Below are 57,671 nucleotides of genomic sequence, written 5' to 3'. Positions count from 1 at the left end.
TCAATCCGCCGCGCAGCTTGAGCTTCGCGGGGAAAATGCCGTACTCGGCCAGCCCACCGAACTTGATGTCACGATTGAGAATGATGATGTCATGGCCGGCTTTTGCCAGCATATTGGCAGCAGCCATCCCGGCAGGTCCGGCTCCGGCCACAATGATCACGTGCTTGCTCTGTGCGCTCATGCGTTGTTCCCTGGGAAAAGTGATTAGAAAAGACTAGAACCCCAACAGTTTCGCGGACATTAGCATAGAGGAATTTCGGCTGTCAAAGCCGGAGTCTCGATGCAGGCGAGTGTTGGCAAGGATTGCAGGAGGGAAGCGAGACCGAATGTGAGCAGTGATGGGTGATAAGGTTGAGAGAAGCCTCTTACCTTACCATCCATCACTCGTCACTCATCAGATTGTTCTAGAACTCCTCATACTCATCCTTCTTGGTACTGTGCCCATTGCCTGACGCGACCCCAGCGGGCGTCGGGGTCTCCCGTGGTACCGGCTTCTGAGCCACGGGCTTGGCCACCGTCTTCACCCGTGCCCCTGGCCCCTGGCCACTCGGCCCTGGCCCGTTGTTCACCTTAAAGGTGGCCACCTGGCGCATCAGCTCCTGGGCCTGCACTTTCATGGACTGGCTGGCGCTCGTCGTCTCTTCCACCAGCGCCGCGTTCTGCTGCGTCGCTTCGTCCATCTGCATGATCGCCTTGTTCACCTGGTCGATCCCGCTCGCCTGCTCCTGCGAGGCCGCCGTGATCTCCGCGATGATGTCGGTCACCCGTTTCACCGAGCTCACGATCTCTTCCAGCGTCTTGCCGGACTGGTCCACCAGTTCGCTCCCGTCATTCACCCGCTGGATGGACTCGTTGATGAGCCCCTTAATCTCCTTCGCCGCCGTCGCCGACCGCTGGGCCAGATTGCGCACTTCCGCCGCCACCACGGCAAAGCCGCGGCCGTGCTCCCCGGCCCGCGCCGCTTCGACCGCGGCATTCAAGGCCAAGAGATTCGTCTGGAAGGCGATTTCATCGATCACCGTGATGATGTCGGCGATCTTCTTGCTGCTCTGGTTGATCGCCCCCATGGCCTCAATGGCTTTCGTGGTCACCGCCCCGCCCTTGTCGGCGGTCTCCCGCGCGGCGCTCGCCAATTGATTGGCCTGCTTCGCGTTGTCCGCATTCTGCTTCACGGTGCTCGTCATTTCTTCCATGGACGCGCTAGTCTCTTCCAGCGAACTGGCCTGTTCGCTCGTCCGCTGCGAGAGGTCTTCGCTCCCTTTGCTGATCTGCTCCGCTCCCGCCGTCACGGCTTCCACCGCCTCGCGCACGGAGGTGATGGTCCTGGTCAGGTTCCCAATGGCGCCGTTCAAGCTGCTCTTCATCTGTTCAAACTCGCCCTGGTAATTCCCGCTCATTTCCTGAGTCAGGTCGTTGGCCGCCAGGGACGTGAGGGCCTTTTGAGCCTCAGCCAAGGGCACGGACACGGCATCCATCAGCTTATTTACATTGGTGGCAATGACCTTGTATCCGCCTTCGAGCTGATCGAGTACGATGCGATCGGACAGGCGGCCTTCGGAAGCGTGTGCGATCAGTTGATCGATTTCACGCTGCGCGTGGCGCTCCGAGGTCACATCGCGCCATTCAACAACATAGGCGAGCTTGTTTCCCGCCTGGTCGAACACCGCGCGGGTTTGATGCTCAAACACGAATGGTCCCGGCTTGATCTCCCCGCGCCGGACATCCCCCGGCTTCAGGCCAGCAAGAATATTCTTAATCGCCTGCGGGTCCTTGTGATAGCGATGGATCGATCCACCCACGACCTTATCGACCTCCAAAGCCGGCAAATACTTCCGCAGTTCCGGTTCCAACCGCTTCAGATAGTTGTAGGCCGCCTTGTTGACGAAGGTTACTTTCTCATCTGCATCCGCGATCATGAAGTTGGTGCCTGCATGCTCCAGCGCCGATTGCATTTGCAGAATGACTTTGTCTGCCACCCGCTTCTCCGTCACGTTCAGCCATTCGAGTGAATTACCCACATATTCGCCCTTGCGATTGGTGATCGCCTTGACGTTCAGGTCCAGCGTCAGCGGCCCCAGCTGGATGTCGGCGCGATGCGGCAAGTTCCTCGGATTCTCCAAGATCCGCCGGATGCGCGCGGCATCCTTGTGAAACTCGTCGATGCAGGTCCCCACCAGCTTGGTGCTGTCGAACGCGGGCAGGACCTTACGGATCTCCGCTTCGATCTCACGGAACGTCTTCAGGGCTCCTTCATTCACATAGGTGATGACCAGATTCCGATCGCACATCAGGAGATTGGCCTGCGCGTTGTTCAGTGTGGCGACCATCTCTTCCTGTTTCGCCGAGGCCGCTTCCAGAGACTCGCCCATCCGGTTGAACGCCGACGCCAGCGCGCCCACTTCATCCCGCGTCGCCACGCTCGACCGCGCCGTTAAATCACCACCCCCCAAGGCCTGGGCCGCCGCCAGCACATTGGCCAGGCGCGTTCCCAAAAACCTGGCGATCACATATCCGAAGAGCAATCCCATTAGAATGGCAGCCGCCGTGCTGACCAGCAGCGTCCCCCGCGCGCTGGCGCCGGTGGCTTTGCCCTCCTCATTCATGTCTTTGGCAACTTCGGTGACGGTGTCCAGCAACTCATCCATGGCTTTCATGGCGGCATTCAGCTTCGGTCCGGCATTGGTGACGGCGTTGGTTTTAGCCCGCTCCCGCCATAGAGCCACATCCTCTTTGCCCGCCCCGTCCCATCCGTTTTTCGCCATGCTCATCGTCAGTTCTGCGGCCACAAAATACTCATCTAACGCCTTCCGGAAGGTGTCAAGATCACGCCGCTCATCACGGCCGGATTTCGACACGCGCAGCACGGTGGAGGCATAGGCCTCCAGCGGCTTGAGTATATTTTCTTTCAGCGGCCCCTGCAGTGAATAGAAACGCTGGAACTCATCGTGGCTGCTCGTGCCGATGCCAAGAATGACGTTATTACGATACCGCATGACATTATTGGCGGTGCGGGCCAGATCCGTCCCGGCCACAGTATAATCCTCATAGACGATGCGTAGATTTTCCTGAAGCTGTGCAATGCCGGCGTTGATGGCGACCCCCGCCAGCGCCGTGACCGCACCGACCAGCACGAACCCCACCATCAGCTTCCACATGGTTTTCAGATTGCCGAACCAGTTCAAGATGAAGCCTCCCTTGTGATCCGATTGTGCGGGCAGAGACGTTGGCGGCGGAGAAATGGGTGACGGCCTGGCCTGACTGCGCTGGGAGGCTGCTCCTTGCAGCATAATTGTAGTAATGGCCCCGTAGGCGTCAGTCCAGGCCTGTTTGACTGCCGGCGTCCAAGCCGGGCCGGCGAACTCCGCCAGCACCGCCAATAAGTTCTCTCCAACCGCCTCGTAATGCGCCGGCTGCGCGCCATACTCCACATGGCGAGCCCCCAGCGTCTGCAGCGCATGCGATAGTTTATCCGGATGCCGGAGATTCTGGATGACCAGCACCAGCGAAGCCAGCAGCTTCTTCTTCTGCTCCGCCAACGAGGTGTCTTTGAAGAGTGGCTTGACGGCGGGATATTTCTGAAACAACCGTTCGTAAAACCGGCTCACCAGCGCTTCGCCCTTTGGCGCCACCAGCTTGAAACTCTCCTCCAACAGTTCGACATTCAATCCCATGATGTCTCCATCCCCTGTATGCGCACCTCAGTCCAATCCGGCCTGTTCCTCATCACACACCCGTCACAGATCGCACGTCACTCGTTTCACAGTCAGTCCGCGGCGGAAATCGCGTCCTTGACCTCCTGCTCGATGAGCAGCCGGTCGATGTCCAGCAGTGAGATCAGCTTGTCGCCGGACTTGCCGATGCCGTTGAGGAAGGTCACATTCACCTTGGCCCCGAACTCAGGCGCCGCCTGAATATCTTTCCTGTCAATGTTGAGTACATCAGAAACCGCATCCACGACCAGACCCATCACTTTGTCTCTCACCACCACCACGACAATGACAGTAAACATGGTGTAATCGATCGTCGGCAAGCCAAACTTCGTCCGCAATTCCACGATCGGCACGATGGTACCCCGGAGGTTCAGCACCCCCTTGATGTGCGGCGGAGTGTTGGGAATTTTCGTCACGGCCGTGTAGCCTTTGATCTCCTGTACGCGGAGAATGTCTACCCCATACAGCTCCTCACCCAGGCTGAACGTCAAAAACTGGCTGCCATCAGTGGTGAGTCCGATTTGCTGATTGCTCCCTGTGATTGTGTTCTCCAGTACTGCGGCCATTGGCGGCGCCTCCCTTCATAAGTCCACGTCCACATTGAAATCTTAGGACAGAAATCTCACACAAAAATGTGGCACACCTATTTATCGGCGGATTGAAAATACAGCTTGATAAGGGCGTTTAGCCCTACCAGCGGATGTATTCCCTGTCGGAACTGTCAGGCTATGACACCGCCGATTGAACTGATCTCAGAGGAGTCGCAAGAAAATTAGGAGAGACTCAGCGGATGCTGTGACGTGTTTACCCGGGAAGAATGTAGCCAGTGGAGGGCCGTGCTGGTCTATTCCTGATAGCACAGCCCTCCGGGGATGTAGATCTCTTCGATATGACGTATCGTGGCCCCTTAGCCACCCGCGCTGCCAACCGGTCCGCCGGGCATGGTCATGCGCCAGGGATCGAGCAGTTCAGTGAGGCGTTTATCGGACAGCACTTTTTGCTCCTTCGCCACTTCACGCACGGTCTTGCCGGACTTATAGGCATCCTTCGCCAATTTGGCGGCGGCCTCATAGCCGATCTCCGGCGCCAGGGCGGTGCACATGGCCAGGCTTTCCTCGATCAGGCTCTTGCAACGTTCCTCGTTAGCCTTGATGCCCTCGACGCACTTCGCCGCAAAGTTATTGGACACCGTCGCCAGCAACTCGATCGATTGGAGCAGGTTGTAGGCCATGACCGGCAGCATGACGATCAATTCGAAGTTGGCGGCCTGTCCGCCGACAGTCACGGTCACATCGTTGCCGATCACCTGCGCGCAGACCATCGTCACGGATTCGGCAATCACGGGATTCACCTTTCCCGGCATAATGGAGGAACCGGGCTGCGTCTCCGGCAGATTGATTTCTCCCAGTCCGCAGCGCGGGCCTGAGCCGAGCCAGCGAATGTCGTTGGCGATCTTCATGAGGCTCACGGCAATCGTCCGCAACTCCCCGCTCGCCTCGACCAGAGAATCCTGGGCCGACTGGGCCTCGAAGTGATTCTTGGCCTCCTTGAAGGTGCAGCCGGTTTCCTTGGAAATAATCGCCATGACTTTGGAGGCAAACTTGGGATGGCAATTCAACCCGGTGCCGACGGCGGTGCCGCCGAGCGCCACTTCGCTCAGGGCTTCCTGAGCGCGCTTCACCCGTTGAATACCCAGCTCAATCTGGCGGGCATACCCGCCAAACTCTTGCCCCAACCGCACCGGTGTCGCATCCTGCAAATGGGTGCGGCCGATTTTCACGATCTTGTCGAACTCTTTGGCCTTGCGATCCAGGGCCTTGTGCAGGCGGGTCAGTGCCGGCAGAAGTTCCCGCTGCATCATTTCCCCGGCGGCGATATGAATGGCCGTGGGAATGACATCATTGCTCGACTGCCCCAGGTTCACATGGTCGTTCGGGTGCACCAGCTTGCTGCCCCGCAAGCCGCCCAACAGTTCGGTAGCCCGGTTGGAAATGACTTCGTTGGTGTTCATGTTCGTGGAAGTGCCGGAGCCGGTCTGGAAAATATCGACCGGAAATTCGGCGTCGAGCTTGCCTTCCACCACTTCGGTCGCCGCCTGCTTGATCGCGTCGGCCGGTTTCTTGTCGAGAAGTCCCAGCGAATGGTTGACGGAGGCCGCCGCCCGCTTGATGAGCCCCATGGCCCGAATCACGGAACGCGGCATGCGCAACGAACTGATCGGAAAGTTTTCGATGGCCCGGGCGGTCTGCACCCCATAATAGGCATCGGAAGGGACGGCCAATTCGCCCATGGTATCGCGTTCGATGCGGGTGCCGGTGGCAGCCGAGGGGGTCACTCCTGACGACTTCTTCATAACCTGGTCTCCTCGCTAAATAGACGTGTGGACAAACGGAGGGCGCATCTTAAACGGTTGCCGGCTGGAAGCTCAAGAGTCCAGGGGGGAAGATTGCGGAGACTGATCCGCAGAAAACGAAAGGCCCGCCGGAGCGGGCCTTTCCTCAGACCACTGGTATCGGAACGGCTTACCCGACTTTCACTTCGATCGCGCGCGGCTTAGCCTTCTCGGATTTCGGAATATGCAGGTTCAGCATTCCCTCTTTGAATTCGGCCTTCACCCCGCTCTCGTTGACCTGATCCGGCAGTGAGAAGCTGCGGACGAACGTCCCGTACGACCGTTCGATCCGGTGATATTTCGTGGTCTTCTCTTCTTTTTCCTGACGGCGCTGTCCCTGGATGGTCAGGACGCCGTCTTCCAGCGTTACTTTCACGTCGTCCTTTTTCACTTCAGGCAATTCCGCCTTAATCACGTACTCACCCTCTGTTTCACTGATATCCACCGTCGGCACCCAGTCGGCCACCGTCAGCGTTTCCTTCCCGTTCGTCCGCAGCGCAGGCCGGGCAAACATGCGATTCAACCGGTCCGACATATCTTCCAGTTCACGAAACGGATCCCAGCGCATAAGAGCACTCATGGCACACCTCCTGAACTATGACGATGTTTAAATGGTTCGCGTCGGCGCCGCGCCTGTTGTTCTGTCTGGTCGAAAGATAATTTCGCACGGTAAAGAGTCAAGGGGGTGTCTGATGATCAGTCGCTAGCGTTGCGCTAGAGGCACATAGGGGCGGTTGTGTTCCCCTGAATAAATCTGATCGGGACGGAATAATTTGTTCTCGCGGAGCTGCTCCAGCCAGTGCGCCAGCCAACCGGACACGCGCGCCATCGCAAAGAGCGGGGTAAAGAGATCTACGTCGATCCCCATCTTGTCGTAGATGATGCCGGAGTAGAAATCGACGTTCGGATAAATTCCTTTCCCGTTGAGCGCCTCTCCCGCCGCACGCTCCACTTCCAGCGCCGTAGCATAAAGGGGCGACGGGCCGCACTCTTGAAACAGCCGCTCGCAGAGTCGTTGCAACACGGTGGCTCGGGGATCTTTCACTTTATACACCCGATGGCCGAAGCCCATGAGTTTTCGCTTGCCTCTCAGCTGTTCCTCCACATAAGGGCGCGCGCGGTCAGGGCTGCCGATCTCCCTGAGCATCTGAACGACTTCTTCGTTGGCGCCTCCATGCAGAGGCCCCTTCAAAGCGCCGATCGACGAGGCCACAACCGTATAGGGATCGGCGAGCGTGGACGCCGTGACAAGGCCGGTGAAGGTTGACGCGTTCATCGTGTGCTCGGCATGCAGGATCAGGCAGTCATCGAAGAAATCTTTCCAGAGCGGATGGGGCCTGTGCTCCGTGAGCATAAAGAGAAAGTTTTCGGAGAACTCCAAATCGTCCTGCGGCGGGATCGGATCATCGCCGTGGCGCAGTCTCGCCCAGGCGGCCACAATAGTGGGCAGCTTGGCGATCAGCCGCACGGCGGACCAATAATTATTTTGCCCATCCTTGACCTGCCGTCCGGGATAAAACATGCCGAGCGCGGCAACGGCCGCTTGCAGCGCATCCATTGGATGACCGTGTTCCGGAAGACATTTCAACAGATCAACGATGCGGAACTTGATGCGGCGATGATGGGAGATATCGTTCGTCCATTGCGCCAGTTGCGAGGCGCTCGGCAACTGACCGAACAGGAGAAGATAGGACGTCTCCAGAAAGGAGGATTGCGCGCAGAGCGTCTCGACACGGATGCCGCGATATTCCAGCACCCCCTGCTGGCCGTCCACATCGCTGATCGAAGAGGTGGCGGCAGGGACCCCCGCCAAGCCCGGCATGAAATCGTGTGGCATGCGGCAACCTCCCTGAGGTGATCGGCCAGAATCGATTCATGACGAGTGTATCATGAACGCGTAGTCGGGGATCAGCCGTCCTTGAATTGCCCCCGGTCGATTGGCATACTGTTTTCTCCGGTTGGTTGTTTCCGGAGTGCGGGAAGGGAATCCATACCATGCGCACGTCGATACTCTTGCTGGGATGCTTGCTGATCGGATGGGGAAGCGTGAAGACGACCATGGTCCTGGCCGAGGACGAGCAACTGGCCTATGCCGTCGTCAGCGAGACCCCCAAAGATAAGGCCAAAGTGCCAGCGAAAATCGCGATCGACGGAACCGTCTCGGACCTGAAGCTGCTGGCCTCAGAGACGATTCTCAGCAACCCCATCTGGAAGAAATTGGAAATTTGCCACGCCCTGAAACTGGACGGGCGGCGAGCCGGAGACGGGTTTCATGTGAGCTCGGTGCGGGCGATCGACGCCTCGCTCCTGCCCATGATTCTGCAAGGCTTTGCCGGGGATTGCCTGCTGAAAAAAGCGCTGGAAGTCGCGCCGCTGGTGGACTGATTATCCGCGGCACTCGTGGCAATGGGCCGGTTCGACCTCTGCATCGCGTTCTTCGGCAGTGAGCGGAAACAGCATCTCGCATTGGCCGCAGGGCCGGATTTCAAAATAGGCCACGCCTTTGTCGTCGATTTCCGTGGGGAGCAAGAGTTCAATCGGATCGTATCCGACCACCGCTCCATCGGAAAACTTCACCAGCGCGATGCGGTCGTTAAAGACTTCGAAGGTCGCCTCCTGCCCTTTCCGTGCCAGGAGATGGCCCAGCACGAATACCGGCTGTCCCTTCCGCTTCGTACGAAGTTCGCGCAAGGTATGTTGCGTGGAGGTCGCGCAGGAGAATTGGCCCGACGAACTGGTTCCAACAAGTGGCATAGCGTTCACACAAGCGCCCGGTGAATGACAATGGCTGTGAGGTCTAGCACAGCCGGAAAAATGGCGTCAAGACAGACGCCGCAGACTCAACAAAGGAGCGATCATGTCCGACATCACGATTTACCAGAAACCAACCTGTACCACCTGCCGCCAGACGGTTCAATTGGTCCGTGACAGCGGCGCGGACTTCACGGCCATCAATTATTATGAACAGCCATTTACCAAAACCGTGCTCAAGGGACTGCTGAAAAAAGCAGGCCTCTCGCCCAAAGACGTCCTCCGCACGAAGGAAGACATCTACAAGGAGCTGGGCTTGGCGAAGAAGAATCTCAGCGACGAGGAATTGATCGATCTGATGGTGCAATATCCCGACCTGATTCAACGGCCGATCGTGGTGAAGGGGGACACGGCCATCCTGGCCAGGCCGGCGGAGACCGTCAAATCACTCCTCTGACCGCCGCCCGCGAGGGCCCCAAGGGATTGGCTTGCCTGGCTATGACCAGGCGAGCTTCCCCGAGGCGGGATCGATCTTGACCGCCACCTCCCCGTTCAACACCTGGAGCAACAGATTTCCGAGCAACACCCGCCGCCACCCGCGCAAGACCGGCAAGTCCGGCGTGGCTCCCTGCGCCCGCGCATCGACCAGGGCCTGCAGATCGGACGTGGTCGCCAGGAGTGTCGGGGCAATTTCATGACTGGCGGCCTGTGCCTTCATGACCGCCTGAAGGAGTTCCACCATGCCGGTCGATTCCGGCTCGACCTTCCGCTCCTTCGGCACATCCGGCCATGCCGAAGCCGGAAGGGCCAGGGCTGCTTGCATCGTGGCGAGCAGCGTCTCCCCGTGCCGATCGACTTCTCCGCCATGCAGCCCGCGTACGGCACGCAGCTCGTCGAGCGAGCGCGGGGGGTGCCGGGCAAGCTGCAAGAGCACTTCGTCGCGCATGACACGGCCGCGCGGCACATTCCTGCGCCGGGCTTCGCTCTCACGCCAGGCCGCCAGTTCACGGAGCAGCGCAGCCGATTTGGGCTTGAGACTGTCCCATCCGCGAATACGCTGATACCGTTCCTGCGGTTCACGGCGGGTGTCGCCGACGGCGGTTTCCAGCCGGGAAAATTCCTCATCGGCCCATTCCAGCCGGCCGAGTTTATGGAGACGCGCCCGCAAATGGTCGTGAATCGCGAGCAGAAACTCGACATCTTCCAGCGCGTAGGCCAGCTGATCGGGCGTGAGCGGCCTGGCGCTCCAATTGGTGAAGGTATGCGCCTTCGCGAGTTTTTTCCCATGCACCCGCAAGACCAGATTGGCATAGGCGACCTGCGCGCCATACCCGACCATGGCGGCCGCGATCTGCGTATCGAAAAACGGCTTGGGAATCGCCCCGGCATGGGTCGCAAAGAGATCCAAGTCCTGCCGCCCGGCGTGGACGACCTTTTCAACCTGCGGATTGCGGACGATGTCCCAAAATGGCGCCAAGGCATGTGAATCCTGCAGCGCGGGAAAATCGATGATGGCCGAATGGTTTTCCGTGGCCACCTGGATCAGCTCAAGCCGGGGAATGAAGCTGTCTTCGCCGACAAACTCCGTATCCAGGGCGAGGCGGGATGCCGGAGCCAGCTGGTCGCATAACCGCTCCAGCTCGTCCGTTGTCTTGATATATTTCGTTGAATGCACGGCACTCCTGTTGATTATTCAGTCGGGTTATAAGACGCGTCCGCCTGCCGTGGCGGCTCCACATTGCTGAGACTCAAATATTCCTTCAGAAACTGATAGGCCTCCAGCATCCGCCGCAAGGCCGGCTCGGAACTCCGGTCCCCGTTATTGGCATCCGGATGCAGCTGCTTGGCCTTCTGCCGGAAGGCCGCCGTCACATCGGCCAAGGAGCTGCCGAATTCCACCCCCATGACGGCATACGCATCCATCGCGTTATTGATGCCGCTGGAACCTTGCGAGAGATCGCCGCTGCCGCTCGCGGCTTTCAGCATGTCGGCGAGGCTGACTTTTTTGCGGCGGCGGCGCGGCCGTTCGCGAATCTCGCTATCGAACTCGTCCCAGCGGTCCTCGACAAATTCCAGCCGGGATTCTAATCGCATGGCCCCGGAGAGATCCCGGACGATGCCGAGCTCCTCCTCGATTTCCAGCAACGACTTGATGACTTCCTCCAGCCCTTCTTCCACACGGAAAAAACTATCCACCCGTTCTTCCATCATCGTATCGACGGCGATCTCCAGGCTGTCTTCGGTCTTGGTGCGCAGCGAATCGATCCGCTTGCGCATGCCGCCCTGGAACTTGATGAATTTGCTTTGTGAAAAAGGCATGGTGTGCCGAGCCGCCGGCCCACGCATCTTAGCATAGCGCGATCGGACGGGATAAGTAGGTTGCGATCATGGGAACCGTATGCCAGGAAACCAGCCGCACAAGCAGTGCGGGAGAGGTCCCCCCCTCTTGTTGTCAATGAATTGACAGTTGACAATCGAAAGAATTTTGTCTACCGTACACGGCTAATTTGCCCGGCGTTGACGGGCACACAATCTAAACCTTTAAGGGGGATCTATGAAGAGCATGTTGATGGCAATCATGGCAGTGGCAGTGGCAATCAGCTTCACCGCACCGTCCTTCGCCGAAGAGAAGAAGAAGGAAGAGAAGAAGGGCGGCCACGTGGTGGTGTTCGGCGAAGAGAAGAAGAAGGAAGAGAAGAAGGGCGGCCACGTCGTGTTTGCCGAAGAGAAGAAGAAGGAAGAGAAGAAGGGTCACTAATCCGAAAACACCCTCGAGGTGTTTTCAGTGCGTGCCTCTGGTTTTTCGAAAGGCCTGCGATCTTCGGATCGCGGGCCTTTTTGTTGTGTGCCCCTACGAACCGTCTTTTGGCGCTCAGTCAAGCCGTTGACCCGTTCTCCCAGGCGATGGTACGGTCCACGCCATGAAGACACCAGGATCCAATCGACAGCCCAACCGCCTCGCACAAGAAACCAGTCCCTACCTCTTGCAACATGCCTATAACCCAGTCGACTGGTATCCCTGGGGCGAGGAGGCCCTGAAGGCGGCCAAGGCAACCCACAAGCCTATTCTCCTCTCGATCGGCTACTCCTCCTGCCATTGGTGCCATGTGATGGAGCGGGAATCGTTCGAAAACGAGACGATTGCCGCGCTGATGAACGCCAGCTTCATCTGCATCAAAGTCGACCGCGAAGAACGGCCCGATCTGGACGAAATTTACATGGCTGCCACCGTGGCGATGAATCACGGCCAGGGCGGCTGGCCGATGACGGTGTTCCTGACCCCCGATCAAGAGCCCTTCTTTGCCGGCACGTACTTCCCGCCGGAAGATCGCTGGGGCCGCCCCGGTTTCCCCACGCTGCTCAAGAAGATTGCCGACTATTGGACACAAGACGCAGCCGGTGTGCGCTCACAGGCCAGGACGATGACGGAGCGCCTGAAGGGCGAAGGCCGTATCCCCTCCCCCATCTCAGTCAGCGAATCCGCACTGGAAGATGCGGTCACGCAATTCAAAGAGGATTTCGACCAGACCTTCGGCGGATTCGGCGGCGCGCCGAAATTCCCGCCGGCGGCCGGACTCTCGTTGCTGCTCCGCTGTCATCGACGAACCGGCGATGCGCAGACGCTGGCGATGGTCACCAAAACCCTCGACATGATGGCAGCGGGCGGCATCTACGATCACCTCGGCGGCGGCTTTGCGCGCTACTCAACCGACGCCCGTTGGCTGGTTCCGCACTTCGAGAAAATGCTCTACGACAATGCGCTCCTGGCCCGCGTGTACGTCGAGGCCTATCAGGTGACGAAACACGCAACCTATCGCCAGGTGGCGTGCGACATCCTCGACTATGTACTGAGAGAGATGACCGGTCCCTCTGGCGGTTTTTATTCGGCGACCGACGCGGACTCCGAAGGGGTCGAAGGAAAATTCTTTGTCTGGACACCGGCCGAGGTGCTGGCCGCTGTGGGGAACGAGGAGGACGCCAGGCGGTGGTGCGCGTTGTACGACATCACCGAGGCAGGCAATTGGGAGCACCGCAGCATCCCCCATCGCTTGCGCCCGCTCTCCGAGGTGGCCAAGGACACCGGCTTGACTGAAGACGACTTGCTGAACACCGCGGCCCGCGTGAAGCCATTGCTCTATCGGGCACGGCAGCTCCGCATTCCCCCCGCACTCGACGACAAAGTCATTACTGCCTGGAACGGGATGATGCTGTCGGCCATGGCCGAGGCCGCCCGTGTCTTTCACGAGCCGCGCTATCGTGAGGCCGCTCAACGCACCGCCGACTTCCTGCTGGCGACCCATGCGCGAGAGGACGGACGACTGTTGCGCACGTCACGGGCCGGGCGCGCGCATCTCGATGCCTATCTCGAAGACTACGCCTATTTGGCCGAAGGATTGATCGATCTCTACGAAGCCGGCGCCTCCGAACGCTATCTGCAGACTGCCGCACAATTCGCAGCGCACATGGTGACAGACTTTCTGGATCCCGACCAGGGCGGGTTTTTCACCACGGCCAAGGGGCACGAGGCCCTCATCCTCCGCAGCCGCGAAGGAGCCGATGGCGCCACACCGAGCGGCAATGCCGTCGCCGCCTCCGCGCTCGCGCGGCTGGCCGGTCATTTCGACCGGCAGGATTGGCGTGACGCCGCAATCGGCGCCGTGCGCGCCTATGGGCGGCAGATCACCCGCTATCCCCGCGCCTTTGCCAAAAGCCTGGCCGTCGTCGATTTCTTGACGGAAGGCCCCCTCGAATTGGCCCTGGTGGGAGACGAACAGCAGGCAGAGTTCCAGGCGTTGCAACGGGCGGTCGCGGACGAATATCTGCCGAATCGGATCCTGGCGATGACTGGGCCGAATGCCACCTCCACCCTTCCCTTGTTACAAGGCAAAACCCTGGTAGCGGGTCAACCGGCTTTGTATGTGTGCCGAAATTTCAGTTGCCAGCAGCCTCTCACCAACGCTCAGGCTGTGGCCGGCAGGCTGCGTGCGAATCGGCCACAAACCCAGGCCTCACAGAGCACCACACACCATATCCTGCGTGGCACACCGTTGTCCGGCCACGCGACCGTGCAGGGCACAGCGGCCTATGCCGCCCGCATGGTCGGGCTTTCACCATCCGGTTCATTGGCGCATGGGTTCACCTCCCTCGGATCGACCGGGCTGACGATCTCGCGCCTGGGCTTCGGCACCTATCGGGTGGATACGAGAACCGCGGAACACCGCGACGCGTTGAAGAAGGCCCTCGCTGGCGGCTGCAATCTCATCGACACCTCGACCAACTACATGGACGGCGAGAGCGAGCGCCTCGTAGGCTCCGTGCTGGCCGAACTGGTGAAAGCCGGACGGATCTCGCGCGAGGAAGTCGTGATCATCTCCAAAATCGGCTACGTGCAGGGAGACAACTTGAAGCTGGCCGAAGCTCGGGAACGGTCCGGCCGTGCCTACCCGGAAATGGTCAAATACGGCGACGGCATCTGGCACTGCCTGCATCCCGAGTTTCTCGCGGATCAACTGGCTTTGTCCCTGGATCGCTTGGGTCTGGCGACGCTAGACGTCTGTCTCCTCCACAATCCTGAATACTTCTTATCGGAGGCGGCGCATCGCGGCGAGCGGAATCTTGCCCACCTACGGGACGCCTTTTACGAGCGGTTACAGCGAGCCTTTGGCTATTTTGAGGCCCAGGTCCAAGCCAGGCGCCTTGCCTACTATGGGGTCTCGTCCAATACCGTCACGTCCGCTCCGGATGAGCCGGACGCCACCTCGCTCGATCGCATGCTCCAGGCGGCACAGGCCGCAGCGCAGCAAGCGGGCCACGCCACTCACCATTTCAGAGTCTTGCAATGTCCCATGAATCTCTTCGAGTCCGGCGCCGCCCTCGTGGCAAACACCGGCGCACACAACGGCCAGACCGTGCTGGACGCCGCACAGCAGAGGAACCTGGCCGTGCTAGTGAATCGCCCCTTGAATGCCATGCCGGCCGGACGGGGCGGCTTGCTCCGTCTGGCCGATTTGCCGCTTGAAGATCAGCCGGTGGATTTCCCCGCGCAGCGTCAACGCGTCGCGGAATTGGAAGAGGAATATCGCCGGGTGATTGCTCCATCGGTCCAACAGAGCGGCCAAGGCATGGTGCCGTCGGAGTTCTTCAATTGGGCACACGAACTCGAACGGATTCATCCGCAGATTCAAGGGTTGGAGCATTGGGAACAGATCGAACATCAGATGATCGCGCCGCATGTGAACCAGGTCCTCCAAGCCCTGTCACGCCATCTGTCCGGGACCATGGCCGAGCAATGGGAAGCCTGGCGCGATCGATACGTGCCCGAGCTGCTGACGCTGCTGCGCGGGCTGCGCCGGGAAGCGACCGAGCGCAGCCGGCATCGAACCGCCCTGGTCACCGGCACACTCGATCCGCTCCTGCCGGCCGAATGCCGCGCCGAATCGCTGTCGCGCAAAGCCCTCTGGGTCCTGGCCAGCACGCCGGGCGTGACGGCGGTGTTGAACGGAATGCGGACTCCGGCCTATGTCGAGGATTCACTGGCGGTATTGCACTGGCCATTGCTGTCACCCATGACAGCTGTTTACAAAAGTCTCAAAGCTATCGCCTTTCCGTAACAATTGCAGTAGGCTGGGGACATCAAGCCAGGAGGTCCTCTATGCGAGCCCCCTCACACCTGATCATCTTGGGACTGCTTTCGCTCATCGCCGCCCTCGGAACGCAGGGATGCGCCACGCAATCCGGCACATCCGGCATGGAAGCCCGTGTGCCGGACGAGGAACGGATTGTGGATCCGGGGATTCGCGATCTGACCCCGAACGATTTCGCGACGCCGGCGTCACGCACAAGTCCGATGATGCGCGCGGAACTCACCGCCCGCAATGCGACCGGAGCGGCCCAAAGCTCCATTCTGGACGTGCTCTTCGATTTTGACCGCGCCACGCTGCGATCCGACGCGTTACCGGTCTTGGAAGCCAACGCCCAACGGTTGAAAGACGAGGGCGCCAAGCGCATTCTCCTCGAAGGACGGGGAGATGAAATCGGCACCGCCGCCTACAACCTGGTGTTAGGCGAGCGGCGCGCGAAGAGCGTGGAAGGATACCTTCATCAACTCGGGTTGCAGGTTGAATTGCGCACGGCCAGTTATGGCAAAGACCGCCCGCTCTGCTTCGATCACAGCCAAGCCTGCTGGCAAAAAAACCGGAGCGTTCATTTCGTCGTGAAAGAGTAACGGCGCAGCAGGCAGTGCGTCTCCTCATCGGCATCCGTCCCTCTATTCGTATCTTGCTGGCGGCTCATCGGCTGCATTGACAAGACAATGCCCCTTCGCTAAGGTCCGAGCCGCGCCTCTCCTCCTGACTCGGAGCCGCTAGTGCATGGCCAAACTCGCCGTCATCGACATCGGGACCAACTCCATTCATATGGTGCTGGCCGAGATCCTTCCGGACGCCAGTTATAAAATTCTCGACCGTTTCAAGGATATGACCCGGTTGGGCAACGGAGCCTTTACAGCCGGACGGCTCTCCGATGAAGCCGTGGGACGCGGGTTAGGCGTGCTCAAGACCCTTGTGACGCTGGCCCGCAATAAAGGGGTTGAGCGGATCGTGGCGGTGGCCACCAGCGCGGTGCGCGAGGCGAAAAACGGAGGCGATTTCGTCGATCTTGTTGAAGAGCAGACCGGGATCAAAATCCGGGTCATCAGCGGAACTGAGGAAGCCAGGCTGATCTTTCTCGGCGTGAAACACAGCATGGCGCTGTCCGAGCGCCCGACGATGGTTATCGATGTCGGCGGCGGATCCGTGGAACTCATCGTCGGCAGCGGCCGCGGATTGCAGCAGGCGAAGAGCATCAAGCTGGGAGCCATCAGGCTATCCGAGCAGTACCTGAAAAAAACACCGCCGACAGCGGTGATGCTGAACAACCTGGAAGAGAACATCACCGCGTCGCTGCAAGCGGTCCTCGGCGAGTTCAAAGTGGCACGCTATGAGGCCGTCGTCGCGACATCCGGAATGGCCGGCAACCTGGCCGAAATCATTCATCTCCATCGCACAGGCCGGCCGCTTCCTCAATTGAATCTGGCCACCGTCAGCCTGAAAGAAGTGCGCGCCATGGAGGCTCAACTCAGCCGGTCCTCGATCAAGGCTCGTCTGGCCATTCCCGGTCTTGATCCGAAACGTGTCGATACACTCCTTCCCGCCATCATGGTATTGCGCCGCGTCCTGGAGCTATCCGGCGCTGTTGAGATGACCCTCTGCGACAAGGCCATTCGGGAAGGCCTTATCTATGATTATATCGACCGCCATCGCGACGGCCTGAAAGCGGAACGGGACATACCCGACGTGCGCCGCCGCAATGTGATGGGGCTGGCCCGGCGCTGCCGCGCGCCGGAAATTCACTCCCGGCATGTGGCAGATCTGGCTCTGCGGCTGTTCGATCAGACAACGCCTCTTCATGGGCTGGGTGAACCGGACCGCCAGTGGCTGGAGTACGCCGCGCTGCTGCACGACATTGGCTACCTCATCAATCCCCGGCAGCACCATAAACATGCCTACTACCTGATCAAGCATAGCGACCTCGGCGGCTTGACGGCGGACGAGATCGACGTTGTGGCCAATGTGGCCCGCTATCATCGCCGGGCCTTGCCGACCATCAAGCATGAAGGGTTTCATGCGCTCACTCCGAAGCTGAGGCGCACCGTCCGCATGCTGGCCGCGTTGCTCCGCGTGGCCGACGCGCTCGACCGCACCCACTTCTCAGTCGTTCAGTCAGTGACGGTAAAAATCGGCCAAGCCCTCACAATCGCAGTCACCGTGAGCGGCGATGCGGAAATGGAACTGTGGACGGCAAACCAGCGGACAGACCTCATGGAGCAGGTCTTTCGGCGGCGCGTCCAGTTTATCGAAGTGGCCGGGAAGACAGAGAAGGAATGACTCTGTCCCGCTATAGCCAGCCGCTCCACAGGCTTATGGTAGAGCCGGTCACCTTCACCCCTCTCTCGCATGCAGAACGTATGAGCAGAGGTTGAATTCTTTTTCGTAACTTCTCAAGAATATTGCCTCATGCCCTATAACGGGTTAGTATAATCCCGAACCTCATGCTGTACGGCGATAAATAATTCTATGGGATTTGAAGCGAGTCATTCTCTGCGCCGCGTTGTGTTGGCGATGTACCTGTCGGTGGGGTTGTTTCTTGTCGCCCATTCGATCAATGCCTTTGTCGCAGAGTCACTCTATCTGCCGGCCACCACCGTGCCGGGCTCGGCTGCCGGAGGCGCTGCCGCATCAGTCTCTGTCCCTTCGTATCAACAAGCGATCGATCACATTCGGTCGAGCGGGCTGTTTGTCCTTCCCCCATCCGTAATGGGCATAGACACGGGAAATGTGAGTGTGCCGGCTCGCGCGTCATTGGGCGTCGCGGCCAAGCTGCGATTGATCGGCGTCGTCGTCGGCGACCAGCAGGGCACCTTTGCCATTGTCGAGGAGCTGACAAGCAAACGGCACATGCTCTATCGATTGCATGCGCAGATTCCGGATGTCGGCGAAGTGAGTGAGATTCGCCGCGACGGCATCGTAGTGCGCAGCGGTGAGCTTCAAGAGCTGCTGGAGCTGGCGACAACCGATAAACCGGCCTCCACTGCGCCAGTTGCCGGTGCGGCACCGCCTCCTCCTGCGTCCGGAGCTCCATTGCGGAAAGTGATCGACCGGCGGGAAGTCGAGCAGGCCATGGCCGATCTCCCCAAGCTCCTCTCGCAAGCCCGCGCGGTTCCCTACCTCGTCAATGGAGCACCCAGCGGGTATCGGATGGACTATATTGCGCCGGCCAGTTTCTATGAAAAGATCGGCATCCAATACGGCGATGTGCTGCAGCGGGTCAACGGAGTTGATGTGCGCGACCCCTCCACCATGCTCAGCCTCTTTCAACAGCTGAAGAATGAACGGACAGTCAAGGTGGATATGGTGCGGAATAACCAGCGGGTGACGGTCACCTACGATTTACGATAAGCGAGCCATCTCCGTTTGATCGATAGTGCTCTGTCAACCACCTGATATGGCATCTTCCGCCATTCGTATTATCCCTCAGGCAAAGATTCGCCGATCACGTCATCCACAGGAGCCGGCGATCTCTGCTCATTTTCTTGCTACGTAGAGGGCATGCAGAGTATGTTTGATCTAGTTATGCTTATTTTTCTATAAGTTAAGCGTCATTCAGCCAGCAGGGCATGCCACACAAGTGACTTGTTCCAATGTCGGATTTCATCATCACGTCGAACAGCATTAGATTATGCAAGAAGTCGTGAGCGACGAAGAGCAACCGGTACGATTCGGCAGACCGCTTCTCGGCAGAATCCTCGGCCAGAAGTTCAATCTGCTCGACTCCAAACTGAATGAGGCGCTGGCCTATCAGCGTGAGAAGGGCGGCCGCCTCGGCGAAGCCCTCCTGCATTTGCGCATGTTGCGTGAAGAAGAGCTGCTGGAGGCGCTGGCCGAGCAATTTGAACTGCCGTGGGTGCCTCGGCTGGATACCGCACAAATCGATCATGACCTGATTAAACGCGTGCCGATCGGATTCGCGCGGCGCTATCGTGTCCTGCCGCTCAGGCAGGAACATGGCGCCATCGTCGTGGCGACGACCGATCCGCTTGAAACAGTCGCGGTGGACGATCTTCGCCTCCTCCTGGGCATGCCGGTCCGGCCTGTCCTGACGACCGGAGTCGCCCTCTTGGCCTGTCTCAATCGTGTCTACGATGAGGCGGCCAGCCCTGCCGGCGCCGAACAAGTCATGGAAGATATTGCGGCCACGGAAAATCTCGATCAGCTGGCCCATGAACTCGATGAACCGCAGGATTTGCTCGATGCCACGGATGAAGCGCCGATCATCCGCCTGGTTAATTCCGTGCTCTTCCAAGCGGTCCGCCAGCGCGCCAGCGACATCCACTTCGAGTCCTTCGAGCGCGGGCTGGTGGTGCGATACCGCATCGACGGGGTGCTCTATCCCGTGCTCACGCCGCCGAAACGGCTCCAAGCGAGCATCGTCGCCAGAATCAAGATCATGGCCGGGCTGAATATTGCGGAAAAACGCTTGCCACAGGACGGGCGCTTCGCCATTCGCACGGCCGGCAAAGACGTGGACCTCCGCGTGTCGGTCCTCCCCACCTCGCACGGCGAGCGCGTCGTGCTCCGGCTCCTGGAGAAAGAAAACCGCCTGCTCAATTTGACGGAGATGGGATTTTCGGCCGACCGGCTCGCGGCCATCCAGCAAATGATTCAGCTTGCCCACGGAATTATTCTGGTGACCGGCCCCACCGGCAGCGGGAAGACTACGACCCTGTATGCCGCCTTGAGTCAGATCAACTCGCCGGACAAAAACATCATCACGGTCGAAGATCCCGTCGAGTATCAGCTCCTCGGCATCGGCCAGATGCAGGTGAATCCGAAGATCAATCTCTCCTTTGCCGCGGGACTGCGGTCGATTCTTCGCCAGGACCCCGATGTCATCATGATCGGAGAAATCCGCGATCGCGAGACGGCGGAAATCGCCATCCATGCGTCGCTGACAGGCCACTTGGTCTTTTCAACCTTGCACACGAACGACGCGGCCAGCGCCGCGACCCGGTTGATCGACATGGGGATCGAGCCGTTCCTCGTGGCCTCATCCGTCGTGGCCGTGCTCGCACAACGCTTGCTCCGGCATATCTGTCCCGACTGTAAACGCCCCTACAAAGCCAGCCTCGATGAACTGGCCAGGCTCGGCCTGGACGCCAAAACACCGATGACCTTTTATCGAGGCGCGGGCTGCCCGGCCTGCTCGCAAACCGGCTATCGAGGACGAACCGGCATCTATGAACTCCTGGTGCTCGACGACGAGATTCGCCGGCTGATCGGGACGAAAGCCGACGCCGCGGTGATCAAGCAGGCCGCCGTGGCCAAAGGCATGATCACCCTGAAGCAAGAAGGCGCCGCCAAAGTGGCCCAAGGCATCACCACGATGGAAGAGGTGATGCGAATTACCCAGCAGGAGATCGAACTCTAGCCATGCCGGTCTATCAATACCGGGGATATCGGAGCGATGGCGGTTCGGCCGCTGGCATTATCGATGCCGAAAGCGTCAAGGTCGCCCGCCTGAAGCTGCGCAAGGACGGCGTATTTCCGACCGACGTGGTGGAACAAAACCAAACCGGCGGCCGCCACATCACACGGGATCATGTGTCAGCCGAGAGTCCGCGTGGCCATGCCGCCGTGCTCTCCGCGACAGATTTGGCCATGCTGACCAGGCAGTTTGCCACCCTGCTCGTCGCCGGCCTTCCCCTCGTGGATGCATTGGGCGTTCTGATCGATCAGATGGAAAAGAAACAGGCCAAAGCGCTGCTGGCCGATGTGCGCGAGCAAGTGCGCGGCGGCAAAGCGCTCAGCCATGCGCTGGGATTCTACGAGAAGGATTTTTCGCCCATCTACGTGCACATGGTGCGGGCCGGCGAGGCAAGCGGCGCGCTGGACCAGATTCTCTTCCGGCTTGCGGAGTTTTTAGAGAAGCAACAGGCCCTCAGAAACAAGGTGACCAACGCCATTCTCTATCCGGCCCTCATGCTGATCGTCGGAGTCGGCGTGCTGTTTTTCCTCATGACCTTTGTCGTGCCGAAAATCACCGCGGTCTTTACCAGCATGAAGCAGGCGCTCCCCTTCCCGACTGTCGTGCTCATGTCGATCAGCCACTTCTGCTCCACCTACTGGCCAGTCATGGTACTGGCAGTACTTGGCGGCGGGCTGATGATTCGCCGGTATATTCAGACCGAATCGGGACACGTCATGGCGGACCGCCTGCTCTTGCGCATCCCGTTGATCGGCGAGGTCGCCCGCATGGTATCGATTTCACGGCTCACGGGAACCTTGGCGACAATGCTCTCGAGCGGAGTCCAGCTGCTCGAAGCGCTGGATGTATCCAAGCGCGTCATGAACAACCGTATCCTGGAAGAAGCCGTCGAAGGAGCCAGGCAGAACATTCGGGAAGGCGAGACGATCGCCGACCCGCTGAAGCGCAGCGGCCAATTCCCATCCCTGGTCACACACATGATCGCCGTCGGCGAGCGCAGCGGCGAAATGGAAGAAATGCTGCGGCGGATCGGCCAAATCTATGACGGAGAAGTCGAGCGAGTCATTACCCGGTTTACCGCGCTGCTGGAGCCGATCATGATTCTCGTCATGGGCGTGATCGTTTTTTTCATCGTGGTCGCCATTCTGTTGCCCATCTTCGAAATGGGCCAGATGGTGCGGTAAACCGTGACGCGTGATCGGTGATGGGGGGATGAGTTTGAAAGGGAGGCTTACGCATGAGTGACCGTCAGGAGTGGAGAAGCAAACCAATGACACGCAGAGGAAGAACACCATGGCAGATCCTTGCCTCGCGCCTCCTGCCTCGCGCCAGCGGGGGATCTGCCGGCTTCACCTTTATCGAAATCATGGTGGTGGTGGCCATTCTCGCCATTCTCGCGGCCCTGGTCGTTCCCCGGATCATGGGCCGTACCGATGATGCCAAGCGGACGGCGGCCAAAGTGCAAATCCGAAATATCGAGGGCGCGCTCCAACTCTACAAGCTGGACAACGGAATCTATCCCTCCAGCGAACAAGGGCTCAAGGCGTTGATCGAGAAACCCTCGGTCGGTGTGGTCCCCAAGAAATGGAAAGTTGGCGGCTATCTGCCGAAGCTTCCGGAAGATCCCTGGGGAAATTCCTATAAGTATGTCAGCCCCAGCCCGAAGGGCGACTATGAAATCACCTCCCTTGGCACAGACGGCGAAGTGGGCGGCGAAGGCGTGAATGCCGACATCACCAACTGGAATCTGGATAAGGATTAGATGTTAGGCATGAGGCATGAGGCACGGGGCACGGGGCAGAAGGTTCTTGCCCATTTATATAGAGTCGGAGGGACAACATCTTCACCCCTCGCCTCTTGCCCCTCGCCCCGTGCCTTGAGCACAGCGGGGTTTACCCTGCTGGAAATAATGCTCGTCATGTTTTTGCTCGTGGCCGTGCTGGGCATCGTCATCCCGCAGGTGAATCTGGGTGACAATCTGACCACCACCGGACGGAAGCTGATCGGAGCCCTGCGTGCGCTCCAGGGGATTGCGATGAGCACCCAAAAACCGGTGAAGCTCTATATGGACATCGATCGCAATACCTATTGGGCCATGACGCTGGAGGGGAAAGAGGAAAAGCTCTTGCTGGATGCCTCTTGGGCGGCGCCCCGCTCGCTTCCGGACAGCGTCCGTTTTACCGATATCGCCGCCGGCCCTGTCAAGCGCCAATCCGGGCGTATCGATCTCATGCTGTATCCGAATGGCCGGATCGACCCGGCGATTCTCCATCTGACCGATACGGGGAATAACATTCTTGGCATTGCCGTCGAATCGACGACCGGCGCGATCCGCACCAGCGACGAACGGATCGAGCCCCAACGGCTGCACAACATTCCCGATCGGGTGAAAGCCCTCCTCACGCCGGCCACCACGGTTGCCGCCGGAGGACGATTAGGAACGGCCAGGCCCTGACCCCATGACGGTATGGAATTGAAAATGGCCTCACGAGATCCGAAAGACGACCGCGGGTTCAGCCTCCTGGAGGTGTTGCTGGCCATGGCCATTCTGGCCATTGCCTTGCCGGTCTTGCTGGGGCTTAGAAATTTCGATCTCGATTTGCAGGCCCGTTCGGCGGAACTCACGGCGGCCACCCTCCTGGCCCAGGAAAAGCTGCTGGAAACGGAACTCTCCCACGCCTTCCCCATCGGTGAAACCACCGGCGATTTTCAGGCCCCGCCGCCCGGAGTGCCCGCAACCGCTGAACTGGCGAATCGGGCAAGCGGGTATCGATGGAAACGGAGCATTATGCCAACGCCCCTGGAACTGATTCGGGAAGTGCGCATTCAAATTACCTGGCCCCGCGGCCAGAATGAAGAAACCCTTGAAGTGAGCACCTATGTCTTTGCCGGCCTTACGTTTTAAAGATGACGCCGGGTTCACGCTGATCGAGGCGCTACTGGCCGTCGCGCTCTTGGCGACGATCGGGGCGATCGTGTTTGGATCGTTGGTCACCACGACACAAGTCGTCGATGCCGGACGCGCCGCCGCAACCAAGGAACAATCGATCCGGCGAATCCTCCGTCTGATGGCGGAAGAACTCTCGATCGGCGTGCAGGAAACCACCTATCCCTGGTCTGGTATGAACGGAACACACAATGGCCAGCCGGCCGATACCCTGGCCTTCGTGACGCTCAGCGACGGACTCGGAATCCAGGCGGGACAAGAAACCGACCGGCTGCGCGTGATCTATACCAGAGAAGGGGACCGGCTCATCCGGTTTGTCCGGCGCAATCTCTATGGCCTGACCGAGGAATCGCTCGAACAGGTGGACCTGGCCAACAATGTCGCCGGATTCAACATCCGGTACTACAGCGGACAAAGCCGCACCTGGACCGATGAATGGCCGGCGGCCGGTCCGATGCCGGCGGCCATCCTCGTGGAAGTGACATTCCAGGAACCAGGAACAGGAGCCGAACCCTACATGATCCGTGAATGGATCACCGTGGGTGTCTCATGATGGTCTGGCCGGGAAAGAATCTTGCGGCCTGGAAAGAACCCTTGCTCTGGATCGGCGGAGGGCTGGTAACGTTTGTGCTCTGTCTCGGACTCACCTTCCCCTACAGCGCGCTGCAAACCCGGCTCATCGGAGAATTGCGCCGGGCCACCGGTGTCGACGTGCAGGCCGCACAGTGGTCGATCGGATTTCCCTTGGCCTTGGAGTGGCGCCAGATCACGGTCTCAAAACCCGAGTGGCCGCCCATTCAGATGGGAACCGTGCGCGCGCAAGTGAGCGTGCTCAAAGCCCTGACCGGCGGCCTCATGCTTGATCTCGCCGCGCAGATCGCACCGCACTCGCCCGCGCAAGGGACCATGACATCGACGGTCACCGCATCCTCCTGGGCCTTCACCGGCCCATTGGAGATGAGCGGAAAAATGAAGCAGGTGGATTTGGCCAAGCTGGCTCAGCCCTATATCAGCCGCGGAACCCTCTCCGGCGAATTCAAACATCGGCTGGAGAACCTGCCGACGCCTTCGTCATCCTCGTTTGGGGAAGGCACCTGGAAAATAGAGGCCACCGACCTCCTGCTCGATCAGATTCCGATGGGATACGGCCGCACCTTTTCCCTGGCCCTCAATGCCGTATCGATTGGGCTCGCCTGCCGGGAGCAACTCTGCACCGTGACGGAACTCAAAGGCGAGGGCCTCGATGGATCCTTGTCCGGGGAGGGCACGATCACGATCCAGCTGCCGATCCGGCAGAGTCAGCTGGCCTTGTCGCTGACCATCGTGCCAGGGCCTGGATTTGCAGCCAAGGCAGGCCCTCTCGGCATTCCACCCCTTCCCCCGGGAACGCCGTTTACGTTTAAAGTGCGGGGAACATTGGCACAAGCCAGGCTGGCATTGTAGAGTAGGCAAAGGTACGCACGTAGAATCGGAGCGACAATGGGCATTGCGACGGAATGTGTGGGATTGGATATCGGCCAAACCGGCCTGAAGGCGGTGCGTTTCCGCCGCCGGCTGAGCGGGCGAGAAACCATCGACTATTTCCATCATCCCATGCCGTTTGCCAGGCCGGAAGATCTTGAACCGGCTCGCCGGGTGCAGTCGCTGCGCGGATTTCTCTGGCAGAACGGCCTCTATGCCACGGATCGGCTGGTAACGGCGATCCCCTGCCAGGATCTGTTCGTGCGGACCTTGTCGTTTCCGTTCAAAGACGCCAATAAACTGTCGCAAGTCGTGCCCTTCGAGGTGGAAAATCTTGTTCCAATGGCCCTGGAGGACTTGACCATCGGAAGTCTCCTCTTGCCACCAGGCATGGACGCGGCAGGCGATCTCCGTCTGACAAAAGGATCCGACGTTCTTGTGACGGCGGCGCCAAAGAATAAAATCTCCGAACATCTGCGTTTTCTCGCCGAAGCCGACCTGGAGCCGGACGCCATCAACGTCGATGCCATGGCGCTGTTTTCCGTCACACAATACCTGCGCCAACAAGGAGGCTTGGTGCCGCAGGATCTGGCTATCATCGATGTCGGAGCGTCCAAGACCACCCTCTGCCTGATCCACGAAGGACGCCCGGTCGTCTTGCGGACCATTCTCTGGGGCGGCAATCACCTCACCCACGCGCTCGCGGCACGATATGCCTGCAGCTTTGCCGACGCCGAGCGGCGCAAGCGCACCTTGGCGGTGCAGCAAGTCGAGGCCTGGCTCGAACCGCTTCTCAAAGAATTACGCGTCACACTGCAAGCCTATGAAGGCACCGAACGCGGACGGCTGTCCCATTGCTGGGTATCGGGCGGCGGCGCCAAGCTCAAAGAAATCGGCGGATACCTTGCGCAGCATCTGGGGCTCTATCCCGTCGGCCCCAGGCAAGGATTTGGCGCCGCCAGCCCACGCGCGTTCTCCATCGCCTTCGGGCTGGCCATTCACCCCAAAATCGTCCGGCCTCGCTGGCGCTTCAAGCCAACCCCCGCCGGGCTGGCGCTCGATCTGAAGGCGGTATCCGACGCGGCGGCGCCTCAAACAGCCACGTCGGCCCAGGACCGCCGGCTGGCCATATTGGGTGCCGTCCTGCTGGGAGCCCTGGCCCTTGCCGACGGCGTCGTCCACCTGACCCTCAAAGAACAGCGCGTGGCGCAATTAAAGCAGGCCTTGCAGAAACAGTACGAACAGGGCTTTGGGCCAGGCGCGGCGCCCGGCGAAGAATTGGATCAAGCGCGCTTCCGCATTGCCTCCGTTGAAAAGTCGCTCTCCGCCATCGATAGTTCGCAGGGACAGCTGTTGGCGACGATGGCCACATTTATAAAACAGTTGCCGGCCGGCATCGCGGTCAAAGTGCGGGAATTGACCATCGATGGGGGGCTCGTACTCCTGGAGGGCGAAACCACCTCATTTGAAGCCGTGGAAAAAATCAAACAAACCTTTTCATCCGGCAGCCAATTCAAAGAGGTGGCCGTCAGCGAGACCCGGGTCGGAGCCTCGCCGAACCAGATCGTCTTCCGCATGACAGCCACGGCGGTGCAGCCATGACGCCGCAATTGCGCGAACGCTGGAAGCAACTGGCCACGCGCGAGCGGACCCTGCTCATGATCGGGGGCGCCGTCACCGCCGCCAGTCTGCTGTTCGTGCTGGCCATCGATCCCCTCCTCTCCACACTGGACCGTTTGGACCGGCAAGCCGCGAAAAAACACAAAGAGAGCGGTGAATTGGCTCTGCTCGCGCAGGATTACGCCGCGAAACAGGCGCGTCTCACTAAAGCTGAAAGCCGTATGCCGGCAGCCGACAGCGGATTTTCCCTCCTGGCCTTCATGGAAGACGCCGCGACGACGGCGCATATCCGCGACCGCATTGCCGGCATGCAGCCGCAACAGCAAACCCTGCCGCAAGGCTATCAGGAAACGGCGGTGGACTTGCGCCTCGAAGGGGTCCAATTGCCAGAGCTGCTGGCCTTGCTCCGGGAGATCGAGCAGGCTCCGTACGACCTTCACGTGCGGCATTTCCAAGTGCGGCCCAAGTTTGACAACCCCATGAATCTGGATGCGACGATTCGCGTGCTCAGCTTTGTGAAAGGATAACGATCGACCGGTCTGACGGCTCCCAATGCAACGCTCCACACACACAGTGCTGCGGCCAAAAGACGAACGGGGCGTCGCCCTCCTGCTAGCCCTCCTGATCCTCACCCTGCTGACCGCGCTCATTCTTGAATTCGACGCGGAAGCCCGCCGGGAATATCGCGATGCCGCGGCATTCCGAGATACCTTCAAAGCCAGAACCCTCACACGGGCGGCGGTGCAAGCGGCCCGCGCCGTCTTGCAACAGGATTTCCTCAAAGACAAAATGGCCGGCGAGGCCTACGATGCGCCCACCGACCTCTGGGCCATGCCGATCACAAATTACGCCATCGGGGACGGGTTGTTGAGCGCCCAAATCGAGGACGAACGGGGCAAGCTCAACCTCAACGATTTAGCCGCCAACGCCGGTGACGAACTGCAACGCAAGGCCAAAATCCAGCGATTCAAGCGGCTGTTCGAACTGATGCAGCTCAATACGGATCTCGTCGATGCCCTGGTCGATTGGGTCGATCAAGATGAGAATGCCGAACCGACCGGAGCGGAAAGCCTGTATTATCAATCGCAGCGGCCGCCCTACCGCGCAGCCAACGCGCCCCTTGCCAGCCTCAATGATCTCCGCCTCGTCAAAGGCTTCACGCAAGACATGATCGACCGGCTCGCGCGCTATGCCACCGTGTTCCCTCAGGAGGGCAACGGCTTGGTCAACCTCAACACGGCCGACCCGATCGTGATCCAATCGCTCGACCCCGCGATCTCCCAGGCGATAGCGGCAGAAATCGTACAAGGCCGCCCCTATAAGAAGAAGGAAGATCTGGATCGCATCGGCAGCTTTCAGGAAATCGGCGCAAAGTTGCGCGCCTCGCAGAGCGGATACGACGTGAAGAGCGACTTCTTCTCCAGCCGTCTCTCGGTCACGGTCAACGACGTGACCAAAACGGCCTGGGCCGTCCTGCATCGCGACCCCAGCAGAGGCGAGAGCACGGTGTTGTATTTAAGAGTATTCTAGCCACCTGAAAAACCTTCACGCTTCCCGATTACTTCGTTTCAAACGCATATTTAACATCCCTGTAACATTGAGGTTACGCTCCTGCAACCCGCCGCCGGTAGAGTCCGTCTCGTGATAATCGTCAACCATGTACACAGGGAGGATATGGGGATGCGAGCACACTCTTACCACACAGTGCGGACACAATCGGCCATGGTGCTGGGCCTGTCAGCAGTGCTGGCGCTAGCCTGCTGGACAACCGAAGCCAGGGCTGAAATCGCGGGACCGTTGTCGGCAGTCGGCGCCGACGCCTCGTTGTCCCATTACAATCCTTCCGCGCAAGTCTCCGGCAGTCTCAAAGTGCAAGGATCGGAAACCATGTATCCCCTGCTGAATCGTCTCAGCCTGGAATTTCAGCGGCGGCAGCCAAAGGTAGGGATCGAGGTGAAAGGTGGCGGATCGACCAAGGCGGTCGCCGACTTTCTCCAGCCGCCCCTCAGCAAGACCGGCAAAGTCATGCTGCAGGAAGAACGGGCCAAATACTTCACCCTCATGACCACCTCGCGGGAACTGTTCGATGCCGAAGTCAAAGAGTTTGTGGCCCAGCATGGCTATGAACCGACAGCGGTTCCGGTTGCGGTCGACGCAGTCGCGCTCTACGTGCACAAGGACAATCCGCTGCCTGGTCTCACGCTCGATCAGGTGGATGCCATGTTCTCGACGACCCGCAATCGTGGCTACAAATCGGCACTTACCCAATGGGGACAGCTCGGATTGACCGAAGGATGGGAGAAGGCGCCGATCCAGCTCTATGGGCGCGACCGGAAATCTGGGACCAGAGCCTTCTTCCAGGAACATTGCCTGGCCGGCGGCGAATTCATGCCAGGCCTGCACGAAGATCCGGGCGCGGCGTCCGTGATTCTGGACCTGAGCCGCGATCAATTGGGAATTGGCTATAGCGGACTCGGGCTCCAAGCCTCCAGCGTGCGGCTCGTTCCGCTCGCGGAAGCAGCCGGCATGCCGTTTGTCACGCCCTCGGCTTCGACCGTGGCGGATCAGACCTATCCCCTGCGGCGAGTGCTGTACCTCTACATCGATAAAGACCCGAAAACGCCACTCCCGGCTGCCGCGCAGGAATTCCTGACCTTCATCATGAGCCAGGAGGGACAAGAGGCCGTCATGAAAGCCGGCTTCTTCCCCTTGCCTCCCGTGCAAGCGGCCAAGAGCGCCGTGGCATTAGGGCTCACTTCAGCAAAATCGGCGGTTCAGTAGGTCGATGGGACGGACCCACATCGAATCCGCATATGACGTTCTTACAGCAACAGAAGGAGATCGAGATGAGAGGACTTCGTAGAATGGCCGGTATCGCCCAGATCGCGGCCCTGGCCCTGATCACGGGAGGACTGTCGGCCGCCTATGCCGAAGACCCACGCCCCGTTCAGTCCCCGGCGCAAGACGTAACGGTACAGGCTCCAGCCGCTAGAGAACTCCCGCCGGGCGGCATCTCGGTCGAGGATCTGCTCCTCCAAAAGGGCACGATCACGATGGATGAGTGGATTCAGATCCGCGCCGAGCAAGAATACAAAGTGGCCGATCAGACCAGACGGCTCGATTCGGTGGAAGAATGGAAATCGAAAACCGAACTGCTGCCGCTTCTTCGGGACAAAGTCAATTTTGGCCTCAACGCCCTACAGTTCCTCTATGGCCATGTCGATGCCAAAGTGCCGGAAGGCAAGAGCCAGGACAGTTTCTCGATTCGCCGGTCAGAAATGCTGTTTTGGGGCAAAATCAGTGAAACGATTCCACGCTGGCATATCTTGATGGAGTTCCAGAGCATTAACTTGACAAAGGACACTCCAAATACCGCAACCGGGGCTGGAACACCAACTTCTGCAACCTTCTTTCGAGAAACCTACGTGGACATCCGGCCAGTCCAATCCTGGGCGCCCAACCTCAATATGATCCGGCTCGGCATCTTCCGGATGCCCTTCGGTATCTTCACGGAAACCTCAGGAGGGTTGCGGGATATCATCAGCTCCCCCTACCTCACATCAGTCGGAGGTGGTGCATTTGGATCCACTCAAGAAAAGCACAACAAGAACGGCACAGGCGGCGCGATCGACTTCTTGCAAGAACGCGACTATTTCGCTGACGTGCGGGGGAAAATCGCCAATCGCCTCGAATATGTCGTCGGCGTGATGAACAACAACAACTTCCAGGCCAATTCCCTTGTGAGCACCACATCAGGGATCGGCGGCGGCAATCAGCCCAAAGCCTTTTACAGCCGGGTGCGATTATTCGGCAACGATGTTTCCTTTGTGAGTTTCACGACCATACAAGGCGAATCCAACAATGCCGGCACCCTGATCAACGGCCGCGGGAAAGGCGCCTTCGACCGGTACGGTGTGGACTTCCGCTACACATCGAAAATACTCCCGGGGTTTGTGGTGCAGGGAGAATATTGGCAGGGACACGACGGAGCCAACGCTACAACTGTTGGTGTGGGCGCCAACGGATCCTGCCTGACACAGAGCATTTGCGGCGGGTCCGGCGCACCAGGCATGCACCGGCGCACCTGGTATGTGCTCACCAAGTATCTCATCACCAGCGGGCCGCTGGAAAACTTTGAACCGACCTTCATGTATGAACAATTCGACCCCAACACCTGGATGTCCAACGACATCTATACGCGATCGATCGTCGGACTCACCTACTACTTCGAGAACTTTCCACCCAAGGTGCAGTCCAAGATCCAATTCAACTACGAGTTCCGGCACCACTCAGGCTTGGGAACCGGACCGAACACACCGGCCTACGACTCCAAGTCTGATCCGTTTGCGCAAAATGCCTTCTTTGTCCAGTTCCAAGTTCGCTTTATGTAATGCACTCACTGGAAATGCGCGCGCACCTGATTTTTAGCATTGCATTGTCTCATGGCTCGGAGTAAGGAGGAGATATGAAATTCGTCACCTTGAGCACGCTACTACTCGCCGGCTTGACTCTCAGCGCCTGCGCACCGACGGCCATATTTCCCCCTGACATCGTGAAGGGGGTGGATCCGAACTTCGACTTTGCCCGGTGGCGCATGGTGCCGAACCAAGCCGAAGCGAAAAAGATTCAACTGGGCGGGCGGATTGTGAATGCCGAGACAAAGGGCGAGAAGGTGACTGTCGTCGTTGCGCAACTGCCCATCGTCGAACATCCCGCCTATGGCCCCAAGGATACCGGGAAAAGAAGCGGCGAGTTTGCGGTTACCTATCAGGGAAAAGTCGATTCGACCTTTCTCCAGCCGGGCAATCGCATCATGGTCATCGGCACGACCCACGCGCCGATGGTCATCAGTGTTGACGACCTCCCACGGAGCCTTCCCACGGTCGCCGCAACCTGTCTGCATTTCTGGAAGACCGGCGGCCGCGACATTGCCGATTTTCCCTCGTACGGCGCCGGATATGAAACGCTGGAAGAAGAAACGGTGTGCGCCACCACCCCCTAGCAGGTGTTGAAATCGTCGCATCACGAAACGCACCACACCGTTCGATCAGCCCATGGCGAATGCCTGCCGCCGCCATGTGCCTGATCGGTGTGGCCGGTTGCGGATACGAGGCCGCGCTCCAACGCGAGACGCCAACTGGAGGGCTGGTGACCTTCTCCGTCCAATCGGAAGCCGATGTCCTCTCCTCGGATGGACGGCGAGAGGCGCTTCGCATCATGCAAGAGAAATGTCCGTCTGGCATACAAATCCTCAAAGAGGGCGACGTCCCCAAGGTCAGCCGGGCAGCCGATCGCGCCTGGGGACCGCAGATCGGCACCGATCGAATCTGGGGGATTCAATTCACATGCAAATAGGCAGGCTCGCTCAACGCATTCTCTTGTGCGGCGCGCTTGCAGTGGGCCTGGAGAATCTTTCAGGGTGCGGCCTGCTGAACAGCGAGCGCGTGCTGTATGACCAGCAGGACCTGCGCATCGGACTTGAAGCCGATCCCACAGTCTCCCGCTCAGGCCATCAGGCGCTCAATGATCATCCGGCACATCTCACCGACGCCGATCTCCGCGCCTTGCTCCAGATTATTCAAGTCAGCGGGTGGAGCGGAACGCTTACAGGCCTGATTGACACACCACGGCCCGTCCCCCTGTTTACCACACGACAACTCTCAATCATCTCAACAGTCCTGGTCTCGGCCTTCCGCGAGGCCAAACCGGCCGAACGAATCTTCTTCTCTTTGCCCAAGCCGGATGTCTCGTACAGCGAAGAGCGCACCGTCGGCGCCCTGTTTCTGCGAGGACGCTATCTGCACGTGGTCCTCACAGACCATTCTGCGTTCATGCAGGCCGATACCGCCGGGGGAGACCTCCGGGATATTCGCGATACCAAAGGTATGAAGCTCTGGGTCTCAGGCCCCGCTCAAGCCGCGATGGTGCCCGATCTCGACGAGCCGCAATGGGCGCCATTTGAAACCGTGCACCTCTCCCTGAACGTAAAAGACACTCTGGCGCAACTGGCCGCGCCTCTGCCGGCCCGAACACATCGTGGCTCCTCAGACTCGCCGCCCCTGGAAGCACCGTCTCCTCAGAAGACAGAGCAGCCTCGCGCGGCCTCGGACCATCTGCAACTCCAAATTCAAGAACTGACCAGCTCCAACCTGGAACTGCGCCGCCGTCTCGAGGAACAAACCAAGGCCATGGAACAGTTGAACCGCCAGATGGAACAACTGCGCCTGGACCTTGAGTCCGCCAAGCCCAAGAAACAGCCATCACGAAAATCCCCCGCCCAATAATTCTTTCTCCGCCAGTCTTCCCTCGCAGGCCAGGCTCGACGGAAGCCGGCTGCCGCCGTCCATATTCTCGCCGCCCATTCACCTGATTCAGATCCCGAGCCTCCGATCCACCAGCAGAAAAACGGAATGCCGGCCGGACAATGTTAACACCGAATTAACACCACGGTAACCTCACCGGAAGCCCGCTTGAGTATCCTGGCGCACATAGTCTTCATGCAGATCGACAAACAGAGATAGTCGAGGAGGCGCCATGCAATTCATTCAATCCTATGGAATGAGAGCGGTAATAGGCCTGGTTGTGCTGGGGCTCTCGGCTTGGCCCGCAGGTCCCACACAGTCTGAAACGACCACGCTGGTCAAGGTCGATGGATCGAGCACGGTGTTTCCCATCACCGAAGCGGTGGCCGAAGAGTTTCAGAAGGAGACGCGCGGATCGGTCCGGGTCACAGTCGGAATCTCAGGAACCGGCGGGGGATTCAAGAAATTTTGCCGCGGGGAAACCGACGTGCAGGATGCCTCCCGCCCTATCTCAGCCAGCGAAATGGAAGCCTGCCGCGCCAGCGGCATTCAATACTACGAATTGCCGATCGCCTTCGACGCGCTGACCATCGCGGTGAGTCAACAGGCAACTTGGATTGATTCGATCACGGTCGCGGAGCTGAAAAAGATCTGGGAACCGGCCGCCCAAGGACGTGTGATGAAATGGAATCAGATCCGCTCCACCTGGCCAGATCAGCCGCTGAAACTCTTCGGCGCCGGTTCGGACTCCGGTACCTTCGACTATTTCACCGAAGCCGTCGTCGGCAAAGCCAAAGCGAGCCGCGGCGATTATACGGCGAGCGAAGATGACAACACGCTGGTGCAGGGCATCTCCAACGACAAACAGGCGCTGGGCTATATTCCCTACGCCTACTTCGAGCCGAACAAGAAGCGATTGAAAGCCGTCGCGGTGGACGGGGGATATGGACCGATGCGGCCGTCGAGAGAGACCGTCGAAAACGGATTGTATCAGCCGCTCTCCCGCCCGATGTTCATTTATGTGAATGTACCAGCGGCCAGCAAGCCGGAGGTGAAGCGCTTCGTCGAGTTTTATCTGGCCCAGGCTCCGACCTTGGTGCCTCAAGTGAAGTATGTGCCGCTCCCCAAAGAAACCTATAGCCTCGTGCTCTCGCATTTTCAGAAGGGAAAACTGGGAACAGCCTTTCAAGGCCATTCCACCATTGGCTTGACCATCGAAGATCTCCTGAAACGGGAAGCGACGCTCTAAGAGTATTTCAGATGGATGCTGATGTGGTGAAAGCCCAGGTCTTCAAAAAGGCCGCCGCCTCTCGGAGGGCCGCACTCCTGCCCCCCCGCGTCAAGGAGAAGGGCATTGAGCTGCTGTTATTCCTGGCAGCCTTAACGTCCGTGGCCATCACCGTGGGCATTGTCGGAGTGCTCGCCTACGAGTCATTCGCCTTCTTTCGGCATGTCTCGTTCATCGAGTTTATGACCGACCGGCAATGGACGCCCCTCTTTGCCGAGCCGCATTACGGCATGCTCTCGCTGGTGTCCGGTACGTTGGTGACGACAACCGTCGCCCTGCTCGTCGCAATCCCGTCCGGCAGCCTGATTGCGATCTACCTGAGCGAATACGCGCCGCACCAGGTCCGCGAGGCGGTCAAGCCGGCTTTGGAACTCTTAAGCGCCGTCCCCACTGTAGTCTATGGATACTTTGCGTTATTGTTCGTGACTCCCGCCCTTCAAAAGCTCTGGCCGGATCTTCCGGGCTTCAATATGCTCAGCGCCGGACTGGTCATCGGCATCATGATCGTGCCATACGTCAGTTCCGTCAGTGAGGATGCGATGCGCGCCGTGCCGGTCTATCTTCGGGAAGGCGCCTATGCCCTGGGCGCCACCAAAATGCAGACCGCGCTGCGGGTAGTCGTTCCCTCGGCGCTCTCGGGGATTGCCGCCGCCTATGTGCTGGGCGTCTCCCGCGCAATCGGGGAAACCATGGTGGTGGCGATTGCCGCCGGCATGCAACCGACACTGACGTGGAATCCGCTTGAACCGGCCGCCACGATGACGGCCTATATCGTGCAAGTCAGCCTCGGCGATGTGCCGCACGGCAGCATCGGCTATCAAACGATTTTTGCGACAGGTCTGACGCTCTTATTGATGACACTGGTGTTTAACATTGCCGGCCATGTCCTCAGAAAACGCTATCGACAAGTCTATTAAGCCCGCCTCGTTGCGAGGGATCATCGCGCGCCACAAGCGCGCTGATCTGCTCTTTGCGCTTCTGGGACTGATGGCCATGCTGGTGGCACTCGCCGTCCTACTGGCCCTCCTCGGTCAGCTTGCCTTGGATGGCATCGGCCGCCTGTCCTGGCAATTCCTGACCTCCTTTCCGTCGCGGTTTCCAGAGCAGGCCGGCATTCTGAGCGCCTGGATCGGGACCCTGCTCGTCATGTTCCTGACGGCACTGACCGCGGTTCCGTTGGGACTGGGGGCGGCTATTTATCTGGAAGAATACGCGCCCAGGAATTGGATGACCGACCTGATCGAGATCAACATTGCGAACCTGGCCGGCGTGCCATCGATCGTCTATGGCCTGATGGCACTCGGGCTGTTCGTGTACGAATTTCATCTGGGGCAGAGCTTCCTGACGGCCGGCTTGACCCTGGCTATGCTGATCCTGCCGATGGTCATCATCGCCACGCGTGAAGCGATTCGGGCGGTGCCGCCGCAGATTCGGGAAGCGGCCTACGCGCTGGGCGCCACGAAATGGCAAACCGTCAAGGATCATGTGGTGCCCTACTCGATGGGCGGAATCCTCACCGGGTTGATCCTCGCCCTGTCGCGGGCCGTCGGCGAAACCGCGCCGTTGTTGACCGTCGGGGCCTTGTCCTTCATCGCGTTTCTTCCGCATCCCCCCTGGCAGCCGGAGAGGCCCTTTGTGTCGTTCGAGTGGATCTTCGATCCGTTTACCGTCATGCCCATTCAAATGTTCAACTGGGTGTCCCGTCCACAGGAAGCCTTCCATCTGAACGCCGCTGCCGCAGGAATCGTGCTGCTCCTGATGACCCTGGCCATGAATGCGCTTGCGATCGTGATTCGGGCGCGTTTCAGAAAACGGATCCATTGGTGATGCGATGACAATCACAGCCGAAGTCCGCCCGCCCTTGAAAGCTGAAGCAAAAGGCTTGAGCTTCTATTACGGGAGCGTCCAGGCTCTCAAGCAGATCTCCCTGGCGCTTCCCGAACGCCGGGCGACGGCCCTCATCGGCCCGTCCGGATGCGGCAAGACGACCTTCCTGCGGTGCCTCAATCGCATGCACGATTTATATCCCGGCAACCGGTACGAGGGCGAAGTGCGGCTCTATCCGGACGGGATCAATCTGATTGCCCAGGACGTGGATCCGATCGAAATCCGGATGCGCCTCGGCATGGTGTTTCAAAAACCCAACCCATTCCCCAGCTCCATTTATGAGAATGTGGCTTACGGCCAGCGTATCCGCGGCATCGCACGACGCCGGGATCTCGACGAGACGGTCGAACGCGCCTTGCGCGACGCGGCGCTGTGGACGGAAGTCAAAGACCGGCTCCACAGCCTCGCCTTCAATCTCTCGGGAGGCCAGCAGCAGCGGCTCTGCATCGCCCGCGCACTGGCCACCAATCCTGAAATGCTGCTCTTCGATGAACCGACCTCGGCGCTGGACCCGACCGCCACGGCCCGAATCGAGGAGCTGATCACGGCGCTCAAGGAGAAAGTCACCATCGTCATTGTGACCCATAACATGCAGCAGGCGGCGCGGGTCTCGGACTATACGGCCTTCATGTACGAAGGCACGCTGGTCGAGTGGAACCGCACGGACATCATGTTTACCAATCCCTCGAATACTCTGACCGAGGAATACGTCACCGGCCGGTTCGGCTAACAACGGCAGAAACGGGAGCTGCGATGCACCGACACATTGACCAAGAACTCGCCGAGTTGAGAGCGCAAATATTGCGGATGGGCGCCCTCGTCGAAGAGCAAATTGCGGGTTCGATCAAGGCATTGGTCGATCGTGATATCGATCTGGCCTCACGCATCATCGAGCGGGACACCCTGGTGAATCGTTTCGATGTGGACATCGATGAACGATGCATCCGGCTCCTGGCCCTTCAGGCGCCGGCGGCCGGAGATCTTCGGTTTGTTACAACCGCCATGAAAATCTCCACCGAACTCGAACGGATGAGCGACCTGGCCGAAAATATCTGCGAGCGCGTCATCGAGCTCAACGAAGAGCCCCAGCTGAAGCCCTACATCGATATCCCCCGCATGGCCGATTGGGCGATGCGGATGGTGCGGGAATGCCTGGATGCGTTTGTGCGGTCGGACGCGGCGCTGGCCAGAAAAGTCTGTGCCGACGACGACGGCGTCGACAATCTGACCCACCAGCTGTTCCGGGAACTCCTCTCCTTTATGATCGAAAATCCCGGCACGATCTCCCGCGCGATCCGCCTGACGTTCATCGGCAAATACATCGAGCGCATTGCCGATCATGCCACCAATATCTCTGAACTCGTCATCTATATGGTGGAAGGCAAGATTATCCGCCACATGCCCCCCTCCGGCGCATCCTGACCAGAACGAAGAGTCTGTGAAGGGCAGGCGGGTTCCCCGCTGGATTGATTCAATGCGAAGCCTTCCTGCCATGAAGGCGGCCGGTATTGACGAGGGCTAGGCGGCGTAGAGGGTCGAAAAGAGGGTATAGTCACTGCGATACCGGCGAAGCGTGATCTTGCCGTTGCGGGCCAGCCGATCGACGGCGTGAAAGACTTGACTCCAACTATAGTCGGACATCAAAACAACCAACGTATCCAATCCGATCACGGCCTGCTCCTCGAGGTGGTCGAGAATGCCTTGTTCAAGGGCCTCAAGCGGCGTCTGACACATGGTCGGCCTATCCAGCAATTCAATACTCGGCATAATATCCTCCTGAAACGGTCACAATACGACCCAAACCACACCCTATGCCTGCGGCACGTGCGCCGATTGTGCGGGACTAAAACGCACCGCCACGACACGGATCGATCCCAGCGTAAGCAAAATGCCGGCCAGCAGGGCCAGTTTCTGCCACTCGCCTCCCGTAAACCACAGGGAAATCACTTCTGTCAGCATCACAACCAGAACCGTATCGACAATGAAGGTGACACGCACTCGCCCTTCAGAGAAGTAGGCCAGAGTCGTTTTGAGCACTTCCACGACCGCTAACAGGGTCAGCGTATTGACGATGAGATGCCGGAGCCCGATCTCAACATCGGCAGTCCAGACCAGATGCAAACCGATGAACGTTTTGATCACGCCGCCGGTGAATCCCACCAGAATGGTGATAATCAGCAGGCTCAAGACCACCTGGGTGCCCTTCTCCCAAATTGCCGCCAAGTCCGACGGACTGGCATCGCGCCAGGGCTTGGGAAACCGCACCCCGTTCCATGTTGCGGCAAAGACTCCGGTCATCGCCACTGGACGTCCGCTCATCATTCCTCTCTCCCTTCGGTGAAAGCGTCACCAGGCCTGTGTACTAAACAGGACTCTACCGGTCCCCTATTCCAGAGGCGTCACAGGAGCGTTAATTTTCCGTTAATTCAGGCAGCGCCTGAGAGACAGGAGAAGACCGCGTTGGAAGCACGCGCGGAAAGAGACGAGGAGAGACGATCACACGATCCTGTTCACCGCCGTTAATCCAGGGGGACCGAGAAGGTGACGGCATTGCCGTGCTCGTTATAGCTGAGCGAGGGAAAAAACGAGCGCGCCAGGAAGATGCCGCGCCCGCTGGTGTCTTCCACATCACAGGCCATGTGGGCCTGGCGCAGCACACCCTGCCAATCGAATCCCCGCCCCTCGTCGGCGATCGTGTATTCGAGCACACGAGCGATCCGGTCGCAGTGAACGTGGATCGTCACGGCGCGTGGCGTACGGCGGGACTGGAGCAGCCGTTCCTGCACCAGTTCGCCGTAGCGATTCTGCGCAATGGCCTCCTGCTTGCCATGGTACGAAATGTCCAAGGTGCCATGTTCGACGGCATTGAGCAGCAATTCCTGCAAGGCCCCCCGCAAATGCAGCCGGGTCGTATCGGACAGCGTCGTGGCCGTGGCGCGCAGCAGCCAGGAGACGACACCGGGAATATGAACGGGATCCGATTCCATGGCCAGACTGTAATCGGACCGGAGAATGCCGGACAGACCTTCGATGTCGATCGACCGCTGATGCCGGGCGCGCTGCAGCGCATGGGACAGTTCCTCAACCCCGATCGGCTTGTGCAAATAATCGACTGCTCCGGCCCGGAGCGCATGAATCACCGCCTGCTCGGATTGCTGTTCGGACATCACAATCACCGGGCAGGGCGCCAGCCGGCTTCGAAGCGTCTTCGTCAGAGCAAGCCCGCCCCCTTCCGGAAGAAAGGAATCGGTCAGCACAATGTCCGGAGTGGTCAGGTCAATCGTCGCCAGCGCCGCGGCAGGATCGGCAACGGTAATGACGGAAAATCCCCGTTCCTGCATATGGCTGAGAATGTGCGCTTGGGTGTCCTGGCACGGATCGACGACAAGCACTGTGCAGTCTGGAGTACTCCGATTCATACCTGTTCCCCTTTGGCAAGAATGGCCCGCAGCGCTTCGAGCAACTGCTGCAGACCGGTTTCCACACGGGCGTAGACCGGTGCCGCCTCCGGCAGCCTCCCGGCTCGTCCCAGTCCCTCCAGCTCTTTGAGCGACTCGTAAAGCGCCGGAGAGGAAAATTGCAATACCGCCCCCTTCAAATGATGCGCCGTGCGGGCGACGGCTACCGGATCGCCGGCCGCAAGGGCCGCCCGGATCGCCGCGAGATCATGCGGCGCCTGTTCCAGCAGCATCGCCATCAGCGTGCACAGGAACTCCATATCGTCATCGACACGAGCCAGCGCCTCGTCAAGATTGAAGACCGTGGTGGTATCCATGGCTCCGTTCCTCTCTCCTCCCTGCGGCATCACCGGTTCAGCCGAGGCATTCCAACCCCATCAACGCCGCATCGTCGGGAAAGCTCGCGGCCCCGTGCCAGCGTTCGGCTTCCGCCAGCAGCTGAGGCAGCACATCCGCGAGAGGGCGCGAGACGGTGTCTCGGAGAATCCGCCCCAGACGCTGCAATCCCCACACCTCGCCCGCCGGTGAGGGCGCCTCATAGAGGCCATCGCTCATCAAGAGCACGCGGTCACCCGGAACGAGACGAGCCGTCTTCAACACATAGGACGTATCCGGCAGAAGACCGAGAGGCAGCCCCGGTTCGGTCAGCCACTCGATCGATCCATCCCGGTGTTGCACCAGTGCGCCCCCGTGCCCGGCGGTCGCATACCGGAGCGTGCGGTCATGCAGTGAAAGGCTCCCCATCCAAATCGTAAAATATTCCCCTTCCGGCGTCATCGGGTAATGCCGGTTGGCTTCGGCCAGCATGCATGAGGGATTATTGGCCTCGATGCAATGACGGAGATTCTCCGGGCGAAGAAACGTCGAAAAGGACGCCGCGCGGAGCGCCGGGGAGACGCCGTGCCCGGAGGCGTCCAGGATATAAAAATACAGCGAGTTCTCATCCCAGCGGGCGAGATTGAAGAGATCCCCGCCAAGCGCGAGAGAGGGGCGGTACACCCAGGACAACTGAAGCCCGGGGGCCACCTCGCCGGCTTGCGGGAGCAGCGACTCCACGTAGAGCGCGGCCGACCGCAATTCCGTTTCCAACTCCTCCTGCTTGTGCTTCAGGGCATCGCGCGTGTCTTCAATACTGCGCACCAGCGCGGCCGACCGCAGCCCGGACTGCACCCGCGCCAGCATTTCCTGTTTGCTCGCCGATTTGCTCAGAAAATCGTCGGCCCCGCGCGCCAGCCCTTCGGCAATCTGATCCGGCTCGTCATGCGACGTCATGAGGATGATGTGGGAGGTCTGGAGATGCGGATCGCTCCGGACCGCCTCGCAGACGGTCGGCCCGTCCATTTCCGGCATCATCCAATCCATAATCGTCAGATCCGGACGCTCGCGCCGGATCGCCGCCAACCCCTCCAGGCCGCTGGCGGCTTCGATCACACGAACCCCCATGCGTGAAAGCCGCGCCGCCAGGCTCAGCCGCGTCACCGGCTCATCGTCCACGATCAATACGGTGGGAATGCGGCCCAGCGACAGGGAGGCCGCGTGAAGAGTCGTCCAGGCGCTGGAGAGATCGTGCGGCATGGCAGGGATCGGGCTAGGCCGCCTCTGCGCGCCCGGTGATAGCCTCATGCTCGTTATCGAAGACCGGAATCAGCTTGGGAATATTCGCCAGCCCCAAGATCTCCCGCACATAGCTCTGCGGCCGCAGCATGCTGATCTTCCCCTGAGCCAGCTTGAAATTCTGCGAGACCAGCGCCAGCAGCCCAAGCCCGGAACTGTCCACAAACCGGACATCCGCCATATTGAGGATGACGTGCCGGCAGCCTTTCTGGCGCAAGGCCTCCACCGTGGCCTTGAAGGCCTCGCGGTGCGCATAGGTTAAGTCTCCGCTAAGATCGAGCACCACAGCGTTAGGAACCGATCGTTCTGTAATCAGCATACCCGCTCCTTTTATATTCACTGTCGATGAGCCACATCTTCCTGTGCGCCAACCTTTTCTTCGGACTTCACGCCGCCTTCCCGCCAAGCGCCGCCGCTTCGTCGGGAAACGTCGGAATCAGCTGATCGATACGGGCCAGGGCCAGGACTTGCTTGACGGCTCCCTGCGCGCCAACCACGCCGAGCGTGCATTTGACCAGCTTGCACTGCTGTGCCGCGATCGCCAAGAGGCCGATGGCGGCGCTGTCGATAAAAGTCACGTGCCGAAAATTGAACAGCACGTGGGTGGCCCCGCGTTTCGTCAGGGTTCCCAGCGCAGTGGTAAAGGCGTTGCGGGCGCTGAAATTGAATTGGCCGTCGAGATCGAGAATGTCGGCGGATCCTGCTGTGCGGTGTGTGATCTGCATACGCGGCTCCTGCTGGTTACGAACGACGGGACACCTCGGTCAGAATGGCGCTGGGAATATCGTTGAGCGGCAGCACCTTATCGACGCCGCCCATTTTGATCGCTTCCTTCGGCATGCCGAAGACCACACAGCTCGCCTCATCTTGGGCGATGTTGTAGGCGCCGGCCTGCTTCATCGCCAGCATCCCCTTGGCGCCATCGCCGCCCATGCCCGTGAGAATCACCCCGATCGCGTTGGCGCCTGCATATTGCGCCACCGAATCGAACATGACGTCCACCGACGGGCGGTGGCGGTTGACCGGTTCATTTTGATTGATGCGGACCGAATAGCGCGCGCCGCTCCGGACCAGCGTCATGTGATAGTTGCCCGGCGCGATCAAGGCGTGGCCCGGCAGCACACTGTCGCCATCCTCCGCTTCCTTGACGGAAATCCGGCACAGTTGATTCATGCGATCGGCCCAGGTCTTCGTAAACCGTTCCGGCATATGCTGGGTGATCACAATGGGCGGCGTATTGGGCGGCAGCACTTCGAGCACGTTTTTCACCGCCTCGGTGCCGCCGGTCGAGGACCCAATGGCGATGATCGTATCGGTCGTCTTGATCATGGCCGACCCGAGAAGTTTCGGAGGGGCCTTTTCCCCCGAAGCCGCAGCCTCCCTGGGGCGCACCGTCGCTCTTGCCGCCGCCTTGATCTTGGAGATCAAGTCCTGCGACACCTCCTCCATCCCTTCCCGAAGATCGATTTTGGGTTTGGTGATGAAATCCACCGCTCCGAGTTCCAAGGCCCGCAAGGTGGTCTCGCAGCCGGCTTCCGTCAGAGAACTCACCATGATGACCGGCATCGGGCGGCCCCGCATCAGCTTTTCAAGAAAGGTCAGCCCGTCCATTTTGGGCATTTCGACATCAAGCGTCAGGACGTCCGGATTCAACGCTTTGATCTTCTCGCGGGCAATGTAGGGATCGGGAGCGGATCCGATCACCTCGATCTCGCGGTCCTTGGCGAGAAGCGAGGCCAGCACCTGCCGCATGAGCGCGGAATCGTCAACGGTCAGTACGCGTATTTTGGCCATAAGAGTCTCCAGTTGGCTCGGAGCGAGGGGCTCGGGGCAAGGGGAGAGCTCGAAACAGTCAACGCTTCACACCCGCTCGCCACGCGCCTCTGGCCACTCGCCTGTTCCTAGAACAACGTCACATCCTCCGCCGGCTGCTGCTTGATCTGCTTGATCTGCGCCGCGTATTCCGTCTCGCGCTCGAAGATCGTCTTATTCTTCACCCGTTCGATTTTCTTCATCAGCACGCGGCCCGACTCGGTGAAGTAATAGACCTTTCGAGGAAACACATCCCCAAGGTCGGTTTTGGCCGGCTTCAGCCCTTCCGTCTTGAGAAAACTCAACACCCACTCGGCATTCCTGGCGCCGACATCGATGTTGCCCTCATAGATCTTCCCGGCGCCGAACAATTTGACTTCAAGGCGGCTCTTGATGCCGCCCCGCTTCAGAATCTCGTTGATCAGCGATTCCATCGCATAGGAGCCGTAGCGCGTGGATTCCCCCCAGGAGTCGTTCCCGCCCTCTTTCGGCTCGGGCAGCATAAAATGATTCATGCCGCCCACGCCGACGATGGGATCGCGAATGCAGGCAGAAATGCAGGAACCCAGCACGGTGTAGACCACCATCGGCTCACGGCTCACGAAGAACTCCCCCGGCAGAATCGAGGCGATCTCATGCGGAAACCGATTGTCGTGCATGCGCCGAATATGGGCAAATTGATCCGTATCAGTCGGTGGCATAGGACTTACCGCTCCTTCTGATAAATCGTCGGGGCCAGCGTTTTAAAGGGATGGGTCACCCACTGCAAACTCTCGGAGTGCCCGATGAACAAATACCCGCCCGGTTTCAAGTACCGATGGAACTTATTGACCAGCTTTTCCTGGGTCGGCCGGTCGAAATAGATCATGACATTGCGGCAAAAGATCAGGTCCAGCGGGCTCTTGATGGGAAACTGATCGTCCATCAGATTGATGCGCCGGAACCGGATCATGTCCGCCAGATGAGGCTTGACCTTGAGCATGCCGGCGCTCTCGCCGCGGCCGCGGAGAAAATGCCGCTTGACGATCTCCTCCGGCACATCGCGGACGCGCTCCTCGTCATAGGTGCCCGATGCCGCCTTGGCCAACACGCGAGTCGAAAGATCGGAGGCCAGGATTTTAAAATCCCATTGGGAGGGATTCTGCACACCGTCGTAGAGCGTCATGGCGATCGTGTACGGCTCTTCGCCGGTCGACGACGCCGACGACCAGATGCGCACGCGCTTGAGCTGGGTCAACTCCGGAAGAATCCGGTCACGGAGAAAATCGAAATGTTTCGGTTCCCGGAAAAAATCGGTCTTGTTGGTGGAAATCAGATCCAGCATCCGCGTGAATTCCTCACGCGACGTTTCCAGCGTCACCTTTTCATAGTAGTCCGAAAACGTGTCCAGCCCCAGATCACGCAGGCGTTTGGAGAGGCGGGAGGCCAGGAGCGACTTCTTCTGCTCGCTCAGCGAAATCCCGCTCTCGTCGTAGATCAACGTCCGGAACCGCTGAAATTCATCAGGAGAAATCTCGTATTCCATGGGCGCCTGCTCTCCAAAATATAGTGTCCTGAGCCCCGGATCCCGTCCTAAGGCTATTCCTCTATCGGACAGGCCTGGACGATTCTTAACCGGCGCGGCATCGAAATCAGCACCGCCCTTAGGAGGGAAACCATTGAAACAGCATGAGGTAGACCAAATAGGCCGTCACCATCGTGCCGGAAAACGTCCACACCAGCACCTTGCCCATGCGGCGATGGCGCGTCATACCGGCCGCCATGGCTCCGACGCTGCCATACCGCAACCGATGGAGCCCCATATAGAGGTTATAGGCCCCCAGTCCGATCGTGGTGACCGCCAAGGCCATATGGATCGAGAAGAGAGGCGCGTACAAGGTCCAATATTGATGCTCGGTGCCGCCGAAGCGTTCGCGGCCAAAGATGAGCTGTTTCAAGACATAGGCGATCAGCCAAATCCCGACGATCGTGCAGGCGATGATCATGCGCCGGGAATGATGCGTCACATCGTGCTGATGCGCCGCCTTCACGCCGGACAAGGCCACCAGGTAGGCCAGAGTAATGCTGGAGAGTACGCCGTACCACAGAATCGTTTTCAGGTCCATGACAGCCCTCTCTTCGCCGGAGTGGATACGGAACAATGCCTTCACCGAATCCTCTATCGGTTATGGAGGGCAGAATCTTAACGGGATGTAAGAGAGAAGAACGGCGACTTATTACAGGATCTGGCTCATCGGCAACAGGAACATCCTAGAGGGCCACAGCACACCACGATCGATTGATAATCATAAATATATTCTATAATTGCAATGACATATAACGACTACAGAAATAATGCGTTTAAGTTTAATCCGGCTAGGGATGACGGTGAAATTATCGATACATGAGCCAGTAAACAACGACCAGCCAGATAGATTTCACCCGCTCGCTAATCCGGGCGGCGATTGCAGAAGAGAGAGACCAGTTGCGAGCGGCGAGTCACTTGCAACTTCTGAAACATATTATAAAGATAGCTTTTGACCGTCTTATCGCTCAACCCCAGGATCACGCCAATCTCCTTGTTGGTCTTGCCTTCGGCGATCAGGGGCAGAATCCGGCGTTCTTGGGGCGAGAGGGCCGAGCATGGCTCGTCGGGAGCTTGCGGCGCAGCCGGGCGAGTGCGGGTCAGCGCGGAGTTGGTCAAGGCCGAATCGAACACGGACTGGCCCTCTACCACGGACTGAATGGCCTGCACGAGAGCCGGCCCGCCGATCGTCTTCAAGAGATAGCCCTTCGCGCCGGCCAAATTGGTCGCAACCAGCGCCGCCTCGTCGGCAAACGACGTCAGAAAAATTACCCGCGCATCGGGGCAGGCCGCAAGAATATCCCGGCAGGCTTCCGTGCCGCTGCCGTCTGGGAGTCGGAGGTCCAGGAGCACGACATCGGGCTGGAGCCTGGCCGCTTCACTCACGGCAGTCGCGGCGGAGCCGGCTTCGCCCACCACATCGATGCGGCCGCTTCGCTGAAACAAGGTTCCCAGTCCCATGCGGACCACTTCGTGATCGTCCACCAACAACAGGCGAATCGGCTTAACGGCTTCTTGCAGCATGAGGCTCCTCCAATGGCATTTCGATGAGAATCTGCGTACCCTGGCCCGGCATCGACACAACTTGAAAGCGCGCCCCCAGTTTTTGCGCCCGGGCCGCCATATTGCCCAGCCCCTGTCCGCGGCCGGCGGCCTGCGCCGGGTCGAACCCGACCCCGTCATCTGTGACTTCAAGGCGAATACGCCGTTCTTCCGTCCGCAGCGACACGAGGCCGCTGCGGCTCTTGGAATGGCGCAAACTGTTGCTCATAGCTTCATGGACGATGTGCAGCAACTGAGAGGCCGCCGTGGAGGTCATCCGCTGAACGACCGTAGGATCCACGTCGAGGGAAAAGCGAAGCCCCTCCACGCTTTCCATCATCACCACTAGTTCAGCCAGCTTGGCGGGAAGCTCCCGCGGCGTAATCTCTTCAGGCTTCTCCCACACCAGGTAATTCCGGACGTCCGTAATCACGCGATTGAGGCCGGCAATGGCCAGATCCAGCTTCTTGTCGCCCTCCGCCGGGTTTTCCCGCACGAGATGGCGGCACTCCTCCAGCCCCATGCCGATCGCGTACACGCTTTGAATGATATTGTCGTGAAGATCCTGGGACAGCTGCTCCCGCTCCTCGACGGCACGGCGCAAGCGCAGTTCGCTCTCCTGCAGCGCCGCCTCCATCCGTTTCCGTTCGGTGATGTCGCGCGCGATCACCTCGACTCCCTCCATCCGCCCATCGACCACACGCAAACGCACATGCTGGCCCAACCAGACTTCCTCGCCCCGCCTGGTGCGCGCGGGAAATTCGCAATAGGTGGCGGGAATCTGCTCGGCCACCTGCCGTTTATAGAACGCTTGAACCGCCTCCCGGTAATCCGGGCGGACCAGATCCAGATAATGCCGCCCCAGCAGCTCCTGCTCTCCATACTGCATGATCGAGCAAGCGGCCGCATTCACAAACGTAAACCGTCCCTCCATGTTCGCAGTATAAATGATGTCGGTCGCCTGCGAGACCAAGGAACTGCACCGTTCCTCGCTCGCCCGCAGCGCCTCTTCCGCCTGCTTTCGCTCCGTGATGTCTTGCAAAATGCCGACCACGCCACAGACCACCCCGCCGTCGCCGCGGATGGCGGCGGTTGACAGCGAGACATGAATGCGCGTGCCGTCCTTTCTTCGGCGGATGACCTCCCGATTGGTCACCGGCTGGTTCTGGAAAGCCTGCTGCAGAAAGGCCCGATGTTCCTCCTGCTTCTCCTCGGGAATGATGGGGTGCGGCTGCCCGAGCACCTCGCCGGCGGTCCAGCCAAAAATGCGCTCCGCCGCCTGATTCCAGAGGCGCACCAGGAGATCCCGGTCCAGCATGACGATGGCCAGCGGAGAGGAGTCAATCACGGCCGCCAACTGCGCCGTGGTCTGGCAGAGCACCTCCTCCATCTGCTTGCGTTCGGTGATATCCTCCGAAATACCCAGCAGATATTGCGGCTCGCCGGAGGCATCGCAAATGGGTATCTTCTTCGTGTGCAAATACCGCACGCCTTGATGCTTCGTTTGAATCGGCTCTTCCGGAATATCCAGCAACTGCCCGCCACTCAAGACCCTCCAGTCCGCCGCCGTAAAATCGCCGGCTTCTTCCGGCGGAAAAAAATCATGATCGTTCCTCCCCACCAATTCATGATGGGAATAGCCGAGCAGCGCTTCTCCCGCCTTGTTCAGCCGCACAAACCGCAATTCCTTCGCATCTTTGACGAACACCATATTCGGCAGATTGTCGACCACCGAGGAGAAAAAGGCTTCCGACTGCCGCAGCCGCTCCTCCGCCTCTTTGCGGTGCGTGATGTCTACCATGACGCCCCGCAGGAGAAGCGGGCCGTCCTCATCCGCCTCCACCGTCACGATATCCTGAAGCCACACCGTCCGCCCGTCGGCGGCGATCATCCGATATTCAAACGAGTACTTCCGTTCCGTCCGGGAGGACGTGAGGCAATAGTCCATCGCCCAGGCTCGATCGTCCGGATGGATGTGGCGTGGCCAGAAATCCGGTTCGTCGAGCCAGCGCCGGACCGGATAACCCAGCATCGGCTCGGCGTGATGGCTGACAAACGTGAAGCGCCAGGTCCGTGCGTCGCACTCCCAGACAATCCCCTGAATCGCCTCGATCAGCGCGCGCTGCCAGGAGTCCGCAATGCGAAGAGAATCGTTTGCCAGCACAAGCTCGTGCGTCCGCTGAGCCACGCACTGTCCCAACTCGTCATTCGCCTGCCGCAAGGCCTCTTCCTTCTGCTTGAGTTCGGTGATATCGCGCGCGGCGGCATACAATACCGGCGGATCCTGCTCCGGAGCCGGAATCGCCCAGGTCAGCCACCGATAGGACCCGTCCCGGCACAGATACCGATTCTCAAAGTTGACGGCCGGTTGCCCGCACGAAAGCTGTTTCATGACCTCTTGTGTGCGAATCCGGTCGTCAGGATGAACGAACTCGATGAAGGGCTTCGCGCACAACTCCTCCCGGCTGAATCCCAATGTGCGTTCCCAGGCCGAATTGACCCGTTTGAAATAGCCGTCGGTCCCGGCGATACAAAGAAGATCCATGGAGAGATCGAAAAACCGGTCCCTTTCAAAGCGCGCCTCGCGAGATTCCCCGCTGGCTTGCCGCATGCCTTCGCTCGCCCAGCCCGCCACGACACCGGCGGCCAGACTGACCAGAACGGCCGGCCATCGTCTAAGCACCGTCTCCCATCCGACCTGGCCCACCAGTGTGAAGTTGAGTACATTGAGAAAAATGCCCGCCACTCCCGCCAGCAGGCCGGCGCGCGCGCCCAGGAGCCATCCCGCCAGCGCGACAGGAATCACCGTGAATGCGGCCACGACCTCGCCGACGAGCCGATAGATCGGCCCAAACGCCAGCGCATAGACCGCCGCCGCGCCAAGAATCATGGCAAGGGACAGACCAAACCGCCGAGTGGCTGGGAGCTGTTTCATAGGCGCGAGAACCAGTCCAGGTGGAGGCCGAAATCACTAGGGCATAACGGAGAAACCTGTCCCAACGGAAGGAAAGAATCTGAGAGACAAGCCGGAAACTCTGTTCGCATGGTGGCTGAAGTCCTTACCACATGCAAGTCATTGAAATTACAGAGGAGGAGATCAACAAGTCTGTGAGATGACCTACCGGAATACAACCAATTTGTCAAGGGCCGGATGGCAAAGAAAACAGTATACGCGCGCGGTCGATGGGAATGATTGGCAACAGGCCAGACACATCGGCGGGAAGCCTATTCCACCGGCCATCACTTCCCCTTTGGCATGGCCTGAGGAACGGATAACTGGTAGGGCGGCACAGCCGACAGCGCCTCCCGATACAAGATTCGAAGCTCTTCCAATTGATCCGGCGCGAACCAGCTTCCGAGCGACGCTTGGCCGGCCAGGAACTCCTCCGGCTCGAAGGTCGCCTCAAAAGGCGTCGGAGGAACGGGAATATCGGGCAACGATCGAATGTACTTGCTGATATCGGACCCCGGCGCATGGAGATCGTGGGCTTCGCTGAGCTGAAGGACCAACACCGAATCCTGAATAGCCAGCCATCCCGTCGTCGAGACCTCCCCGCCTTCCAGCGCCGATTCACTCAAATGAAAATAGACCCGGTCGCCGGGACCGGCCTTGGCCAGCGCCGAGGAGAGCGGACCGGCGAGCAAGGCGATCTCGTCATCCCGAAACGTCCGCGTCTTCTTCGCCTCGCCGCTGAAGAGTTGGTGGATCACATTGCGATGCTCGCCGGAGCGCACGCCGCGCAGCAGCCGGGCCATATCGTTGGGCGTCACCTGGGCGGGGTGCGTATAGCGGCCCTTGCCGGGATCAGGATCGATACGCACCTGATCCGATCCGGTCTCCCAAATTACCTGTCCGCGCATCGGCGGCGCCGTCACGCAACCCGCGCTCAGCACCACAGCCACGGCCAATCCCAGCGGAAAAAGTTTACGGACGAGCCTGGTAAGACTCGGACGACACCCGATCATAGCCATGCCTCCAGAAAATATCTTGCACCGGCTCCTGCTGCAAAAATTCGGCGAACCGCTGAGCCCAGATCACCGATGCCCGCCGGCAGGTCCACACCATAGCTTCACCGAAAAGGACCGGCGGCCCGATGTCGGCAGATGCCCGGTCCATGATCCGCAACTTGGGATTCCCCGTCGCATCCGAACGAAAGACAATCCCCGCATCCGCTTCCCCCTCGCTCACCATCTTCACCACTTCATCCGGCAATCCATACAAGTATCGGATATGGGGATGGCTCCGTGTCAATCGCAGCGTAGAAAGCAGGGCCTGCGTCGCATCCCCCAGCGCCGTGGTTTGGGGATCAGCGACAGCCAGACGAAAGATCGTGCCCACATTCATATTACGGAACGAGGCCGCCGCAATGTGCGAGGACGCCGAGGTCACCAGCACCAGGGACGTTTGCGCATACAGCATGGGCCGGCCGTTGATCGTCAACCCTTTGGCGTGAAGCCGCTCTGCATCGTCAAACACGGCCGGAAGAAAGACGTCGACCGGCGCACCGGCTTCGATTTGCTCGCGGAGCTGATGAGAAAATCCGTACACCACCCGCACCTCCACCTCCGGATAGCGCTGCTCGAACAGCGGCAAGATCTCACGCAACGCGGGTTTAAGCGGGACCGCCGCGGCAATGGTCAATTCTTCCGTGCGGGCCGCGCGGCAGTCGCCTGGTAACAGGCCGCCCAGCGCCAACACGGCGAGACACAAGTACAGCCAGATCTTCATACGCCGCCTCCCTCTCTCCCCTGCGACAACCATGCGATTCGCTACCAATAAAATTGATACATGGCCCGCACACGATTCTCGATCAGATCCTTGCCATATCCTGGCTGAGCGGCCAGCGAACTGCGCCCGCCGGCATACCCGCCGGTTCCCATCGTAATGTGGGAGTAATCGACAACCAGGCGGTGATTGTAGGTCCCGTCGAAACTGTAGTTGACCGCCACGCCCGCGTCTTTGAGCAGATCCCGCCCCTGGTGCGTGTTGGGATCCATGATCCCGTACCGCACCGCCACTTCCAGCTTGCGCGGAATCACAAACTTGCCCAGCATGACATACCAACCCGTCGCCATCCCCAGCTCGGCATTCCCGCCACGCACGTCCTGGCGGCGAAGATAGCCCTCCGCTTGCAGCCCCCAACCCCGGTACTTCGCCACGACATCGACTTCCGTGGTGGCCAGATCCACATACCCCACACCGAACAGGCGGCCGTTGTTGTTCCCGAGAATCTGGGCCCGCACTTGGGCATTGGGCGCCTGCAGATTCAGCCCGGGGTTATAGGCATAGCCGATTGCAAGCGCGACCTGCGGCACACGGGTGTAGAGGATGTCGCCTTCTCCGTAGCCCGGCCGCCCGCTGACATTCCATAGCAGGCGCCCCACATACATCATCTCGTTAGCATTCGCGCGCGCCCCCGATCCGGACGACGTGAGCGGCATCGCCAAGCGGTCGGTATTAATACCGGTGCCGTTATAGACGCCGATCGCGTAATTCACGGGATATTTGGCTTCGTCGCTTTGGAGCGTGATGCCCTGATCGCGCAGATTGAGCCCGTTGGCGGTAAAGGCATCGGCGATCGGACTGCGTTCGACGAACGAAATGGTCGCGATCGAGGTAATGCTTTCGCGATTGAACCAGACCTTCTGCTGCCCGATCCGCAAAATGGCATAGGGCAGATGCCAGGACGACACATTAGCGTCCAAAACCTGCACCGTGCCGGCCACGGTTGAACCGTTGTAGTTGCCCTCGCGGGTGTCGCCGGTCAGCGTCAGGTTGTAGCGCAAATCGGGATCGAAGGCGTAGCCGAGGAATTGCAGGCGCAGCGTGCGAATGCCGAACGTGCTGGCGGACGAGTCGCTCTGTTTGGCGGAGATCGGCGATGGCCCCGTCGTGTAATCGGGCATATTATTGCCATCGCCGACCGTCCGCCAGGCCTGGTTGTACTGATGGTAGCTGTAGCGAAACCTCAGTAGCATTCTCAGCTTGAGCAGAAACTTGTCGCCGCTCTTGATATTGAGACCGTCGCCGGTCGTAATGCTGGAGGTCGGCGTGGCCAAATGCTGGCGGCTCTCGATGATTCTGGCACCCCGGTCGTACTCCTCCTGGGAAATGATCCCCTTTTGCAGAAGATATTTCAGCCCGGGGTCTTCGACGTGCGAATAGTGCCATCGGCCGCCGCTCTTGACCAACTCCCCCTCTTCAACTGCCCAGGCAGAAGTCGGCCACCGTGCGAACAGAAAGCCCAGCAGCAAGAGGCCAAGCAGCCAAGCCGTCATCCGCACCGCGGGATGCGGCAGAACATGTCTCACGAGAGGGAATCCCCTCAACCCAAGGTCGATCATCGTCAGCCTGCCGCCTTCCAGGGAACCTCACTGCCAGAAAACAGGCGCACCCAGTGCGCCGGGAGAACAACCGTGCGTTGTCCGTGCTAATCCTTATCGGCGTGGCAGGCGTGGATCTTGATTGAATTGGAGCAGGAAGGCCCAAAAGAGGCGAGGAGCACAGACAGGCAAGAGGTTCGGGGCCCGGTCAGAAACGGGCTCGAGGCACGGGGCGAGAGGTGGGAATCCCGCCCTTCCGACCCCTCGCCCCATGCCTCTAGCCTATTTAGAATTCTTCAAACTCATCCTTCTTGGCGGCATGGCCGTTCCCTGAAGCCACTCCGGCGGGCTTCGGCGATTCCTGCGGAGCCGCCTTCTGAACCACGGGCTTGGCCACGGCCTTCACCCGTGTCCCTGGCCCCTCGCCTTTCGCCCCTGGCCCATTCACAGTCACCTTAAACGCCTCCACCTGGCGCATCAGCTCCTGAGCCTGCGCCTTCATGGACTGGCTGGCGCTGGTCGTCTCTTCAACCAACGCCGCGTTCTGCTGCGTCGTCTCGTCCATCTGCATGATCGCCTTGTTCACCTGATCGATCCCGCTGGCCTGCTCCTGTGAGGCCGCCGTGATCTCCGAGATGATGTCGGTGACACGCTTGACCGAGACCATGATCTCCTCCAGCGTCTGGCCGGATTGATTGACCAGCGCGCTGCCGTCATTGACCCGTTGGATGGACTCATTGATGAGCCCCTTGATCTCCTTCGCCGCGCTCGCGGACCGCTGCGCCAGGTTTCTGACCTCAGCCGCCACTACGGCAAAGCCTCGTCCGTGCTCACCGGCCCGCGCCGCCTCCACGGCGGCATTCAGGGCCAAGAGGTTGGTCTGGAACGCGATTTCATCGATCACCGTGATGATGTCGGCGATCTTCTTGCTGCTCTGATTGATTTCACCCATCGCGTCGATCGCGCGTTTCGTGACCGCCCCGCCCTTCTCGGCCACGTCCCGCGCCGCCAGGCCGAGCTGATTGGCCTGCTTCGCATTGTCCGCGTTCTGTTTGACCGTGCTCGTCATTTCTTCCATGGACGCGCTGGTCTCTTCCAGCGAGCTGGCCTGTTCGCTCGTCCGCTGCGAAAGGTCTTCGCTCCCCTTACTGATCTGCTCCGACCCCGCCGTGACGGCTTCCACCGCCTCACGCACAGTCGTCATGGTCTGCGTCAGGTTGTGGACCACGGCATTGATGCTGTCCCTGATCTTGGCCAGCTCGCCTTGATACTGGCCGCGCATCTCCTCGGTCAGATCGTTGCTGGCCAGCCGTCCCAGCACGCCCTGCGCTTCGGCCACCAAATGCTCCATTTCGGCCTGCGCCTTCTTCTGCGGCGTGATATCCGTCGCAAACTTCACCACCTTGTAGACCTTGCCGTTGGCGTCCACGATCGGGTTGTAGGAGGCCTGAATCCAAATTTCCTTGCCACCCTTGCCAATCCGCTTATACACGCCCGCATCGAACTCGCCCCGGTTCAGCTTCTGCCAGAAGGCCGCGTACTCGCCGGTGCTCGTATAGGCCGGATCACAGAACATCCGGTGATGCTGCCCCTGGATCTCCGGCAGCGTATAGCCCAGGCAGTTCAGGAAATTGTCGTTCGCCGTCATCACCGTGCCATCCAGATTGAACTCAATGGCAGCCTGGGCCTTGCCGATGGCGCTGATCTTGCCCTCAGCCTCCGCCGCCTGGTTCTTTTGGGCCGTGATGTCGGTCGCGAACTTCATGACCTTGCTTGGCTTGCCGTTCACGTCGAGGATCGGGTTGTAGGAGGCCTGAATCCAAATCTCCTTGCCCCCTTTGCCGATCCGGCGATAGACGCCCGCATCGAACTCCCCCCGGTTCAGCTTCTGCCAGAAGGCCGCGTACTCGCCGGTGCTCGTATAGGCCGGATCGCAGAACAGCCGGTGATGCTGGCCCTGAATCTCGTTCAATTGATAGCCGAGACACGTCAGGAAGTTGTCGTTCGCCGTGATGACCGTGCCATCCAAGTTGAACTCAATGACGGCTTGCGCCTTGCCAATGGCGTTGGTCACGCTCTTGACCTCCGCCGCCGCCGCTTGCGCCTGCTGCACCATCTCCTGCTGCTTGGCCGAGGCCTGCTCCAGCGAATCGCCCATTTCATTGAACGAGGTCGCCAGCCGCCCCACTTCATCCCGCGATTCGATCGTCGCGCGGGCGGCCAGATCGCCATGCGTCAGACTAGTCACGACGGTTTGCAGGTGCCGGATCGGCTGAATCACCTGCGAACGCAGGCTCACGAACATCACCAATCCCATCAGTGTGGCGGAGAATCCGGCCGCCAGATAGAGCATCTTGACGTTGCTGTCCACTTGCGCCAGCGCCTTCGTCATCGGCATCTGCAAGGAAATCGCGCCGACCATGTCACCGACCTTGGTGCCGACATGGCAGCTGACGCAGGCTTCGCTGCGGATAATATCGGGCGTCATGCGCCGAAAGGTCATCACACCATTGACCGGCTCGATCCGCACGACTTCCTTTTCGCCGCCGGCCAGCGCCTTGATGGCCTCCTCTTCAAACGCGTCATTCGGCTTATTCATCGGATTGAGGGGTTTGCTGCTGATCACACGGGCGTTGAAGATGCCTTCATTCGACAGCTCCTCGGCCATTTCGCGGGTAGCCGTCGCGGGAAAGGGGATCGTATCCGGCGCGCTGTGGTCCTGCGCGATTTTAATCGTGCCGCCGCTGGAAGCCTTGACCTTGCCGACATATTGTTTGGCGATATAGGCGCGGGTGACTTCGATCTGGCGTTGGATCACCGTGCTTCTGACCTGCAACAGCGAGATCAGATCCGCGCGCATTTGGCCGCTCAACCAAACAACCAATCCCAGCATCGTCGCGAGGATCGTAAGGCTGGTCACCATGAGCATCTTGGTGGTCAGATTGAGATTGTTCCAACGCTCTTTCATGGGAGTCCTCCGGGGTAGAAGCCGCCTCTCTCACTTATCGGCAAAGGTTGCCCACATCGTCGTCCGTTCTACAGAACTGATATCGGCTATTACTTACAATTCTTTATATACCGCCGAATGCCTCTGCCGGATGAGCGACACAACCAACGGATAGAACTAGAGAGCGTGGATAACCATTGGGGGAAAACAAATAGGATTAGATGCCAATCTACAGATAGGCGCGGGGCACGGGGCGAGAGGCAAGGGGGAAGTCAGAGATAGGCGCGAGGCGAGGGGGGATCGCAGACGGGCGAGGGGTTCGGGGCCCGGTCAGAAACGGGCACGAGGCACGGGGCACGAGGCAAGGGGGGATCGCAGACGGGCGAGGGGTTCGGGGCACGAGGCAAGGGGCGAGAGGTGGGAATCCCGCCCTTCCGACCCCTCGCCCCTAGCCCCGCGCTCTCGCCTATTTAGAACTCCTCAAACTCATCCTTCTTGGCCGCATGGCCGTTCCCCGAGGCCACTCCGGCGGGCTTCGGCGCGTCCTGCGGAGCCGCCTTCTGAACCACAGGCTTGGCCGCGGCCTTCACCCGTGCCCCTGGCCCCTCGCCCCTCGCCCCTCCTCCGACCCCTCGCCCCTCGCCTCTGGCCCCTGGCCCAGTCAGGTTCACCTTAAAGGTGGCCACCTGGCGCATCAGCTCCTGAGCCTGCGCCTTCATGGACTGGCTGGCGCTCGTCGTCTCTTCCACCAGCGCCGCGTTCTGCTGCGTGGTCTCATCCATCTGCATGATGGCCTTGTTCACCTGGTCGATCCCGCTGGCCTGCTCCTGCGAGGCCGCCGTGATCTCCGCAATGATGTCGCTCACCCGTTTCACCGAGCTCACGATCTCTTCCAGCGTCTTGCCGGACTGGTCCACCAGTTCGCTCCCGTCATTCACCCGCTGGATGGACTCGTTGATGAGCCCCTTGATCTCCTTCGCCGCCGTCGCCGACCGCTGGGCCAGGTTTCTGACCTCGGCCGCCACCACGGCGAACCCTCTTCCATGCTCCCCGGCCCGCGCCGCTTCCACCGCCGCATTCAGGGCCAAGAGGTTGGTCTGGAAGGCAATTTCATCGATCACCGTGATGATGTCGGCGATCTTCTTGCTGCTCTGGTTGATCGCCCCCATGGCCTCGACAGCCTTGATTGTGACCGCCCCGCCCTTGTCGGCGGTCTCGCGGGCCGCGCTCGCCAGTTGATTGGCCTGCTTGGCATTGTCCGCATTTTGTTTGACCGTGCTCGTCATCTCTTCCATGGACGCGCTGGTCTCTTCCAGCGAACTGGCCTGTTCGCTTGTCCGCTGCGAGAGGTCCTCGCTCCCCTTGCTGATCTGCTCCGACCCCGCCGTCACGGCTTCCACCGCCTCGCGCACGGTGGTCATCGTCTGGGTCAAGTTCCCGAGAGCGCTGTTCAAGCTGCTCTTCATCTGCTCGAACTCGCCTTGGTAATTCCCGGTCATCGACTGCGTCAGATCGTTCGCCGCCAAGGCGCTGAGCACGCTCTGCGCCTCATGCAACGGCGCCACCACCGCATCCAAGAGCCGGTTGATGCCTTCGGAAAGGGCGCGATAGCCCCCTTCAAACTTCGTGGCGTCGATCCGGCCCGACAACTGCCCGGCGGCCGCCGCCGTCACCAGCCGGTCCACATCGGTCAGAGCCGCCTTGATCGCCGTGACATCCGCCCATTCCACCGAGTTGCCCAGATATTCGCCCTGCGCGTTGACGATCGCCGACGCCGCCAGATCCAGGGTCAACGGCCCCACCTTGATCTCCGCCCGATGCGGCAGGTTCTTCGGATTGTCCAGAATCTGCCGGATCGCCCCCGGATTCTTATGGTATTGATCGATGCAGCTCCCGATCACCTTCTCGGCCCGGAAGCCCGGCAACCCCTGCTGAATCATCGGCTCGGCCTTGCGCAAGGTCGCCTGCGAG

Annotated in this window: 54 protein-coding genes (2 of these 54 only partly in view); 27 read left to right on the top strand and 27 right to left on the bottom strand. The window is 59.8% G+C overall.

Annotation, left to right across the window (positions count from 1 at the left end; all coding sequences use genetic code 11):
• From RI101_06005 to RI101_05980, 6 genes are all read right to left on the bottom strand, one after another.
• Positions 1-181, bottom strand: the start of a protein-coding gene (locus RI101_06005; protein MEC4889598.1) for an FAD-dependent oxidoreductase. Its footprint begins 1,178 nt before the window's first position; only the first 181 of its 1,359 coding nucleotides appear in the window; the start codon lies at positions 179-181; its stop codon lies off the left edge, out of view.
• Between the two features lie 223 nt (positions 182-404).
• The gene (locus RI101_06000) at positions 405-3,671 is read right to left on the bottom strand and encodes a methyl-accepting chemotaxis protein (GenBank protein ID MEC4889597.1); all 3,267 of its coding nucleotides are present in this window, start codon (positions 3,669-3,671) and stop codon (positions 405-407) included.
• Positions 3,672-3,763: 92 nt separating this feature from the next.
• A complete protein-coding gene (locus tag RI101_05995) occupies positions 3,764-4,276 on the bottom strand; it encodes a chemotaxis protein CheW (GenBank protein MEC4889596.1) in 513 nt (170 codons plus the stop codon).
• Between the two features lie 341 nt (positions 4,277-4,617).
• On the bottom strand, positions 4,618-6,063 hold the full coding sequence (locus RI101_05990; protein MEC4889595.1) for a class II fumarate hydratase: 1,446 nt from the start codon (positions 6,061-6,063) through the stop codon (positions 4,618-4,620).
• Positions 6,064-6,232: 169 nt separating this feature from the next.
• Complete coding sequence (locus RI101_05985; GenBank protein MEC4889594.1) at positions 6,233-6,682, bottom strand: Hsp20/alpha crystallin family protein; 450 nt, start codon at positions 6,680-6,682, stop codon at positions 6,233-6,235.
• Between the two features lie 123 nt (positions 6,683-6,805).
• Positions 6,806-7,939, bottom strand: coding sequence for a citrate synthase (locus RI101_05980; GenBank protein MEC4889593.1), 1,134 nt, complete (start codon positions 7,937-7,939; stop codon positions 6,806-6,808).
• Between the two features lie 158 nt (positions 7,940-8,097).
• On the opposite strand from RI101_05980, the gene RI101_05975 reads away from it, so the two are divergent.
• Complete coding sequence (locus tag RI101_05975; protein ID MEC4889592.1) at positions 8,098-8,487, top strand: hypothetical protein; 390 nt, start codon at positions 8,098-8,100, stop codon at positions 8,485-8,487.
• Here RI101_05975 and RI101_05970 read toward each other — a convergent pair whose 3' ends face one another.
• Positions 8,488-8,856, bottom strand: a complete 369-nt coding sequence (locus RI101_05970) for a hypothetical protein (protein MEC4889591.1) — start codon at positions 8,854-8,856, stop codon at positions 8,488-8,490.
• Between the two features lie 103 nt (positions 8,857-8,959).
• Between RI101_05970 and arsC the strand changes: the two genes are divergently transcribed.
• A complete protein-coding gene (arsC, locus tag RI101_05965; protein MEC4889590.1) occupies positions 8,960-9,310 on the top strand; it encodes an arsenate reductase (glutaredoxin) in 351 nt (116 codons plus the stop codon).
• A 39-nt stretch (positions 9,311-9,349) separates the two neighbouring features.
• Here the strand turns inward: arsC and rnd are convergent, their stop codons facing one another.
• Together rnd and RI101_05955 are read right to left on the bottom strand one after the other, a co-directional pair.
• Entirely contained in the window at positions 9,350-10,528 is a 1,179-nt protein-coding gene (gene rnd / locus RI101_05960; protein ID MEC4889589.1) for a ribonuclease D, read from the bottom strand.
• Between the two features lie 14 nt (positions 10,529-10,542).
• A complete protein-coding gene (locus RI101_05955; GenBank protein ID MEC4889588.1) occupies positions 10,543-11,172 on the bottom strand; it encodes a J domain-containing protein in 630 nt (209 codons plus the stop codon).
• A gap of 235 nt (positions 11,173-11,407) precedes the next feature.
• Here RI101_05955 and RI101_05950 point away from each other — a divergent pair, with 235 nt between their 5' ends.
• The 25 genes from RI101_05950 to phoU all read left to right on the top strand — a co-directional run bounded on the left by RI101_05950 (position 11,408) and on the right by phoU (position 37,861).
• Complete coding sequence (locus RI101_05950; protein MEC4889587.1) at positions 11,408-11,611, top strand: hypothetical protein; 204 nt, start codon at positions 11,408-11,410, stop codon at positions 11,609-11,611.
• 163 nt (positions 11,612-11,774) lie between these two features.
• Positions 11,775-15,464: an aldo/keto reductase gene (locus RI101_05945; protein ID MEC4889586.1), complete on the top strand. Its 3,690-nt coding sequence runs from the start codon at positions 11,775-11,777 to the stop codon at positions 15,462-15,464.
• Between the two features lie 41 nt (positions 15,465-15,505).
• On the top strand, positions 15,506-16,078 hold the full coding sequence (locus tag RI101_05940; GenBank protein MEC4889585.1) for an OmpA family protein: 573 nt from the start codon (positions 15,506-15,508) through the stop codon (positions 16,076-16,078).
• 145 nt (positions 16,079-16,223) lie between these two features.
• Positions 16,224-17,777 (top strand): Ppx/GppA phosphatase family protein, encoded by a 1,554-nt coding sequence (locus RI101_05935; GenBank protein ID MEC4889584.1) that lies wholly within the window; start codon positions 16,224-16,226, stop codon positions 17,775-17,777.
• Positions 17,778-17,966: 189 nt separating this feature from the next.
• The gene (locus RI101_05930; protein ID MEC4889583.1) at positions 17,967-18,848 is read left to right on the top strand and encodes a hypothetical protein; all 882 of its coding nucleotides are present in this window, start codon (positions 17,967-17,969) and stop codon (positions 18,846-18,848) included.
• A gap of 280 nt (positions 18,849-19,128) precedes the next feature.
• On the top strand, positions 19,129-20,877 hold the full coding sequence (gene gspE, locus RI101_05925) for a type II secretion system ATPase GspE (GenBank protein ID MEC4889582.1): 1,749 nt from the start codon (positions 19,129-19,131) through the stop codon (positions 20,875-20,877).
• Positions 20,878-20,879: 2 nt separating this feature from the next.
• Positions 20,880-22,118: a type II secretion system inner membrane protein GspF gene (gspF, locus tag RI101_05920; GenBank protein ID MEC4889581.1), complete on the top strand. Its 1,239-nt coding sequence runs from the start codon at positions 20,880-20,882 to the stop codon at positions 22,116-22,118.
• An 86-nt stretch (positions 22,119-22,204) separates the two neighbouring features.
• A complete protein-coding gene (gene gspG, locus RI101_05915; GenBank protein ID MEC4889580.1) occupies positions 22,205-22,696 on the top strand; it encodes a type II secretion system major pseudopilin GspG in 492 nt (163 codons plus the stop codon).
• Between the two features lie 156 nt (positions 22,697-22,852).
• Entirely contained in the window at positions 22,853-23,389 is a 537-nt protein-coding gene (locus tag RI101_05910) for a hypothetical protein (GenBank protein ID MEC4889579.1), read from the top strand.
• 24 nt (positions 23,390-23,413) lie between these two features.
• Positions 23,414-23,839 (top strand): prepilin-type N-terminal cleavage/methylation domain-containing protein, encoded by a 426-nt coding sequence (locus RI101_05905; GenBank protein MEC4889578.1) that lies wholly within the window; start codon positions 23,414-23,416, stop codon positions 23,837-23,839.
• Positions 23,814-24,434: a type II secretion system protein GspJ gene (locus RI101_05900; protein ID MEC4889577.1), complete on the top strand. Its 621-nt coding sequence runs from the start codon at positions 23,814-23,816 to the stop codon at positions 24,432-24,434. Before RI101_05905 ends, RI101_05900 begins: the two co-directional genes overlap by 26 nt.
• Complete coding sequence (gspN, locus tag RI101_05895) at positions 24,410-25,324, top strand: type II secretion system protein GspN (GenBank protein MEC4889576.1); 915 nt, start codon at positions 24,410-24,412, stop codon at positions 25,322-25,324. The genes RI101_05900 and gspN overlap by 25 nt, the downstream gene beginning before the upstream one ends.
• Positions 25,325-25,360: 36 nt before the next feature.
• Positions 25,361-26,944 carry a pilus assembly protein PilM gene (pilM, locus tag RI101_05890; GenBank protein ID MEC4889575.1) on the top strand — a complete coding sequence of 528 codons (1,584 nt, stop codon included), beginning with the start codon at positions 25,361-25,363 and terminating at the stop codon, positions 26,942-26,944.
• Complete coding sequence (gene gspM / locus RI101_05885; protein ID MEC4889574.1) at positions 26,941-27,489, top strand: type II secretion system protein GspM; 549 nt, start codon at positions 26,941-26,943, stop codon at positions 27,487-27,489. The genes pilM and gspM overlap by 4 nt, the downstream gene beginning before the upstream one ends.
• 25 nt (positions 27,490-27,514) lie before the next feature.
• Positions 27,515-28,492, top strand: a complete 978-nt coding sequence (gene gspK / locus RI101_05880) for a type II secretion system minor pseudopilin GspK (protein MEC4889573.1) — start codon at positions 27,515-27,517, stop codon at positions 28,490-28,492.
• 150 nt (positions 28,493-28,642) lie between these two features.
• Positions 28,643-29,743 carry a substrate-binding domain-containing protein gene (locus RI101_05875; GenBank protein MEC4889572.1) on the top strand — a complete coding sequence of 367 codons (1,101 nt, stop codon included), beginning with the start codon at positions 28,643-28,645 and terminating at the stop codon, positions 29,741-29,743.
• Between the two features lie 65 nt (positions 29,744-29,808).
• Positions 29,809-31,353: a hypothetical protein gene (locus RI101_05870; GenBank protein ID MEC4889571.1), complete on the top strand. Its 1,545-nt coding sequence runs from the start codon at positions 29,809-29,811 to the stop codon at positions 31,351-31,353.
• A gap of 74 nt (positions 31,354-31,427) precedes the next feature.
• Positions 31,428-31,964, top strand: coding sequence for a Slp family lipoprotein (locus RI101_05865; protein ID MEC4889570.1), 537 nt, complete (start codon positions 31,428-31,430; stop codon positions 31,962-31,964).
• 59 nt (positions 31,965-32,023) lie between these two features.
• Positions 32,024-32,317 carry a hypothetical protein gene (locus RI101_05860; protein MEC4889569.1) on the top strand — a complete coding sequence of 98 codons (294 nt, stop codon included), beginning with the start codon at positions 32,024-32,026 and terminating at the stop codon, positions 32,315-32,317.
• Positions 32,308-33,246, top strand: coding sequence for a hypothetical protein (locus RI101_05855; protein MEC4889568.1), 939 nt, complete (start codon positions 32,308-32,310; stop codon positions 33,244-33,246). The genes RI101_05860 and RI101_05855 overlap by 10 nt, the downstream gene beginning before the upstream one ends.
• Before the next feature lie 250 nt (positions 33,247-33,496).
• Positions 33,497-34,513 (top strand): PstS family phosphate ABC transporter substrate-binding protein, encoded by a 1,017-nt coding sequence (locus tag RI101_05850; protein MEC4889567.1) that lies wholly within the window; start codon positions 33,497-33,499, stop codon positions 34,511-34,513.
• 11 nt (positions 34,514-34,524) lie between these two features.
• On the top strand, positions 34,525-35,469 hold the full coding sequence (pstC, locus tag RI101_05845) for a phosphate ABC transporter permease subunit PstC (protein ID MEC4889566.1): 945 nt from the start codon (positions 34,525-34,527) through the stop codon (positions 35,467-35,469).
• Positions 35,435-36,379, top strand: coding sequence for a phosphate ABC transporter permease PstA (pstA, locus tag RI101_05840; GenBank protein ID MEC4889565.1), 945 nt, complete (start codon positions 35,435-35,437; stop codon positions 36,377-36,379). The genes pstC and pstA overlap by 35 nt, the downstream gene beginning before the upstream one ends.
• 4 nt (positions 36,380-36,383) lie before the next feature.
• Positions 36,384-37,169 (top strand): phosphate ABC transporter ATP-binding protein PstB, encoded by a 786-nt coding sequence (gene pstB / locus RI101_05835; protein ID MEC4889564.1) that lies wholly within the window; start codon positions 36,384-36,386, stop codon positions 37,167-37,169.
• A gap of 23 nt (positions 37,170-37,192) precedes the next feature.
• Entirely contained in the window at positions 37,193-37,861 is a 669-nt protein-coding gene (gene phoU, locus RI101_05830; protein MEC4889563.1) for a phosphate signaling complex protein PhoU, read from the top strand.
• Positions 37,862-37,957: 96 nt separating this feature from the next.
• On the opposite strand, the gene RI101_05825 is transcribed toward phoU, so the two are convergent.
• From RI101_05825 to RI101_05740, 18 genes are all read right to left on the bottom strand, one after another.
• Positions 37,958-38,206, bottom strand: coding sequence for a hypothetical protein (locus RI101_05825; protein ID MEC4889562.1), 249 nt, complete (start codon positions 38,204-38,206; stop codon positions 37,958-37,960).
• Positions 38,207-38,248: 42 nt separating this feature from the next.
• A complete protein-coding gene (locus tag RI101_05820) occupies positions 38,249-38,761 on the bottom strand; it encodes a phosphate-starvation-inducible PsiE family protein (GenBank protein MEC4889561.1) in 513 nt (170 codons plus the stop codon).
• Positions 38,762-38,958: 197 nt separating this feature from the next.
• Positions 38,959-39,858: a response regulator gene (locus RI101_05815; GenBank protein ID MEC4889560.1), complete on the bottom strand. Its 900-nt coding sequence runs from the start codon at positions 39,856-39,858 to the stop codon at positions 38,959-38,961.
• Positions 39,855-40,214: an Hpt domain-containing protein gene (locus RI101_05810; protein MEC4889559.1), complete on the bottom strand. Its 360-nt coding sequence runs from the start codon at positions 40,212-40,214 to the stop codon at positions 39,855-39,857. Before RI101_05810 ends, RI101_05815 begins: the two co-directional genes overlap by 4 nt.
• Positions 40,215-40,251: 37 nt before the next feature.
• Positions 40,252-41,472, bottom strand: coding sequence for a SpoIIE family protein phosphatase (locus RI101_05805; GenBank protein ID MEC4889558.1), 1,221 nt, complete (start codon positions 41,470-41,472; stop codon positions 40,252-40,254).
• Positions 41,473-41,485: 13 nt separating this feature from the next.
• The gene (locus RI101_05800) at positions 41,486-41,830 is read right to left on the bottom strand and encodes an STAS domain-containing protein (protein ID MEC4889557.1); all 345 of its coding nucleotides are present in this window, start codon (positions 41,828-41,830) and stop codon (positions 41,486-41,488) included.
• A 67-nt stretch (positions 41,831-41,897) separates the two neighbouring features.
• Positions 41,898-42,236: an STAS domain-containing protein gene (locus RI101_05795; protein ID MEC4889556.1), complete on the bottom strand. Its 339-nt coding sequence runs from the start codon at positions 42,234-42,236 to the stop codon at positions 41,898-41,900.
• 16 nt (positions 42,237-42,252) lie between these two features.
• The gene (locus RI101_05790; protein ID MEC4889555.1) at positions 42,253-43,305 is read right to left on the bottom strand and encodes a chemotaxis response regulator protein-glutamate methylesterase; all 1,053 of its coding nucleotides are present in this window, start codon (positions 43,303-43,305) and stop codon (positions 42,253-42,255) included.
• Positions 43,306-43,412: 107 nt separating this feature from the next.
• Positions 43,413-44,024 (bottom strand): chemoreceptor glutamine deamidase CheD, encoded by a 612-nt coding sequence (gene cheD, locus RI101_05785; GenBank protein MEC4889554.1) that lies wholly within the window; start codon positions 44,022-44,024, stop codon positions 43,413-43,415.
• Positions 44,025-44,029: 5 nt separating this feature from the next.
• Complete coding sequence (locus RI101_05780; GenBank protein ID MEC4889553.1) at positions 44,030-44,848, bottom strand: protein-glutamate O-methyltransferase CheR; 819 nt, start codon at positions 44,846-44,848, stop codon at positions 44,030-44,032.
• 118 nt (positions 44,849-44,966) lie between these two features.
• Positions 44,967-45,428, bottom strand: coding sequence for a DUF420 domain-containing protein (locus tag RI101_05775; protein ID MEC4889552.1), 462 nt, complete (start codon positions 45,426-45,428; stop codon positions 44,967-44,969).
• Between the two features lie 323 nt (positions 45,429-45,751).
• Positions 45,752-46,411: a response regulator transcription factor gene (locus tag RI101_05770; protein MEC4889551.1), complete on the bottom strand. Its 660-nt coding sequence runs from the start codon at positions 46,409-46,411 to the stop codon at positions 45,752-45,754.
• Positions 46,392-49,364 carry a PAS domain S-box protein gene (locus RI101_05765; protein ID MEC4889550.1) on the bottom strand — a complete coding sequence of 991 codons (2,973 nt, stop codon included), beginning with the start codon at positions 49,362-49,364 and terminating at the stop codon, positions 46,392-46,394. Before RI101_05765 ends, RI101_05770 begins: the two co-directional genes overlap by 20 nt.
• 305 nt (positions 49,365-49,669) lie before the next feature.
• The gene (locus RI101_05760; GenBank protein MEC4889549.1) at positions 49,670-50,332 is read right to left on the bottom strand and encodes a hypothetical protein; all 663 of its coding nucleotides are present in this window, start codon (positions 50,330-50,332) and stop codon (positions 49,670-49,672) included.
• 22 nt (positions 50,333-50,354) lie between these two features.
• Positions 50,355-51,158 carry a molybdate ABC transporter substrate-binding protein gene (gene modA, locus RI101_05755; protein ID MEC4889548.1) on the bottom strand — a complete coding sequence of 268 codons (804 nt, stop codon included), beginning with the start codon at positions 51,156-51,158 and terminating at the stop codon, positions 50,355-50,357.
• 41 nt (positions 51,159-51,199) lie between these two features.
• Positions 51,200-52,741 carry a porin gene (locus RI101_05750; protein ID MEC4889547.1) on the bottom strand — a complete coding sequence of 514 codons (1,542 nt, stop codon included), beginning with the start codon at positions 52,739-52,741 and terminating at the stop codon, positions 51,200-51,202.
• 298 nt (positions 52,742-53,039) lie between these two features.
• The gene (locus RI101_05745) at positions 53,040-55,721 is read right to left on the bottom strand and encodes a methyl-accepting chemotaxis protein (GenBank protein ID MEC4889546.1); all 2,682 of its coding nucleotides are present in this window, start codon (positions 55,719-55,721) and stop codon (positions 53,040-53,042) included.
• A gap of 449 nt (positions 55,722-56,170) precedes the next feature.
• A protein-coding gene (locus RI101_05740; GenBank protein MEC4889545.1) for a methyl-accepting chemotaxis protein crosses the window boundary here: on the bottom strand, positions 56,171-57,671 show its end. It continues 1,772 nt past the right edge of the window; only the last 1,501 of its 3,273 coding nucleotides appear in the window; its start codon lies beyond the right edge, outside the window — the gene reads right to left on this strand; the stop codon is at positions 56,171-56,173.

The sequence above is a fragment of the Nitrospira sp. genome (assembly GCA_035968315.1).
Taxonomy (GTDB): Bacteria; Nitrospirota; Nitrospiria; order Nitrospirales; family Nitrospiraceae; genus Nitrospira_D.
Note: the sequence above shows the minus strand (reverse complement) of the source record. Positions and strands in the feature narration are given on the sequence as shown.

Bases quoted from the DNA above. Each gene is read 5' to 3' on its own strand.
- RI101_06000 (MEC4889597.1), bottom strand. From the start codon at position 3,671: ATGGGATTGAATGTCGAACTGTTGGAGGAGAGTTTCAAGCTGGTGGCG.
- RI101_05995 (MEC4889596.1), bottom strand. From the start codon at position 4,276: ATGGCCGCAGTACTGGAGAACACAATCACAGGGAGCAATCAGCAAATC.
- RI101_05990 (MEC4889595.1), bottom strand. From the start codon at position 6,063: ATGAAGAAGTCGTCAGGAGTGACCCCCTCGGCTGCCACCGGCACCCGC.
- RI101_05985 (MEC4889594.1), bottom strand. From the start codon at position 6,682: ATGAGTGCTCTTATGCGCTGGGATCCGTTTCGTGAACTGGAAGATATG.
- RI101_05980 (MEC4889593.1), bottom strand. From the start codon at position 7,939: ATGCCACACGATTTCATGCCGGGCTTGGCGGGGGTCCCTGCCGCCACC.
- RI101_05975 (MEC4889592.1), top strand. From the start codon at position 8,098: ATGCGCACGTCGATACTCTTGCTGGGATGCTTGCTGATCGGATGGGGA.
- RI101_05970 (MEC4889591.1), bottom strand. From the start codon at position 8,856: ATGCCACTTGTTGGAACCAGTTCGTCGGGCCAATTCTCCTGCGCGACC.
- arsC (MEC4889590.1), top strand. From the start codon at position 8,960: ATGTCCGACATCACGATTTACCAGAAACCAACCTGTACCACCTGCCGC.
- RI101_05955 (MEC4889588.1), bottom strand. From the start codon at position 11,172: ATGCCTTTTTCACAAAGCAAATTCATCAAGTTCCAGGGCGGCATGCGC.
- RI101_05950 (MEC4889587.1), top strand. From the start codon at position 11,408: ATGAAGAGCATGTTGATGGCAATCATGGCAGTGGCAGTGGCAATCAGC.
- RI101_05945 (MEC4889586.1), top strand. From the start codon at position 11,775: ATGAAGACACCAGGATCCAATCGACAGCCCAACCGCCTCGCACAAGAA.
- RI101_05940 (MEC4889585.1), top strand. From the start codon at position 15,506: ATGCGAGCCCCCTCACACCTGATCATCTTGGGACTGCTTTCGCTCATC.
- RI101_05935 (MEC4889584.1), top strand. From the start codon at position 16,224: ATGGCCAAACTCGCCGTCATCGACATCGGGACCAACTCCATTCATATG.
- RI101_05930 (MEC4889583.1), top strand. From the start codon at position 17,967: ATGGGATTTGAAGCGAGTCATTCTCTGCGCCGCGTTGTGTTGGCGATG.
- gspE (MEC4889582.1), top strand. From the start codon at position 19,129: ATGCAAGAAGTCGTGAGCGACGAAGAGCAACCGGTACGATTCGGCAGA.
- gspF (MEC4889581.1), top strand. From the start codon at position 20,880: ATGCCGGTCTATCAATACCGGGGATATCGGAGCGATGGCGGTTCGGCC.
- gspG (MEC4889580.1), top strand. From the start codon at position 22,205: ATGACACGCAGAGGAAGAACACCATGGCAGATCCTTGCCTCGCGCCTC.
- RI101_05910 (MEC4889579.1), top strand. From the start codon at position 22,853: ATGTTTTTGCTCGTGGCCGTGCTGGGCATCGTCATCCCGCAGGTGAAT.
- RI101_05905 (MEC4889578.1), top strand. From the start codon at position 23,414: ATGGCCTCACGAGATCCGAAAGACGACCGCGGGTTCAGCCTCCTGGAG.
- RI101_05900 (MEC4889577.1), top strand. From the start codon at position 23,814: ATGTCTTTGCCGGCCTTACGTTTTAAAGATGACGCCGGGTTCACGCTG.
- gspN (MEC4889576.1), top strand. From the start codon at position 24,410: ATGGATCACCGTGGGTGTCTCATGATGGTCTGGCCGGGAAAGAATCTT.
- pilM (MEC4889575.1), top strand. From the start codon at position 25,361: ATGGGCATTGCGACGGAATGTGTGGGATTGGATATCGGCCAAACCGGC.
- gspM (MEC4889574.1), top strand. From the start codon at position 26,941: ATGACGCCGCAATTGCGCGAACGCTGGAAGCAACTGGCCACGCGCGAG.
- gspK (MEC4889573.1), top strand. From the start codon at position 27,515: ATGCAACGCTCCACACACACAGTGCTGCGGCCAAAAGACGAACGGGGC.
- RI101_05875 (MEC4889572.1), top strand. From the start codon at position 28,643: ATGCGAGCACACTCTTACCACACAGTGCGGACACAATCGGCCATGGTG.
- RI101_05870 (MEC4889571.1), top strand. From the start codon at position 29,809: ATGAGAGGACTTCGTAGAATGGCCGGTATCGCCCAGATCGCGGCCCTG.
- RI101_05865 (MEC4889570.1), top strand. From the start codon at position 31,428: ATGAAATTCGTCACCTTGAGCACGCTACTACTCGCCGGCTTGACTCTC.
- RI101_05860 (MEC4889569.1), top strand. From the start codon at position 32,024: ATGCCTGCCGCCGCCATGTGCCTGATCGGTGTGGCCGGTTGCGGATAC.
- RI101_05855 (MEC4889568.1), top strand. From the start codon at position 32,308: ATGCAAATAGGCAGGCTCGCTCAACGCATTCTCTTGTGCGGCGCGCTT.
- RI101_05850 (MEC4889567.1), top strand. From the start codon at position 33,497: ATGCAATTCATTCAATCCTATGGAATGAGAGCGGTAATAGGCCTGGTT.
- pstC (MEC4889566.1), top strand. From the start codon at position 34,525: ATGGATGCTGATGTGGTGAAAGCCCAGGTCTTCAAAAAGGCCGCCGCC.
- pstA (MEC4889565.1), top strand. From the start codon at position 35,435: ATGTCCTCAGAAAACGCTATCGACAAGTCTATTAAGCCCGCCTCGTTG.
- pstB (MEC4889564.1), top strand. From the start codon at position 36,384: ATGACAATCACAGCCGAAGTCCGCCCGCCCTTGAAAGCTGAAGCAAAA.
- phoU (MEC4889563.1), top strand. From the start codon at position 37,193: ATGCACCGACACATTGACCAAGAACTCGCCGAGTTGAGAGCGCAAATA.
- RI101_05825 (MEC4889562.1), bottom strand. From the start codon at position 38,206: ATGCCGAGTATTGAATTGCTGGATAGGCCGACCATGTGTCAGACGCCG.
- RI101_05820 (MEC4889561.1), bottom strand. From the start codon at position 38,761: ATGATGAGCGGACGTCCAGTGGCGATGACCGGAGTCTTTGCCGCAACA.
- RI101_05815 (MEC4889560.1), bottom strand. From the start codon at position 39,858: ATGAATCGGAGTACTCCAGACTGCACAGTGCTTGTCGTCGATCCGTGC.
- RI101_05810 (MEC4889559.1), bottom strand. From the start codon at position 40,214: ATGGATACCACCACGGTCTTCAATCTTGACGAGGCGCTGGCTCGTGTC.
- RI101_05805 (MEC4889558.1), bottom strand. From the start codon at position 41,472: ATGCCGCACGATCTCTCCAGCGCCTGGACGACTCTTCACGCGGCCTCC.
- RI101_05800 (MEC4889557.1), bottom strand. From the start codon at position 41,830: ATGCTGATTACAGAACGATCGGTTCCTAACGCTGTGGTGCTCGATCTT.
- RI101_05795 (MEC4889556.1), bottom strand. From the start codon at position 42,236: ATGCAGATCACACACCGCACAGCAGGATCCGCCGACATTCTCGATCTC.
- RI101_05790 (MEC4889555.1), bottom strand. From the start codon at position 43,305: ATGGCCAAAATACGCGTACTGACCGTTGACGATTCCGCGCTCATGCGG.
- cheD (MEC4889554.1), bottom strand. From the start codon at position 44,024: ATGCCACCGACTGATACGGATCAATTTGCCCATATTCGGCGCATGCAC.
- RI101_05780 (MEC4889553.1), bottom strand. From the start codon at position 44,848: ATGGAATACGAGATTTCTCCTGATGAATTTCAGCGGTTCCGGACGTTG.
- RI101_05775 (MEC4889552.1), bottom strand. From the start codon at position 45,428: ATGGACCTGAAAACGATTCTGTGGTACGGCGTACTCTCCAGCATTACT.
- RI101_05770 (MEC4889551.1), bottom strand. From the start codon at position 46,411: ATGCTGCAAGAAGCCGTTAAGCCGATTCGCCTGTTGTTGGTGGACGAT.
- RI101_05765 (MEC4889550.1), bottom strand. From the start codon at position 49,364: ATGAAACAGCTCCCAGCCACTCGGCGGTTTGGTCTGTCCCTTGCCATG.
- modA (MEC4889548.1), bottom strand. From the start codon at position 51,158: ATGAAGATCTGGCTGTACTTGTGTCTCGCCGTGTTGGCGCTGGGCGGC.
- RI101_05745 (MEC4889546.1), bottom strand. From the start codon at position 55,721: ATGAAAGAGCGTTGGAACAATCTCAATCTGACCACCAAGATGCTCATG.